Annotated in this window: 57 protein-coding genes, 3 tRNA genes and 1 pseudogene (2 of these 61 only partly in view); 36 read left to right on the top strand and 25 right to left on the bottom strand. The window is 59.3% G+C overall.

Going from position 1 to position 56,352, the window contains the following annotated elements; all coding sequences use genetic code 11:
- Nucleotides 1-467, top strand: partial view of a precorrin-3B C(17)-methyltransferase gene (cobJ, locus tag SIB73_RS14770; protein ID WP_413403953.1) — the 3' end only. It extends 1,423 nt beyond the left edge of the window; only the last 467 of its 1,890 coding nucleotides appear in the window; its start codon lies beyond the left edge, outside the window; its stop codon occupies nt 465-467.
- A gap of 16 nt (nt 468-483) precedes the next feature.
- Here the strand turns inward: cobJ and SIB73_RS14765 are convergent.
- A tRNA-Pro gene (locus SIB73_RS14765) sits at nt 484-557 on the bottom strand.
- 18 nt (nt 558-575) lie between these two features.
- On the opposite strand from SIB73_RS14765, the gene lipA reads away from it, so the two are divergent.
- On the top strand, nt 576-1,454 hold the full coding sequence (gene lipA, locus SIB73_RS14760; RefSeq protein ID WP_413403955.1) for a lipoyl synthase: 879 nt from the start codon (nt 576-578) through the stop codon (nt 1,452-1,454).
- A 3-nt stretch (nt 1,455-1,457) separates the two neighbouring features.
- On the opposite strand, the gene SIB73_RS14755 is transcribed toward lipA, so the two are convergent.
- Both SIB73_RS14755 and gltB read right to left on the bottom strand, forming a co-directional pair.
- A complete protein-coding gene (locus tag SIB73_RS14755) occupies nt 1,458-1,763 on the bottom strand; it encodes a YciI family protein (protein WP_413403957.1) in 306 nt (101 codons plus the stop codon).
- Between the two features lie 15 nt (nt 1,764-1,778).
- Nucleotides 1,779-6,377 carry a glutamate synthase large subunit gene (gene gltB, locus SIB73_RS14750; protein ID WP_413403959.1) on the bottom strand — a complete coding sequence of 1,533 codons (4,599 nt, stop codon included), beginning with the start codon at nt 6,375-6,377 and terminating at the stop codon, nt 1,779-1,781.
- Nucleotides 6,378-6,481: 104 nt separating this feature from the next.
- Between gltB and SIB73_RS14745 the strand changes: the two genes are divergently transcribed.
- The 9 genes from SIB73_RS14745 (at nt 6,482) to SIB73_RS14705 (ending at nt 15,086) form a co-directional block, all read left to right on the top strand.
- Nucleotides 6,482-8,167, top strand: a complete 1,686-nt coding sequence (locus tag SIB73_RS14745) for a phosphodiester glycosidase family protein (RefSeq protein ID WP_413439649.1) — start codon at nt 6,482-6,484, stop codon at nt 8,165-8,167.
- Nucleotides 8,168-8,206: 39 nt separating this feature from the next.
- On the top strand, nt 8,207-8,533 hold the full coding sequence (locus tag SIB73_RS14740; protein WP_413403962.1) for an AIR synthase: 327 nt from the start codon (nt 8,207-8,209) through the stop codon (nt 8,531-8,533).
- Between the two features lie 75 nt (nt 8,534-8,608).
- On the top strand, nt 8,609-8,983 hold the full coding sequence (gene rpsL / locus SIB73_RS14735) for a 30S ribosomal protein S12 (RefSeq protein ID WP_066904579.1): 375 nt from the start codon (nt 8,609-8,611) through the stop codon (nt 8,981-8,983).
- Between the two features lie 76 nt (nt 8,984-9,059).
- On the top strand, nt 9,060-9,530 hold the full coding sequence (gene rpsG, locus SIB73_RS14730) for a 30S ribosomal protein S7 (protein ID WP_066904590.1): 471 nt from the start codon (nt 9,060-9,062) through the stop codon (nt 9,528-9,530).
- 86 nt (nt 9,531-9,616) lie between these two features.
- Nucleotides 9,617-11,692, top strand: a complete 2,076-nt coding sequence (gene fusA, locus SIB73_RS14725) for an elongation factor G (RefSeq protein WP_413403964.1) — start codon at nt 9,617-9,619, stop codon at nt 11,690-11,692.
- Nucleotides 11,693-11,732: 40 nt separating this feature from the next.
- Nucleotides 11,733-12,932 carry an elongation factor Tu gene (gene tuf, locus SIB73_RS14720; protein ID WP_413403966.1) on the top strand — a complete coding sequence of 400 codons (1,200 nt, stop codon included), beginning with the start codon at nt 11,733-11,735 and terminating at the stop codon, nt 12,930-12,932.
- A gap of 148 nt (nt 12,933-13,080) precedes the next feature.
- On the top strand, nt 13,081-13,401 hold the full coding sequence (gene rpsJ, locus SIB73_RS14715) for a 30S ribosomal protein S10 (RefSeq protein WP_413403967.1): 321 nt from the start codon (nt 13,081-13,083) through the stop codon (nt 13,399-13,401).
- 57 nt (nt 13,402-13,458) lie between these two features.
- On the top strand, nt 13,459-14,121 hold the full coding sequence (locus SIB73_RS14710; protein WP_413403969.1) for an LON peptidase substrate-binding domain-containing protein: 663 nt from the start codon (nt 13,459-13,461) through the stop codon (nt 14,119-14,121).
- On the top strand, nt 14,121-15,086 hold the full coding sequence (locus SIB73_RS14705; protein WP_413403971.1) for a methyltransferase domain-containing protein: 966 nt from the start codon (nt 14,121-14,123) through the stop codon (nt 15,084-15,086). The genes SIB73_RS14710 and SIB73_RS14705 overlap by 1 nt, the downstream gene beginning before the upstream one ends.
- Here SIB73_RS14705 and pheA read toward each other — a convergent pair.
- Complete coding sequence (gene pheA / locus SIB73_RS14700) at nt 15,062-15,901, bottom strand: prephenate dehydratase (RefSeq protein ID WP_413403972.1); 840 nt, start codon at nt 15,899-15,901, stop codon at nt 15,062-15,064. The two genes, SIB73_RS14705 and pheA, sit on opposite strands and share 25 nt — an antisense overlap.
- 50 nt (nt 15,902-15,951) lie before the next feature.
- Here pheA and SIB73_RS14695 point away from each other — a divergent pair, with 50 nt between their 5' ends.
- Entirely contained in the window at nt 15,952-16,554 is a 603-nt protein-coding gene (locus SIB73_RS14695; RefSeq protein ID WP_413403974.1) for a DUF1997 domain-containing protein, read from the top strand.
- Here the strand turns inward: SIB73_RS14695 and SIB73_RS14690 are convergent.
- From SIB73_RS14690 to SIB73_RS14680, 3 genes are all read right to left on the bottom strand, one after another.
- Complete coding sequence (locus tag SIB73_RS14690) at nt 16,495-17,067, bottom strand: ribonuclease HII (RefSeq protein ID WP_413403976.1); 573 nt, start codon at nt 17,065-17,067, stop codon at nt 16,495-16,497. The genes SIB73_RS14695 and SIB73_RS14690 overlap by 60 nt on opposite strands.
- Nucleotides 17,064-18,989: an Rne/Rng family ribonuclease gene (locus SIB73_RS14685; protein ID WP_413403977.1), complete on the bottom strand. Its 1,926-nt coding sequence runs from the start codon at nt 18,987-18,989 to the stop codon at nt 17,064-17,066. Before SIB73_RS14685 ends, SIB73_RS14690 begins: the two co-directional genes overlap by 4 nt.
- Before the next feature lie 263 nt (nt 18,990-19,252).
- Nucleotides 19,253-21,832, bottom strand: a complete 2,580-nt coding sequence (locus SIB73_RS14680; RefSeq protein WP_413406106.1) for a TIGR03960 family B12-binding radical SAM protein — start codon at nt 21,830-21,832, stop codon at nt 19,253-19,255.
- 146 nt (nt 21,833-21,978) lie between these two features.
- Between SIB73_RS14680 and SIB73_RS14675 the strand changes: the two genes are divergently transcribed.
- From SIB73_RS14675 to SIB73_RS14665, 3 genes are all read left to right on the top strand, one after another.
- Nucleotides 21,979-23,205: an LL-diaminopimelate aminotransferase gene (locus SIB73_RS14675; protein WP_413406108.1), complete on the top strand. Its 1,227-nt coding sequence runs from the start codon at nt 21,979-21,981 to the stop codon at nt 23,203-23,205.
- A 50-nt stretch (nt 23,206-23,255) separates the two neighbouring features.
- Nucleotides 23,256-23,576, top strand: coding sequence for an ATP-dependent Clp protease adapter ClpS (gene clpS, locus SIB73_RS14670; protein ID WP_413403978.1), 321 nt, complete (start codon nt 23,256-23,258; stop codon nt 23,574-23,576).
- Between the two features lie 104 nt (nt 23,577-23,680).
- On the top strand, nt 23,681-24,436 hold the full coding sequence (locus SIB73_RS14665) for a type II CAAX prenyl endopeptidase Rce1 family protein (RefSeq protein WP_413403980.1): 756 nt from the start codon (nt 23,681-23,683) through the stop codon (nt 24,434-24,436).
- Here SIB73_RS14665 and SIB73_RS14660 read toward each other — a convergent pair.
- The gene (locus SIB73_RS14660; RefSeq protein WP_413403982.1) at nt 24,400-26,016 is read right to left on the bottom strand and encodes a photosystem II high light acclimation radical SAM protein; all 1,617 of its coding nucleotides are present in this window, start codon (nt 26,014-26,016) and stop codon (nt 24,400-24,402) included. The two genes, SIB73_RS14665 and SIB73_RS14660, sit on opposite strands and share 37 nt — an antisense overlap.
- Before the next feature lie 174 nt (nt 26,017-26,190).
- Here SIB73_RS14660 and psbA point away from each other — a divergent pair, with 174 nt between their 5' ends.
- The 4 genes and pseudogenes from psbA to SIB73_RS14640 all read left to right on the top strand — a co-directional run bounded on the left by psbA (nt 26,191) and on the right by SIB73_RS14640 (nt 29,020).
- Entirely contained in the window at nt 26,191-27,270 is a 1,080-nt protein-coding gene (psbA, locus tag SIB73_RS14655) for a photosystem II q(b) protein (protein ID WP_007100687.1), read from the top strand.
- Nucleotides 27,271-27,449: 179 nt separating this feature from the next.
- Complete coding sequence (locus SIB73_RS14650) at nt 27,450-27,659, top strand: hypothetical protein (RefSeq protein WP_413403984.1); 210 nt, start codon at nt 27,450-27,452, stop codon at nt 27,657-27,659.
- 12 nt (nt 27,660-27,671) lie between these two features.
- Nucleotides 27,672-28,373, top strand: a pseudogene (locus SIB73_RS14645) (permease); the annotation flags it as partial.
- Nucleotides 28,373-29,020: a YHS domain-containing protein gene (locus SIB73_RS14640; RefSeq protein WP_413403986.1), complete on the top strand. Its 648-nt coding sequence runs from the start codon at nt 28,373-28,375 to the stop codon at nt 29,018-29,020. The pseudogene SIB73_RS14645 and the gene SIB73_RS14640, both read left to right, overlap by 1 nt.
- Here the strand turns inward: SIB73_RS14640 and SIB73_RS14635 are convergent, their stop codons facing one another.
- The 3 genes from SIB73_RS14635 to SIB73_RS14625 are packed head-to-tail and all read right to left on the bottom strand — an operon-like array spanning nt 29,021 to nt 32,045.
- Entirely contained in the window at nt 29,021-30,001 is a 981-nt protein-coding gene (locus SIB73_RS14635) for a glycine betaine ABC transporter substrate-binding protein (RefSeq protein ID WP_413403988.1), read from the bottom strand.
- Nucleotides 29,998-30,894, bottom strand: coding sequence for an ABC transporter permease (locus SIB73_RS14630; protein ID WP_413403990.1), 897 nt, complete (start codon nt 30,892-30,894; stop codon nt 29,998-30,000). Before SIB73_RS14630 ends, SIB73_RS14635 begins: the two co-directional genes overlap by 4 nt.
- A complete protein-coding gene (locus SIB73_RS14625; protein WP_413403992.1) occupies nt 30,888-32,045 on the bottom strand; it encodes a quaternary amine ABC transporter ATP-binding protein in 1,158 nt (385 codons plus the stop codon). Before SIB73_RS14625 ends, SIB73_RS14630 begins: the two co-directional genes overlap by 7 nt.
- Before the next feature lie 241 nt (nt 32,046-32,286).
- Here SIB73_RS14625 and SIB73_RS14620 point away from each other — a divergent pair, with 241 nt between their 5' ends.
- The 4 genes from SIB73_RS14620 to aroC are packed head-to-tail and all read left to right on the top strand — an operon-like array spanning nt 32,287 to nt 35,616.
- The gene (locus tag SIB73_RS14620; RefSeq protein ID WP_413403994.1) at nt 32,287-33,129 is read left to right on the top strand and encodes a class I SAM-dependent methyltransferase; all 843 of its coding nucleotides are present in this window, start codon (nt 32,287-32,289) and stop codon (nt 33,127-33,129) included.
- A 3-nt stretch (nt 33,130-33,132) separates the two neighbouring features.
- The gene (locus SIB73_RS14615) at nt 33,133-33,990 is read left to right on the top strand and encodes an SAM-dependent methyltransferase (RefSeq protein ID WP_413403996.1); all 858 of its coding nucleotides are present in this window, start codon (nt 33,133-33,135) and stop codon (nt 33,988-33,990) included.
- Entirely contained in the window at nt 33,990-34,493 is a 504-nt protein-coding gene (locus tag SIB73_RS14610; protein ID WP_413403998.1) for a cupin domain-containing protein, read from the top strand. The genes SIB73_RS14615 and SIB73_RS14610 overlap by 1 nt, the downstream gene beginning before the upstream one ends.
- 34 nt (nt 34,494-34,527) lie before the next feature.
- The gene (gene aroC / locus SIB73_RS14605) at nt 34,528-35,616 is read left to right on the top strand and encodes a chorismate synthase (protein ID WP_413404000.1); all 1,089 of its coding nucleotides are present in this window, start codon (nt 34,528-34,530) and stop codon (nt 35,614-35,616) included.
- 16 nt (nt 35,617-35,632) lie between these two features.
- Here aroC and SIB73_RS14600 read toward each other — a convergent pair whose 3' ends face one another.
- The 8 genes from SIB73_RS14600 to SIB73_RS14565 form a co-directional block, all read right to left on the bottom strand.
- Entirely contained in the window at nt 35,633-36,259 is a 627-nt protein-coding gene (locus SIB73_RS14600; protein ID WP_413404002.1) for a hypothetical protein, read from the bottom strand.
- 52 nt (nt 36,260-36,311) lie between these two features.
- Complete coding sequence (locus tag SIB73_RS14595) at nt 36,312-36,926, bottom strand: bifunctional 4-hydroxy-2-oxoglutarate aldolase/2-dehydro-3-deoxy-phosphogluconate aldolase (RefSeq protein ID WP_413404004.1); 615 nt, start codon at nt 36,924-36,926, stop codon at nt 36,312-36,314.
- Between the two features lie 13 nt (nt 36,927-36,939).
- On the bottom strand, nt 36,940-38,793 hold the full coding sequence (gene ftsH3, locus SIB73_RS14590) for an ATP-dependent zinc metalloprotease FtsH3 (RefSeq protein WP_413404006.1): 1,854 nt from the start codon (nt 38,791-38,793) through the stop codon (nt 36,940-36,942).
- 46 nt (nt 38,794-38,839) lie between these two features.
- A complete protein-coding gene (gene sat / locus SIB73_RS14585; RefSeq protein ID WP_413404008.1) occupies nt 38,840-40,006 on the bottom strand; it encodes a sulfate adenylyltransferase in 1,167 nt (388 codons plus the stop codon).
- A gap of 120 nt (nt 40,007-40,126) precedes the next feature.
- Nucleotides 40,127-40,948, bottom strand: a complete 822-nt coding sequence (gene psbO, locus SIB73_RS14580; RefSeq protein ID WP_413406110.1) for a photosystem II manganese-stabilizing polypeptide — start codon at nt 40,946-40,948, stop codon at nt 40,127-40,129.
- Between the two features lie 62 nt (nt 40,949-41,010).
- Nucleotides 41,011-41,358: a hypothetical protein gene (locus SIB73_RS14575; protein WP_413439648.1), complete on the bottom strand. Its 348-nt coding sequence runs from the start codon at nt 41,356-41,358 to the stop codon at nt 41,011-41,013.
- The gene (gene coaBC, locus SIB73_RS14570; protein WP_413404012.1) at nt 41,355-42,644 is read right to left on the bottom strand and encodes a bifunctional phosphopantothenoylcysteine decarboxylase/phosphopantothenate--cysteine ligase CoaBC; all 1,290 of its coding nucleotides are present in this window, start codon (nt 42,642-42,644) and stop codon (nt 41,355-41,357) included. The genes SIB73_RS14575 and coaBC overlap by 4 nt, the downstream gene beginning before the upstream one ends.
- 4 nt (nt 42,645-42,648) lie before the next feature.
- Nucleotides 42,649-42,852 carry a DUF2555 domain-containing protein gene (locus tag SIB73_RS14565; RefSeq protein ID WP_186492778.1) on the bottom strand — a complete coding sequence of 68 codons (204 nt, stop codon included), beginning with the start codon at nt 42,850-42,852 and terminating at the stop codon, nt 42,649-42,651.
- A gap of 71 nt (nt 42,853-42,923) precedes the next feature.
- Here SIB73_RS14565 and SIB73_RS14560 point away from each other — a divergent pair.
- From SIB73_RS14560 to SIB73_RS14535, 6 genes are all read left to right on the top strand, one after another.
- Nucleotides 42,924-42,996, top strand: a tRNA-Ala gene (locus SIB73_RS14560).
- Between the two features lie 6 nt (nt 42,997-43,002).
- Nucleotides 43,003-43,179: a PCP reductase family protein gene (locus tag SIB73_RS14555; protein ID WP_413439647.1), complete on the top strand. Its 177-nt coding sequence runs from the start codon at nt 43,003-43,005 to the stop codon at nt 43,177-43,179.
- Nucleotides 43,180-43,182: 3 nt separating this feature from the next.
- Entirely contained in the window at nt 43,183-43,335 is a 153-nt protein-coding gene (locus SIB73_RS14550; RefSeq protein ID WP_413404014.1) for a hypothetical protein, read from the top strand.
- Between the two features lie 66 nt (nt 43,336-43,401).
- Nucleotides 43,402-43,602: a hypothetical protein gene (locus SIB73_RS14545; RefSeq protein ID WP_006042295.1), complete on the top strand. Its 201-nt coding sequence runs from the start codon at nt 43,402-43,404 to the stop codon at nt 43,600-43,602.
- A 225-nt stretch (nt 43,603-43,827) separates the two neighbouring features.
- On the top strand, nt 43,828-44,169 hold the full coding sequence (locus SIB73_RS14540; protein WP_413406114.1) for a DUF565 domain-containing protein: 342 nt from the start codon (nt 43,828-43,830) through the stop codon (nt 44,167-44,169).
- A gap of 78 nt (nt 44,170-44,247) precedes the next feature.
- Entirely contained in the window at nt 44,248-45,753 is a 1,506-nt protein-coding gene (locus SIB73_RS14535; RefSeq protein ID WP_413404016.1) for an NAD(P)/FAD-dependent oxidoreductase, read from the top strand.
- On the opposite strand, the gene SIB73_RS14530 is transcribed toward SIB73_RS14535, so the two are convergent.
- Both SIB73_RS14530 and SIB73_RS14525 read right to left on the bottom strand, forming a co-directional pair.
- Nucleotides 45,702-46,742 (bottom strand): aspartate carbamoyltransferase catalytic subunit, encoded by a 1,041-nt coding sequence (locus SIB73_RS14530; protein ID WP_413404018.1) that lies wholly within the window; start codon nt 46,740-46,742, stop codon nt 45,702-45,704. The genes SIB73_RS14535 and SIB73_RS14530 overlap by 52 nt on opposite strands.
- Before the next feature lie 42 nt (nt 46,743-46,784).
- Entirely contained in the window at nt 46,785-47,420 is a 636-nt protein-coding gene (locus tag SIB73_RS14525) for a DNA-3-methyladenine glycosylase (RefSeq protein ID WP_413406116.1), read from the bottom strand.
- A 189-nt stretch (nt 47,421-47,609) separates the two neighbouring features.
- Between SIB73_RS14525 and SIB73_RS14520 the strand changes: the two genes are divergently transcribed.
- From SIB73_RS14520 to gatC, 4 genes are read left to right on the top strand one after another with little or no spacing between them, the layout of a single operon-like run.
- A complete protein-coding gene (locus tag SIB73_RS14520; protein ID WP_413404020.1) occupies nt 47,610-48,386 on the top strand; it encodes a queuosine precursor transporter in 777 nt (258 codons plus the stop codon).
- A 4-nt stretch (nt 48,387-48,390) separates the two neighbouring features.
- Entirely contained in the window at nt 48,391-48,534 is a 144-nt protein-coding gene (locus SIB73_RS14515) for a hypothetical protein (protein WP_186539427.1), read from the top strand.
- Between the two features lie 44 nt (nt 48,535-48,578).
- Complete coding sequence (locus tag SIB73_RS14510) at nt 48,579-49,367, top strand: creatininase family protein (protein ID WP_413404022.1); 789 nt, start codon at nt 48,579-48,581, stop codon at nt 49,365-49,367.
- Nucleotides 49,364-49,657: an Asp-tRNA(Asn)/Glu-tRNA(Gln) amidotransferase subunit GatC gene (gatC, locus tag SIB73_RS14505; RefSeq protein WP_413404024.1), complete on the top strand. Its 294-nt coding sequence runs from the start codon at nt 49,364-49,366 to the stop codon at nt 49,655-49,657. The genes SIB73_RS14510 and gatC overlap by 4 nt, the downstream gene beginning before the upstream one ends.
- Here gatC and crtR read toward each other — a convergent pair whose 3' ends face one another.
- Entirely contained in the window at nt 49,658-50,683 is a 1,026-nt protein-coding gene (gene crtR, locus SIB73_RS14500) for a beta-carotene hydroxylase (protein WP_413404026.1), read from the bottom strand.
- 54 nt (nt 50,684-50,737) lie between these two features.
- Nucleotides 50,738-50,819: transfer RNA gene (locus tag SIB73_RS14495), tRNA-Leu, on the bottom strand.
- A gap of 54 nt (nt 50,820-50,873) precedes the next feature.
- Here SIB73_RS14495 and SIB73_RS14490 point away from each other — a divergent pair.
- Nucleotides 50,874-51,410, top strand: a complete 537-nt coding sequence (locus SIB73_RS14490; RefSeq protein WP_413404028.1) for a Ycf66 family protein — start codon at nt 50,874-50,876, stop codon at nt 51,408-51,410.
- 22 nt (nt 51,411-51,432) lie between these two features.
- Nucleotides 51,433-54,357, top strand: coding sequence for an isoleucine--tRNA ligase (gene ileS / locus SIB73_RS14485; protein ID WP_413404030.1), 2,925 nt, complete (start codon nt 51,433-51,435; stop codon nt 54,355-54,357).
- Here the strand turns inward: ileS and SIB73_RS14480 are convergent.
- Together SIB73_RS14480 and SIB73_RS14475 are read right to left on the bottom strand one after the other, a co-directional pair.
- On the bottom strand, nt 54,345-54,635 hold the full coding sequence (locus tag SIB73_RS14480; protein WP_413404032.1) for a hypothetical protein: 291 nt from the start codon (nt 54,633-54,635) through the stop codon (nt 54,345-54,347). The genes ileS and SIB73_RS14480 overlap by 13 nt on opposite strands.
- A 2-nt stretch (nt 54,636-54,637) precedes the next feature.
- On the bottom strand, nt 54,638-55,249 hold the full coding sequence (locus tag SIB73_RS14475) for a DUF3177 family protein (protein ID WP_413404034.1): 612 nt from the start codon (nt 55,247-55,249) through the stop codon (nt 54,638-54,640).
- A 70-nt stretch (nt 55,250-55,319) separates the two neighbouring features.
- Between SIB73_RS14475 and SIB73_RS14470 the strand changes: the two genes are divergently transcribed.
- A protein-coding gene (locus tag SIB73_RS14470) for an FIST N-terminal domain-containing protein (protein WP_413404035.1) crosses the window boundary here: on the top strand, nt 55,320-56,352 show its 5' portion. The gene runs 272 nt beyond the window's last position; only the first 1,033 of its 1,305 coding nucleotides appear in the window; the start codon lies at nt 55,320-55,322; its stop codon lies off the right edge, out of view.

The following is a 56,352-nucleotide window of genomic DNA, read 5'->3' as shown; positions in this document are numbered from 1 at the left end:
TCTGGATGGACCTGCCTGAAACAGAGCGCCCTCGCTTCCAGGTGCACCCTGGCCTCTCCGCACTGCAGCTGGCTGCAGCCAGGGCAGGGGCACCACTGATGCACGACTTCTGCACGATCTCTCTCAGCGACCGGCTCACACCCTGGGACGTGATCGAACGACGCATCGAGGCAGCGGCCTCCGGCGACTTTGTGGTTGCGATTTACAACCCTCGCTCCAGGGAACGCGACTGGCAGCTGACAAGGGCCCAGGAGATTCTGCTTCGCGCACGTCCGGAGACCACTCCTGTGGTGATGGCTCGCCAGCTCGGACGCAACGGCGAGCAGGTCAGTGTTCAAAGTCTCGGCAACCTGCGGCCTGATGACGTGGACATGCTTACGGTGTTGGTTATTGGAAACAGCAGCAGCCGCGTTCAGGACGGCCGCATGGTCACCCCCAGGGGTTATCCAGGTGCCGCTCTGAACTGATGACGACCAGGTGCAGTCGGGATGACAGGATTCGAACCTGCGGCCCCTTCGTCCCGAACGAAGTGCGCTACCAAGCTGCGCCACATCCCGATGGCCCGACTGTAGAAGATGACCTCAGTTCTGAAACCTGACTGGTTGCGCGTCAAAGCCCCACAGCGGGAACGCATCGGAGCTGTCGCAGACCTGCTTCTTGACCTCAAGCTCAACACGGTCTGCCAGGAAGCAAGTTGCCCCAATATCGGTGAATGCTTCGCCGGGGGAACCGCCACGTTTCTGATCATGGGGCCCGGCTGCACGCGCGCCTGCCCTTATTGCGACATCGACTTCGACAAGAGCGTTCGAGCGCTGGACCCCACCGAACCGGAGCGTCTTGGTGAAGCGGTGTCGCGGCTGAAACTGAAGCATGTTGTGATCACCTCGGTGAACCGAGACGATCTGAGCGATGGAGGAGCAAGCCAGTTCGTTGCCTGCATCGAGCAGGTGAAACAACGCTCTCCATTCACCACAATCGAACTGCTGATCCCCGACCTTTGCGGCAACTGGGACGCACTGGAAACGGTGATGGACGCCGCACCTCACGTGCTGAACCACAACATCGAAACCGTTCCACGCCTTTACAGACGAGCCAGACCTCAGGGCAATTACGAACGCTCTCTGGAGCTGCTGAGACGGGTGCGGGATGGATGGCCCAGGTCCTACAGCAAATCAGGACTGATGGTGGGTCTCGGAGAAAACGATGCGGAGGTGATCGGAGTGTTGCGCGACTTGCGAGCCCACCGCGTCGACATTGTGACCATCGGCCAGTACCTCTCCCCCGGACCGAGGCACTTACAGGTGAACCGCTTTGTGACTCCGGAACAGTTCGAAAGTTATCGGCGCATTGGCGAAGAAGAGCTGGGTTGCCTGCAGGTGGTGAGCAGTCCACTGACGCGCAGCAGCTATCACGCCGGCGAAGTGCAGCGCCTGATGATCAGCCACCCACGCTGACGATCAGAGCTCATCCCCACCGATCTGGATCCATTGCTGCAACTGCCAGGTGACCAGGCCGGCCTGAAGCATCGGATCGGCCTGTACCCAGCGGTGAGCCTCTTCGAAGCTGCTGGCTTCGAAGAGCAACAGCCCGCCGCCCCCCGGCCGATGCTCATCATCCACCAGATAACCGCTGTGGATACGACGTCCGCGGTTGCACTGGGACATCACCCATTGGCGATGAGCTTCGAGGTGAGGCCGCTTCTGCTCAATGGTCAGGGCGGCCGTTTCCCGCGTGAAGGTTTCGGTCTTGATGAACCAGGGCACGGTGCGGAAGATCGATCAGGCGGCAACTGCCTGTTTATCGGCAAGCCCCATGGCAGCTCGTTCACTGGGAGGAACCAGAACCTTGAAACGGCTTCTAGCCGCAGACCAGTCAGATAGAAGAGCCGAGGCTTTCTCACTTCCGGTGGCCGCGACGTGCAGCTCAAGCAGACCCCTGAGCGTGGACTCCTGCTCAGATGTGGTGATGGGGCACACCTCCACGATCTCCGGGTTCACGCGTGGCGTGACACGGTCGCAGTCATCCAGGAGGAACGTGACGCCGCCGGTCATGCCAGCGCCCACATTGCGGCCAGTGCTGCCAAGCACCACCACAACCCCTCCAGTCATGTATTCACAGCAGTGGTCGCCGGCACCTTCAACCACCGTGCGGGCCCCGCTGTTGCGCACACCGAAACGCTCACCGGCGCGACCATGGGCGAACAGCTCACCACCGGTGGCTCCGTAAAGACAGGTGTTTCCGAGAATCACCTGCTCACCGGGGTTCGCGGTGGAATCCAATGGCACAAGCGAAATGCGACCGCTGTTCATGCCCTTGCCGACGTAGTCGTTGGCTTCCCCCTCCAGACGCACATTCATGCCCTGAACCAGAAAGGCCCCGAAGCTTTGACCAGCAGCGCCACGGAAGGTGAGATCGAGCTGACCTGAGAAGCCACGATTGCCGTAGCGCTGGGCAATCTCACCGGCCAGACGAGCGCAGACGCTCCGGTCGGTGTTGATGATCTCAACGGTGCGGCGAACGGATCGCTGACTCTCAATGGCCGCCATCAGCTCGGGGTCGGCCAGAAGTTGGTCTTCAAGAATCGGCCCATTGCCGTGGGCCTGGGAACTGTGAGTCAGCCATGAACGATCTTCAGAGCCACTGATCGGTGCCAGCAGACTGGAAAGATCCACACACTTGGTTTTGGCCAGCGCAACGCCTCTGGGCTTGAGGAGGTCGCTGCGACCAATGAGATCCTCCAGTCGTGCCACACCAAGCAGACTCATCAGCTGACGCACCTCTTCAGCGACGTACCAGAAAAAATTCACGACATGTTCAGGCACTCCGGTGAAGCGCTGACGCAGGTTCTCTTTCTGCGTCGCCACACCAACCGGACAGCTGTTGAGGTGACAGACACGCGCCATCACGCAGCCTTCAGCGATCATGGCGATTGAACCGAAGCCATATTCCTCAGCACCGAGCAGAGCAGCGATCACCACATCCCAGCCGGTCTTGAGACCGCCATCGGCTCTGAGCAGAACTCTGTTGCGAAGACCATTCTCGAGCAGAGCGCGATGCACCTCTGTAAGGCCCAGTTCCCACGGTCCACCCGCATGCTTGATCGAACTCAGCGGGGAAGCACCTGTGCCTCCGTCATGGCCGGAGATCTGGATCACGTCCGCGTTGGCCTTGGCCACACCGGCAGCGATGGTGCCGATACCGATCTCGGCCACCAGTTTGACGCTGACCGGCGCCGCAGGATGCACTTGATGCAGGTCGTGGATCAGCTGTGCCAGATCTTCGATCGAATAGATGTCGTGATGAGGTGGCGGGGAAATCAAAGCCACACCAGGCTTGCTGTTGCGAAGCCAGGCGATGTACTTGTCCACTTTCGGACCGGGGAGCTGGCCGCCTTCTCCAGGCTTGGCACCCTGAGCCACCTTGATTTCCAGCTGTTTCCCGCTCCTGAGATATTCAGCCGTCACACCGAAGCGTCCTGAGGCGATCTGCTTGATCGCCGAGCAGGCGGTATCCCCGTTCTGAAGCCCGCCGATGCTGGGGAAAGCGACGGACCGGCCGTCGTCATCCACATCGCTCAGCACCTGGAAGCGAGCAGGATCTTCACCACCTTCGCCGCTGTTGCTCTTACCGCCGATCCGGTTCATGGCCACCGCCAGCACCTCGTGCGCTTCACGAGAAAGAGCTCCGAGGCTCATACCGCCGGTACAGAAACGGGTGCAGATGCTTTCCACGCTCTCCACCTGATCCAGAGGCAGCGGTGTGGACGCGACCTTGAACTCCAGCAGGTCACGCAGCGCCATCACCGGACGGTTCTCCAGCAGGGTCTTGTACGTGGAGAAATGGTCATAGCCAGGACCCTGGGCCAGGGCCTTGTGCAAGGCCTTGGAAAGTTCAGGGTTATTGCGGTGATACTCCGCACCGTTGCGGTACTGAACGAAACCCATGAACTCGAGCTTGCTTCGGTTCAGCTCAGGGAAGGCCTTGGCATGCATCGAGAGTGTTTCGTTCGCCAGTTCCGCGAGGGTCATGCCGGCAACCCGACTGGTGGTGCCGCTGAAAGCGGTCTCGATTACATCGGCACCCAGCCCGATCGCCTCGAAGATCTGCGCCCCGTGATAACTGGCCAGAAGCGAAATGCCGATCTTGGACAAAATTTTTCTGAGGCCGTTTTCCAGTGAGACACGCACATTGGCCTGAACCTGATCAGCACTGAGATCAGGAAGCTTTCCCTGCTCAATTCGTTTTCTGGTTTTGGGGTGGTGGAGCCAGTGGCGTGTGGTCTCCCAGGTCAACCACGGACAGACGGCACTGGCGCCGTAGCCGATCAGGCAGGCCATGTGATGGGTGCTCCAGCACTGAGCGGTGTCCACCACAAGAGAACAGCGCAGTCTCAACTTGCGGCGCAGCAGATGGTGGTGGACGGAGCCAACAGCGAGGAGTGCCGGCATCGCCACTGTGGTGGCCGTCAGTGGTGTGGGCTCAGCGTTGGCATCGACGCGGTCGGAGAGCACCAGAACCTGAACCCCATCTTCTACGGCTTGCTCAGCTGCCTGGCACAGGGCATCAAGAACAGCCTGAAATCCTCCGGTGCAGGATTCAACCGCCACCTGGGTTGACAGGAACTGAACCGGAAGACCTTGCTGGCTGATTGCTTCCAGCTCGGCCTCATTGAGAACGGGGGTATCGAGATGAATCACCGAAGCAGCTTCCGCCTGAGGTTTCAAGGCCGGACGCCGCTCACCGAGATGCATCTCCAGACTCATCACCAGTTGTTCCCGCAGAGGATCGATCGGTGGATTCGTGACCTGAGCGAAACGCTGCTTGAAATAGTCGTAAAGCAAGTGGGGCTTGTCCGAGAGCACCGCCAGTGGGATGTCATCCCCCATGCAGAAGGTGGGCTCCTTCCCAAGCGAGGCCATGTCGCCGATGATCAGGTCAAAGTCCTCAGCGGTGAAGCCCATGGCGGTCTGCAGTCTCAGCAGGTCGAGTTCACCGACCTGCTGAGACTGGGTCCAGGGTTGCGGACGCACATCGCGGCGGTGTTGTTCCAGCCAGTCGCCGTAGGGGAAACGTCCAGCGGCGTCTTCCTTGACCAACCAGTTGTCAAGGAGCTGACCGGTCTGGAGATCGACCGCCAGCATCTGACCTGGACCGAGCCGACCTTTCTGGACCACGGTCTTGCCGCTGAGATCGACCACACCGGTCTCGGATCCCATGATCACGAAGCCATCCTCTGTGGAGCACCAGCGAGCTGGACGCAGGCCGTTGCGATCCAGGGTTGCTCCAACACGCTTGCCGTCAGCGAAGACCAGCAGAGCCGGACCGTCCCAGGGCTCCTGGATGCCGGCATTGAATTCATACATGGCCGTCACATCAGGTCGGCTGTCGAGGTCCGGCTGATTGCGGAATGCTTCAGGGACCAGGGTGATCAGGCTGTCGGTGACGGAGCGACCGCTGCGCACCATCAGCTCAAGGGTGGCGTCGAGGTTGGCTGAATCGCTGAAAGCGGGATTCACCACGGGGTTGAGGTCATCCGCGGCTTCTCCCCAGACACCAGCAAGGCTGGCTTCAGAGGCCTTCGCCCAGTTGAGATTGCCCAGCAGGGTGTTGATTTCACCGTTATGCCCCAGCAACCGCATCGGCTGGGCCAGGGGCCAGCGGGGAAGGGTGTTTGTGCTGAAGCGCCGGTGATACACCGCAAAGCTCACTTCAAAGCGGGGATCCCGCAGATCGGCGTAGTACCGAGCGAGCACCTCCGATCGCACCATGCCCTTGTAGACGACGGTTCGGCTGCTGAGTGACGCCACATAGAAATCGAGTGAGCCCTCAAACCCCCACGCTTCCCTGGCCCTTGCGCCAACACGGCGCCGCAGACGCAGGAGAAGTGCCTCGAAGGCATCACCCTCAGCATCCCCCTTGACCAACCACTGTTCAACGACTGGGGCCGTTTCACGGGCAAGTGGTCCAAGCACTGCTGCATCGACAGGCACCTCTCGCCAACCGCCGAACTGCAGACCAAGTGCAACGGCCTCTGCTTCAAAAAACTTGCGAGCCTGCTGGCGACGCTCAGCATCCGTGGGCAGAAACATCATGCCCAACCCTTTGGCATCAGCGGCTTCCGGCCAAATCGCCCGGAGATAGGTCCATGGAATTTCACATAAAACACCTGCTCCGTCTCCGGAGTCGGAGTCTCCCCCACAGCCACCGCGGTGTTCCATGCAACCGAGGCCACGCAGAGCCTGCTTCAGCACCCAATGACTGGGATGGCCCTGCAACTGCGCAAGAAATCCCACTCCACAGGCGTCCTTCTCACCGGCCACCGCCTGGGGCGCAGCGCTGTCGCTGTAAGGCCAGGAGGAGCCGGTGAGGTGATTCATGACCTGGATAAGAGTCGGGCTGAACCCGTTCTGGATGCAACATCCATCACGGGGCAAATTCGATCCTAAGGATCGGCCACCCCGGCTAGCGTCTGCTGATGTTGATGTTGTCTCCCCCTCCAGTCCCGGTTGCCGAAGTGCGCGCAGCCGACCGGATGACCGGCAGCAAAATGAAGGTTGGAGGTCTTGCATCCAAGGGGACTTGGCAGTGGGTCGGAAACGACCATCGCTCGCCTGTCCAGCTCTGGATTCCTCTGGATGTGCTGATCGGTCGCCTCGGCTTCCAGCGGGTTAGCGGTGAAGGAGGGGAAGCACTGGAATGGTTCGGTCGACGCGTCCCTCTGCAAAAGCTTGCCAAGCGTTCTCTCGACGATGAAGTGGCGATTGACGCAGTCCCTTGGTTTAGTCAACTGAATGTGGTTACCAGCCATCGACAGGGTGTTCTGTCGATCTCACTGAAAGCACCCCGTGTTCAGAAGCTGCGTCAGGGCCGAGGCAGCACTGCTGGGCGGTTGGTCCTCGATCTCAGCGGACCCGCGCTGGTGCAACGGCAGAACGACGACTTGTTGCTCGGGGTTTCAATCACGGCCGCCCAGGACACCAAATTGCGCGCAATCGGCCTGAAGACCAAACGAGAAAGGCAGGGTGTGCGGCTCAAAGGGAGTGCCGATCGTCCGACGCTCACCCTTGCAACTCCCTGGCGGATTGTGATCGATGGATTGAGCAGCTCCCGCATCGCCAGTGCTGCCTCGGGCAACGCATTGCAGTCGGCTCTACTCAATCCCGAGATCCAGGCGGCAAGCCGCAACGGACTTTTGCTGGAGACCCGCACGATTCGTGTGGGGGTGAAACCGTTGAGGATTTACAGGGCAGGTGTGCCCTTCAACAGCGAATCGCTTGCACTGCGACCACTCGCCTCTCAAGGTGCTCAGACCGGGATTCGATTTCTCAGTCAGCTGGCGCAGCCTGAACAGGCACTGTTGGCCGTAAATGGGGGATTCTTCAATCGGGTACGCCAGCTGCCCCTGGGTGCCCTGCGTGTCGATGGGACCTGGCTTTCAGGACCGATTCTCAACAGGGGGGCGATCGGCTGGACAGCAGGGAGCAGGCCTCTGTTCAATCGTCTGCGCCTCGACCAGTCCATGCAGGTCAACGGAGGACGTCGCTGGGGGCTGGGATTTCTCAACAGCGGCTATGTGCAGCGCGGGTTGAGTCGCTACACAAGAGCATGGGGGCCGGCCTACAGGGCCCTAAGCGGCGAGGAGAAGGCCATCACGGTGAAGGATGGCCTCACGATCGACAAGCACGATCGCGCCGAATTGAATCGCGGAGTTTCTCTGAAACCCGGCGCTTCGCTGATTGTTTCCCGGGCTGGAGCACCGCTTCCCGCACAGCCCGGTGATCGGATCAGCATCAGCCTGAGGCCATCCAGTCCAGTCGGAGAGCAACCGCAGGTGCTGGCAGGTGGCCCACTCCTGCTGAAAGACGGGCAGGTAGTGCTGAAGGGGCGTCAGGAAGGTTTCAGTGCGGGCTTCCTGTCCCTTTCCGCACCACGAACGGTCGTCTCCCAGGACCGCAGTCACGTGTGGCTGATGACACTCGAGGGCAGCTCAGGCAGTGATCCAACGCTGCTGGAAACGACTTTGGCACTCCGACAGATGGGAATGCTCGATGCCCTCAATCTCGATGGTGGAAGCTCGACAACACTGCTTGCCGCCAATCGAACCGTGATGACCGGACGCGGCGTGACGCCCAGGGTTCAGAACGGTCTCGGGCTGGTTCGGCGCTGAGCGACGGCTGGCACACTGGATTCCCCTGAACATCGTTCCATGGGCGCCACTTTGCAAATTACGGCTAATGCAGCTGCCGAACTGGGGCGGCAGGCCGCTGTTGCAGGCACTCCGGGAATGATGCATCTTGATCTAACCGAAGGGCACTGTGAGAGCAACGTCATTCGCCTGCAGCCAGGCCGACTGAATGGAACCCCCGCTGCAAGAGCAGAGGGAGTGACCCTGCATGTTCCCGATACCCAGCACCAGTTGCTGGAGGGGCTGACACTCGACTACCGAAGTGACATCAGTGGTGGAGGCTTTCTGATCCTGAGCAACGATGCAGTGCGTTGCTGCGCCTGCGGCAGTGCCTTCAGCCGCCTTTGACGGGACTGGCAGGTCGAACCGGTATTGTGATGAATTGTCGAACAGGTCGGATCTCCGGCCGCTACGCGACCGTCGATGCCAACCATTCAGCAACTGATCCGGACCGAGCGCCAGAGCTCTAAGGCGAAAACCAAATCGCCCGCTCTGAAAGCCTGCCCAGAACGACGTGGTGTTTGCACCCGTGTTTACACGTCCACACCCAAGAAGCCCAATTCGGCTTTGCGCAAAGTGGCCCGCGTACGCCTCACCTCCGGATTCGAAGTCACCGCCTACATCGGCGGCATCGGCCACAACCTGCAGGAGCACTCGGTTGTGCTGATCCGGGGCGGTCGCGTCAAGGACCTCCCAGGAGTGCGTTATCACATCATTCGCGGAACTCTTGACACTGCAGGTGTCAAGGACCGCCGCCAGTCCCGTTCCAAGTACGGCGCCAAGTCTCCGAAGGAATGATGGCCAACGATCCATCTTCAGGATCGTGACCTCCATCGCCTTCACCCTTCTCCGTTCCTTTCCCTTTTGACAGTCCATGTCACGCCGTAACGCCGCCGTCAAGCGCCCGGTCCTCCCAGATCCGCAGTTCAACAATCGACTCGCCACCATGCTCGTGGCCAGGTTGATGAAGCATGGAAAGAAGTCGACGGCACAGAGGATCTTGTCCGATGCCTTCAGCCTGATCGGCGACCGCACCGGTGGGGATCCGATCGAACTGTTTGAGACGGCCGTGAAAAATGCGACTCCTCTCGTTGAGGTACGTGCCCGACGCGTCGGGGGTGCCACCTATCAGGTTCCTATGGAAGTGCGCCAGGAGCGGGGTACGGCCATGGCCCTTCGCTGGCTTGTGAGCTTCTCCCGCGCTCGTAACGGTCGCAGCATGGCTCAGAAGCTTGCCGGCGAGCTGATGGATGCGGCCAATGAAGCCGGCAGCGCTGTTCGCAAGCGCGAAGAAACCCACAAGATGGCGGAAGCCAACAAGGCTTTCGCCCACTACCGCTACTGATCCCCTCCCCGCTCTGAAGCCTCGTTTGCTCAGGGCGGACCTGTAGGATCTCACCCGCCTTTTTACGCCCCACCCCGGAGTTTCCTGTGGCTCGCGCCTTTCCCCTGGAACGCGTCAGAAATATTGGTATCGCTGCCCACATTGATGCGGGCAAAACCACCACGACAGAACGGATTCTGTTCTATTCAGGCGTGGTTCACAAAATCGGTGAAGTGCACGACGGTGCAGCTGTAACCGATTGGATGGCCCAGGAGCGCGAGCGGGGCATCACTATCACGGCTGCGGCAATTTCCACCAGTTGGAAAGACCACAGGATCAACATCATTGATACACCTGGTCACGTTGACTTCACCATCGAGGTGGAGCGCTCAATGCGTGTGCTGGATGGAGTGATCGCTGTGTTCTGCGCCGTCGGCGGTGTCCAGCCTCAATCAGAAACCGTCTGGCGTCAGGCTGACCGCTATTCAGTGCCGCGGATGGTGTTCGTCAACAAGATGGACCGCACGGGCGCCGACTTCCTCAAGGTCCATGGCCAGATCAAGGACCGCCTCAAAGCGAATGCCGTTCCGATTCAGCTGCCGATCGGAGCTGAAGGAGAACTGAGCGGAATTATCGACCTTGTGGCCAATCAGGCTCACATCTACAAAGACGATCTCGGCCAGAACATCGAAGTCACCGACGTACCGGCTGACATGAAGGATCAGGTGGATGAGTGGCGCAATGTCCTGATGGAAACCGTTGCAGAGAACGATGAAACTCTGATCGAAAAGTTCCTGGAAACCGGTGAACTTTCACTGGATGAACTCAAAAACGGCATCCGCGAAGGTGTTCTGAAGCATGGCCTTGTGCCTGTGCTCTGCGGTTCCGCCTTCAAGAACAAGGGTGTGCAACTCGTTCTCGACGCTGTCGTCGACTATCTTCCCGCACCTGTGGATGTTCCTCCAATCCAGGGAGTCTTGCCCGACGGCAAGGAGGCTGTTCGTCCCTCCGACGACAAAGCTCCCTTCAGTGCTCTGGCCTTCAAGGTGATGGCTGACCCCTATGGCAAACTCACTTTTGTGCGGATGTACTCCGGCGTTCTCGAGAAGGGAAGCTACGTCCTCAACTCAACGAAGGACAGCAAAGAGCGCATTTCCAGACTCGTGGTGCTGAAGGCAGACGACCGCGAAGAAGTCGATGCACTGCGTGCCGGTGATCTGGGTGCTGTGCTCGGCCTGAAGAACACAACCACCGGGGACACCCTCTGTTCCGTTGAAGATCCGATTGTTCTGGAGACCCTGTTCGTTCCGGAACCGGTGATTTCCGTTGCGGTCGAACCCAAGACGAAGGGTGATATGGAGAAGCTTTCCAAAGCGCTGGTTGCGTTGGCAGAGGAAGACCCCACCTTCAGAGTCAGGACTGATTCAGAGACTGGCCAGACCGTGATCGCGGGCATGGGAGAGCTGCATCTGGAGATCCTGGTCGACCGGATGCTGCGCGAATTCAAAGTTGAAGCGAATATCGGTGCGCCTCAGGTCTCCTACCGCGAAACCATCCGTGCGGCATCGCGAGGCGAAGGCAAGTTCTCTCGTCAGACCGGTGGTAAGGGTCAGTACGGCCACGTTGTGATCGAAATGGAGCCGGGTGAACCCGAATCCGGTTTTGAATTCGTCAACAAAATCGTTGGCGGTGTCGTTCCCAAGGAATTCATCAAGCCCTCCGAAATGGGCATGAAGGAGACCTGTGAGTCCGGCGTGATTGCCGGGTTCCCGATGATCGACGTGAAAGTCACCATGGTCGACGGTTCGTATCACGATGTGGACTCGTCGGAAATGGCCTTCAAGATTGCCGGCTCAATGGCCTTCAAGGATGCGGTCAAGAAGTGCAATCCAGTGCTGCTTGAGCCGATGATGAAGGTCGAGGTCGAGGTCCCCGAGGATTTCCTCGGCTCGATCATCGGCGACCTGTCCTCCCGCAGGGGGCAGGTCGAAGGTCAGGCAATTGACGATGGCACGTCAAAAGTCTCGGCCAAGGTGCCCCTGGCCGAGATGTTCGGCTACGCCACCGAGCTCCGATCCATGACCCAGGGTCGGGGTATTTTCTCGATGGAATTCAGCCACTATGAGGATGTTCCTCGCAACGTGGCCGAGGCCATCATCTCCAAGAATCAGGGCAATTCCTGATCTCTACCCCCTTTTAATTCACCCCCGATTCTTTAACAAAATGGCACGCGAGAAGTTCGAAAGGAACAAGCCCCACGTCAACATCGGCACCATCGGCCACGTTGACCACGGCAAAACAACCCTCACTGCCGCGATCACCAATGTGCTCGCCAAAAAGGGACAGGCGCAGGTTCAGGATTACGCCGATATCGACGGAGCTCCAGAGGAGCGTGAGCGCGGCATCACCATCAACACCGCACACGTCGAATACGAGACTGATTCCCGTCACTACGCCCACGTTGACTGCCCTGGCCACGCTGATTATGTGAAAAACATGATCACCGGAGCCGCTCAGATGGACGGTGCCATTCTCGTTTGTGCCGCCACCGACGGCCCCATGGCCCAGACCAAGGAACACATCTTGCTGGCCAAGCAGGTGGGCGTGCCCGCGCTGGTGGTTGCTCTGAACAAGTGCGACATGGTCGATGACGAAGAGATCATCGAACTGGTGGAGATGGAAATCCGCGAATTGCTCTCCAGCTACGACTTCCCAGGCGACGACATTCCTGTGGTCCAGGTCTCCGGACTGAAAGCCATCGAAGGTGAAGCTGAGTGGGAAGCCAAAATCGAGGAGCTGATGGCAGCTGTCGATGCCAACATCCCCGAGCCGGAGCGCGAAGTCGACAAGCCCTTCTTGATGGCTGTTGAGGATGTCTTCTCCATCACCGGACGTGGCACCGTGGCAACAGGCCGCATCGAGCGCGGCGTCGTCAAGGTTGGCGAAGAAGTCGAAATCGTCGGCATCAGAGAGCCTCGGAAAACCACCGTCACCGGGGTGGAAATGTTCCGCAAGCTGCTCGATGAGGGGATGGCTGGCGACAACGTGGGTCTGCTGCTTCGTGGCATTCAGAAGGAAGACATCGAGCGGGGAATGGTGCTCGTGAAGCCTGGCTCGATCACTCCTCACACCAAGTTCGAAGGTCAGGTTTATGTTCTCAAAAAAGAAGAAGGTGGTCGCCACACGCCGTTCTTCGCCGGCTACCGCCCGCAGTTCTATATCCGAACCACGGACGTGACCGGTCAGATCACCGCCTTCACTGCGGAAGACGGCAGCAACGTGGAAATGGTGATGCCCGGAGACAACATCCAGATGACTGGCGAATTGATCTGCCCAGTCGCCATGGAAATGGGGATGCGCTTTGCCATCCGTGAAGGTGGTCGCACCATTGGTGCCGGCGTGGTCTCCAAGATCATCGAGTGATCCACCGGGGATGATCAGAAGGATGGTCTGACCGATGTCAGGCCATCCCTTACCATTCCAGAATGATTTGAACGTTTCCAGGACACGTTCAACCAGCACCTCGACAATCCACCTCTCGTGATCTCCTCAGGAGATTTCTTCGCGCTTCATGTCCACTGCAATTGCCCAGCAGAAGATCCGCATCCGCTTGAAAGCGTTTGACCGCCGCATGCTGGATCTGTCCTGCGACAAGATCATTGAAACCGCAGATAACACAGCAGCCACCGCCATCGGTCCCATTCCTCTTCCGACCAAGCGCAAGATCTACTGCGTGCTCCGCTCCCCCCACGTGGACAAGGATTCACGGGAACACTTCGAAACCCGTACTCATCGCCGCATCATCGATATCTATGGTCCTTCGGCCAAAACGATTGACGCCCTGATGAAGCTCGATCTTCCCAGTGGCGTAGATATCGAGGTCAAACTCTGAGCCCAGCACAGTCATTCGGTCAGCTGCCTAGGATTCCATTTCTCAGAGTTTCAATGCGTGGCTGACCTGTCCGTCAGGGAACTTCCCCTCTTTCCTCTGCCGGATGTTGTTCTGTTCCCGAGCGACGTACTACCTCTGCACATTTTCGAGTCGCGTTACCGGATGATGTTGCAGAGCGTGCTGGAAAGCGATCGTCGCTTCGGCGTTGTGCGTTGGGACCCCCGCAGCCAAAGCATGGCATCCATTGGCTGTTGTGCCGAGGTCATCCAACATCAGACAGGTGATGACGGGCGCAGCAACATCGTGACGCTCGGACAGCAGCGCTTCAGAGTGCTGAATGTGACCCGTGAAACACCTTTTCGCAGCGCCATGGTGAGCTGGATTGAAGATGAGCCTGAAAGCGATCTCGATCAGCTCCACTCCCTCAGTGAATCAGTCACCAAAGCACTCAGAGATGTCGTGGAGCTGACAGGCAAGCTCACTGATGCACCCACCGCACTGCCAGACGATCTGCCGGATCTTCCTCGCGAGCTTTCGTTCTGGATCGGAGCTCACCTAGGGGGCCCAGTGGCCGATCAGCAGCAGGAGCTGCTGGAGCTCACCAATACCCGCTCCAGGCTCGAACAGGAGTTCGAGATGCTCGATGAAACGCGTCGGCAGCTGGCAGCACGCACGGTGCTGCGCGACACCCTCTCCTCCGCAGACTCCGGCAACGGTTGATGTCTCTCTCGACTTTTCTGGCTCCGGCCGTGATCGGCCTTGTAGCCGCTGCTGGGGCGTATGCGCTCTGGACCCGACGCAGCAGGACTTATCACTCCAGTGAAAGCGTCGCCTCCGCCTATGACGCCTGGACCGACGATCGGCTGCTGGAGACCCTCTGGGGTGAACACGTCCACCTCGGACACTACGGGGACCCTCCGATACGACGGGATTTCCGTCGCGCCAAAGCTGATTTCGTGCATGAGCTGGTGCACTGGAGCGGTTTGGATCGCCTGCCTCCGGGCTCGAGAGTGGTCGATGTGGGCTGCGGAATCGGCGGCAGCGCCAGGATTCTGGCCAGAGACTACGGCTTTGATGTTCTGGGTATCAGCATCAGTCCCGCACAGATCCAGAGAGCCACGGAACTAACGCCCGAAGGCCTGTCCTGCCGTTTTGAGGTGATGGACGCGCTGAATCTGAAGCTTGCTGATGCTGAATTTGACGGGGTCTGGAGTGTGGAAGCAGGCCCACACATGCCCGATAAGCAACGGTTCGCCGATGAGCTTCTACGGATTCTGAAACCGGGTGGATCTCTGGCGGTTGCCGACTGGAACCGTCGCGATCCTCGCGACGGAGCTTTGGATGCACGCGAACGCTGGGTGATGCACCAGCTGCTAACCCAGTGGGCTCATCCAGAGTTCGCGAGCATTCCAGGATTCCGGCACAACCTCGAATGCAGCAGTCAGAGCAGGGGGTTGATCGACACAGGGGACTGGACCACAGAGACACTGCCGTCATGGAATGAATCGATCCTTGAAGGATTTCGCAGACCAGGAGCGGTACTCCGACTCGGTCCGCCAGCCCTGCTTCAGGGCCTGCGGGAAACACCCACAATGCTGTTGATGCGCTGGGCATTCGCCCGGGGAATGATGCAGTTCGGCGTGTTCCGACTTGCTTCTGATCAATTGAATGCCGAACTGGGATAAGCGCCGAAATCGGCCAGATGTTCACAAAGAGGGCTGAGAAGCGTCTGAAGTTTCGTCAGCACGACATCAGCTCCGGACGCCGGCAACTCCACATCCACGAAGAAGACGTACTCGCCAAGCTCCCGTTTCGACGGCCTCGACTCGATCCTGCTCATGTTCAGCCCCAGGCCCGAAATCGCCTGGAGCGCTTCAATCAGCGCTCCAGGGGCATTGCGATGCAGAGAGAACGCCAGGCTGGCGAGCTGACCATCCCTCAGCCGCTCTCCGCGTTGGAGCAGCAGGAAACGCGTCCTGTTACCCACGACATCATTCACAGGGAATGCCAGTTCCGCGAGACCCTGCAGTTCGCCAACGGACCGATCCGCAATCGCAGCTCTGAAACGGCTTCCTTTCACCATCCGAGCAGCTTCCGCAGTGGATGTGGTGGGCAACTGGAGCGCCTGCGGCAGATGGGTCGCCAACCAGACACTGCATTGCGCCAGTGCCTGAGGGTGAGACAGCACTTCAGTCACGCTCTCCATCGAACCACTGCTGAGCAGGGCGTGGCGGATCGGGAGCACCAAAGCACGTCGAATGCACAGATCGGGATGCGACCAGAGCGCATCGAGACTGGCCGTGACACCACCCTCCACCGAGTTCTCAACAGGCACCACGGCAGCCTCGCAGCGGCCTTCAGCCACATGGTCGACCACTGAACGCAGCCCGGTGCATGCCACCAACTCAGCATCAATGAGCTGTTCCAGTCGGATCATCTCTTTGGCGGCTCGTTCGCCATAGGTGCCCTTCGGCCCAAGAAACGCCATCCGAATCGGCATGGATCCAAGCACTTGCATCGATAGGATCATGCCGCGTCAGCACAAGGGGCATGACCCTTGCCTTCCGCGCCAGTCAGCATCTCGATCTGCCGGTCGCCAACCAGACCGGGCACCTGCGCAGCTACCTGCAACAGGAAGACCGGGTCATCAAAGCTCTTCTGGATGCACATCAGCTCAACAGAATCGGTCCGGGACGTTACCGATACACCGTCACAACGCTGCAGGTGTTTCAGCTCCAGGTCTGTCCTGTTGTTTCACTGAAGATCGAGCCTGGCGATGGAACGATCTCCATTCAGGCCACCGACGCCACACTGGAGGGACTTGGGCTTGTGGATGACTTCCAGCTGAGCCTGGAAGCGCTCCTGGAAGTGACCGATCAAGGCTTGCAGGGAGAAGCCAAACTGGGGGTGAATGTCAGTCAGCCACCGTTGCTGAAACTGATTCCCAGACGGGTGCTGGAAAGCACCGGCGAGTCGATCCTGAACGGCATCCTGATGACGATCAAAGGTCGGGTCGGGAGGCAGCTGGTGCGAGATTTTGAAGACTGGTCACTGCAGGCCTCAGCTGAAGAGACGACAGGTTCAGAACAGCCCTCAGACACCGGCAAACACCTTGGTGAGGAAGGAGTGGCGATGCATCGAAGTGGCACCTGATGCCAGCAGTGCCGCCCGATGTTGAGCGGTGCCGTATCCGGCATGGCGTTCAAGTGCATAGCCAGGGAAACGTTCTGCAAGGCGGCGGATCAAGGCATCGCGCGCTTGCTTTGCCAGCACGCTGGCAGCAGCGATTGAGGCTTCGCTGCTGTCACCACGCACGATCGTGCGCTGAGGGCCTGTCCACGGGCGCAGGGGAAGGACCCCATCCACAAGCACCAACTCTGGAACCTGCGGGAGTTTTTGAAGCGCACGGAGCATGGCGTATTCCGTCGCCACCCTGATCCCCTTCGCATCCACATCCCTCGCAGCCGCTTGGCCGAGAGCCCAGCTGGTGGCTCGAGCCTCAATTTCGGGAACCAGCGCAGCTCTGCGCTTGGGAGAAAGGGCTTTGCTGTCGGTCAGGCCGAGATCGGAGAGTTCATTCGCAGCGGCATCAGTGAGGCAGACCGCGGCGGCGAAGACAGGCCCGAACCAGCATCCACGGCCAACCTCATCGACTCCGGCAATCACTCGACGGTCGCGGAAGAACGACGACGACGACGACCGGGGCGGGCCTCTTCAGCGGGCTTCTCTGGCTCGGCAACTACGGCTTCTGCAGGCTCAGGCGGCTGTGACGCAGATCGGGAAACTGTTTGTGATGATGTCTGTACATCGTTGACGGGATTCGCCTCCAGTGGGGTGATCTCCACCAGCAGCGGTGAATCTTCAGTGGGTTCTGCTGCATGCACGGGTGAAGGCGCTGGAGAGGTAGATCCATTGCGAGCGCCACCTCGACCACCACGCGAGCCGCGGCGACGGCGGCGACCTGAACTGGCGGCGAGCTGCTGGCGTGCGTCTTCCAGAACAGATTCGGCATCTTCGCCAGGCCGCACCACCCTTACGAGCAGATTGTCACTCTCAGGAAGTGGATCCAGAAGAAGCACAGGATTCAGTCCCAGCCAACCAAAGACCCTTTCCTGGTCATCATCCATCGGCACAGCGACCAGTTCAGGATCCTGACGGCGGTTGGCGCCTGCGGGCTCGGTGGCATCCGATGTGGATTCACCGGCAACAGTCGCCTCCAGACTCGGATCCACCACCTTGTTCTCGGTGGATCCATTGACCCGTCCGCGGCCACCCCGTCGGCGGCGGCCGCCTCCTGAGTCAGCAGGTGCCACGACTTCCGCACGCGCCGCTGTGGCCGATCTCACCAGGCCCGTAGCGGCAGCTTGAGGCTGAGGCAGATCCTTACCAGGCAGAACTGCCTCGTAACCAGGTGAAACTCGACCGAACAACTCATAAATATTCTGGCCCTGACGCTTGCGCGTCATCTCAACCAAGCCGAGCTCGGTGAGCTGGGCGATCTGAGGGCGAGCCGTGTCATCGCGCATCGCCATCATGAAATGCTCCAGCAGCTGCAGCTGATCACGACGGGAATCCATGTCGATGAAGTCGACGACGATCACCCCCCCGATGTTGCGGAGCTTCAACTGCCGTCCAATCTCAACAGCGGCTTCGCAGTTGGTCCAGAGAACCGTCTCTCGCGCGTTGGCGGAACGCGTGAACGAGCCTGAGTTCACATCGATCACTGTGAGGGCCTCGGTGGGCTCGATGATCACGTAGCCGCCGGAGGGAAGATCGACCCGCGGTTTCAGAGCATCACGGATGGCCGCATTCACTTTGAAGTGCTCCAGCAGCTCGTCGGATTCGTTGTGTGCTTCCACCGAAACGTTTCCCCCTTCCTGGCCCAGGAAGCTGGTCACTCGATCAACGGCGGCGGCATCATCGAGCACAACACGGGCAAGATCAGGGCCGGTGTGGTCTCTGAGTATCCGATTGATGAAATCCTCATCCCGGTTAAGCAGAACCGGCGGTGAAGCGGTTTCAGCTGCTTTCTGAATCGCCTCCCACTGACGCATCAAAGACTCGAGATCGTCAATGAGCTGGTCTTCACCAACTCCCTCTGCTTCCGTGCGGACAAGCAGACCGGCACCAGGCGGTTTCACCAGCACCCCAAGGGCTCGGAGGCGATTGCGCTCACCTTCGGCACTGATGCGTCGGGAGATGTTCACACCCTGGCCGCTGGGCTGCAACACCAGGTAACGGCCTGGCAGAGCCAGATTGCCGGTGAGGCGAGGGCCCTTTGTTCCGGTGGGCTCTTTCATCACCTGAACGAGCACCTTCTGGCGCGGTTCGAGCAGCTCAGTGATCCCGGCGGCACCTTTTTTGAGGCGCAGCGGACCCAGGTCGCTCACATGGATGAAACCGTTTTTCTCACTCTCACCGATGTTCACAAAGGCGGCGTCAATTCCCGGAAGTACGTTTTCGACCGTTCCGAGGTAAACGTCGCCGATCTGGTAGCGGCCTTGCGCCACGATCAGCTCATCAACACGGTCATCGGTCAGAACCGCCGCGATGCGCAGCTGCTCGGCGATGACGATTTGCTGGGGCATAAACAGGAACTGACGTCGCCCGTCAGGGCAGAGACCGATCTGCGAGCCGCCGGGCTCGGGGATCGGGGGTGAATTGGAATTGCTTTGAGATGACCCTGGGGTCGGATGGAGCGGAGTGGAGCACTCCTACGGCCGATCCACAACAGCGAGGAGGCGCTGGCAGGAACGAGAGGCCTGGGCCTCCCGTTCCAAATCGTGATTGGGACAAGAAGACCGGGACGAATCCGTGACTGAAGCCTCTGGATTGAAGTCCTGAAGTGAATTTAGCACTGCACCAGAGTCAGCTCCTGCCGTCGAACACGCGAGAGCGACAAGTCGAACCCCAGATGATGCGAAAGCCAGAACTGCAACTGGGCAGGCTTGAGACTGCGACCCTGAGGATCAACAGCAGCGAGCAGCTCAAGCTCCGCCCCGGAAACGATGTCCCCCGGACAGGGCTCAGGCTTCTTCTGCAGACGAAGATCCAGGAGCAAGTCACGGACATCCCGGCGCCGCGGACGACCCTTTTTATCGGTGTCTTCCCAGATCAGTTCGTTCTGCGCAAGCAGAGCCGCGATGGCCTGCGACCAGTCGACGGATTCACTCTGCGACAGCAGCTCAGAGCCACTGAGAACAAAATGCCAGCGGCTGGTTCGCACTTGCTGAGCAAGGCTGGGAGAGGAAACGGCCACCTCTTGAGCCGTGATCAGGTGCAATCCAGGAGGCAAGGTCTGCTGCCACCGTTCCTTCACCATCAACGCGTCCACTGTCTCCACAAACTCCAGGTCCATCCACTCTCCATGCCCTTCCACTCCCAGGGGGAGAGCGAGCGCCAGCTGAAGTCGAGGCAGGGGATGAAATCCTCCTGTGAAGCTCACGGGCAGCTCGGTTCTGCGCAGTGCCCGCTCGAGAAGACGCACAAGATCCAGATGGCTGAGCAGCGCCATTGCACCGGTCTTGCTGAAACGAAAGCGCAGGCGACAGGCACGGAGACTCGGAGGCGCCTGCTGAGGTCTGGCCACAGGAACGTCCGGTGGCGCCACCACAACGTTGTGGCCCAGATCAGGGCCGCAGACACCGCAGCTGCTGCAGGCCTCAAAAGAACAGTCGGGAACCACGCTTGAGGCAAGGGCGTGTTGCAGATCCTTTGCAAGCCAGTCCTTGTCGATGCCGCTGTCGATGTGATCCCAGGGCAGGGGTTGCCGGCAAAAAGCTTCAAGATCATCACGATCGAGCGCCGACACCGCACTCCAGCCACCAAGCTCCATCTGCCGGTAACTCCCCTCAAGCCCGGCCTGGGCAATGGCCGTGGTCCATGCGTTGTAGGTGCGATCCAGGGCCTCGAACCAGGCATCCATACCAGCGCCGGAGCGCCAGGCCGCTTCAATCACAGACGCCAGCCGCCGGTCTCCTCGACCCACAAAATCCTCCATCGCCGATAGACGCACATCCGTGAAGTTGAAGCGCACACCTCGAAGGCGTCGACCTGCATCACGCAGAAGCTGCTGACGCCGCAGGAACTCGGTTGTGGACACGCTGTGCCACTGGAAGGGGGTGTGGGGCTTCGGTGTGAAGTTGCTGATGGTGGTGTTGAGGCTGAGTCGGCCCAGATCTCGGCAACATTCCTGAAGCATCCGGCAGGTTTCGGCGATGCCGAGCACATCGGCATCGGTCTCTCCCGGAAGACCGATCATGAAATAGAGCTTGACCTTGCGATACCCGTTCTGCATCGCAGTGCGGATGCCCTGCAGGAGGTCATCGTCTGTCAGCCCCTTGTTGACGATGTCACGCAGACGCTGAGTACCGGCTTCCGGAGCAAAAGTGAGCCCGGCCTTGCGTGCCCCTCCAAGAATGTGGGCGATGTTCTGATCGAAACGATCCACCCTCTGGCTGGGCAGTTGAAGCGTGACGTTGCGATCAGCCAGACGATTGCGCAGCTCCACGCCCACGGCAGGAAGCGCGAGATAGTCACTGCAGCTGAGCGACAGCAGTGAGAAATCGCTGTAGCCCGTCTTTCGCATACCTGTTTCAACCGCTTCGATCACGGCCTCGGGCTCCACATCTCGCGCCGGACGCGTGAGCATGCCCGGCTGGCAGAAACGGCAGCCACGTGTGCAGCCCCTGCGTATTTCCACGGTCAGACGGTCATGGACCGTTTCCACGTGTGGGACCAGACCCATCGCGTAATGGGGCATCGGCGTGGCGACCCGCCTCAGCACCCGTTCAGGCAGTCCTGGCATCTGCGGTTCAAGGCTCACTCCGTCCTGGCCAGTGGCATACAGAGATGGCACATAAACCCCTGGCACTAATGCCAGATCCAGTAACAGAGCCGAGCGCGTCAGGCCTGCCTGCTTGCCCTCGGCGAGCACCAGGCCGATCTCCGGCAACAGCTCCTCACCATCGCCTAGGGCAATGAAGTCGAAGAAGGCGGCATAGGGCTCTGGATTGCTGGTGGCCGTTGGTCCTCCGGCAAAAATCAGTGGCGGAGCCTGCGGGTCACTGAGCAGAAGGTCTCCGCGGTCTTCGGCACGGATCGGAACCCTGCAGAGATCCAACATTTCCAGAATATTGGTGGCTCCCAGCTCGTAACTCAGGCTGAAACCAAGAATGTCGAAGGCGTTGAGGGGCCAGCGGCTCTCCACTCCGAACAGCGCCTGCTTTTGCTGCTTGAGTCGGTCAGCCAGATCGGCGGCAGGGAGGTAGGCCCGATCACACGCCTGTCCAGGCAGTGCGTTGAGGATCGAATAGAGAATGATGTGCCCCAGATTGCTGGAACCCACCTCGTAAAGCTCGGGATAGGTGAGGGCCCAGCGAACCCGGGCACCATTCCAGTCTTTCGGCTCCACACCGAGCTCATGGCCCATGTAGCGAGCGGGCCTGTTGATGCCGGCGTCCACCAGCTCGTCAAACGCAACAGGAGCGGTGGATGTATTCAACGCGACGGTCACGGTCTTACGACCCGACTTTCTTCATGTTATGTAGCAGGATGCCCGCAGAAATCAGTCTTTCTGTGGTTCAGGTCAACGGCAATTACCTCAAACTCAAAGCGGGATATCTGTTCCCGGAGATCGGACGCCGTGTGAAGACATTCGCTGCCGCCAACCCAGACGCAGCTTTGATTCGCCTTGGCATTGGCGACGTCACGGAACCGCTCCCCGAGGCCTGTCGCGAAGCGATGAAAACAGCCATCGATGAGATGGGCACCGCTGAAGGTTTTCATGGCTACGGCCCCGAACAGGGTTACGGCTGGCTGCGGGATGCCATCGCCAGGCACGACTTCCAGGCTCGCGGATGTGACATCAGCGCCGAGGAGATCTTCGTTTCAGACGGATCCAAGTGCGACAGCAGCAACATCCTGGATATCCTTGGAGCTGGGAACAAGATTGCCGTCACAGACCCTGTTTACCCGGTGTATGTGGACAGCAATGTGATGGCCGGTCGCACCGGTGAAGCCGGAGATGAAGGTCGCTATGCGGGTCTGACCTATCTGCCCATCAGTGCCGACAACAGTTTCGCGGCTGAGATCCCCAGCGAACCTGTGGATCTCATCTACCTGTGCTTCCCCAACAACCCCACAGGTGCCGTGGCCACGAAGGATCAGCTGAAACATTGGGTGGACTATGCCCGCGCCAACGGCTCTCTGATCCTGTTCGATGCCGCCTATGAGGCCTTCATCCAGGATCCCAGCCTTCCCCACTCGATCTTTGAGATCGAGGGAGCGCGTGACTGCGCCATCGAATTCCGTTCATTCTCCAAGAACGCCGGCTTCACCGGCACCCGCTGCGCGTTCACCGTTGTTCCCAAGGGACTGCGGGGCAAAACTGCAAATGGAGAATCCGTTGAACTCTGGGGCCTGTGGAACCGGCGCCAGAGCACCAAGTTCAATGGTGTGAGCTACATCATCCAGCGTGGGGCAGAAGCCGTCTACTCCGATGCCGGCCAGAAAGAAGTGAAGGACCTGGTGGCCTTCTATATGGAGAACGCCGCGATCATCCGCCGCGAACTGAGCACAGCGGGCCTCACTGTTTATGGAGGGGAGCACGCTCCCTATGTGTGGATCAAGACTCCCGAGGGCATGGACTCCTGGGGCTTCTTCGACCACCTGCTCAACAAGGCGAACGTGGTGGGGACTCCGGGAAGCGGCTTCGGCGCTGCCGGAGAGGGTTACTTCCGGCTCTCGGCATTCAACAGTCGCAGCAACGTTGACACCGCGATGGCGCGGATCAAAGCCCTCTGAAATCATCCGCTGTGTGCGAAGTCCCTTTAAATTCCCTACATCCGAGAAGCATGGTCATGGCGGTGGAAACCCCCAGCCGTAGCCCAGGTGGAGCAGCCGTTCTGGACAAGGCTCCGGAACAGGTCCGCAAGCGCTCGCCCCGGTACAAAGTGCTGCTTCACAACGACCCGGTCAATTCCATGGAGTATGTGGTCACCACCCTTCGCCAGGTGGTACCCCAGCTCAGTGAACAGGACTGCATGGCCGTGATGCTCGAGGCACACAACACAGGCGTGGGGCTTGTGATCGTCTGCGACCTGGAACCGGCCGAGTTTTACTGCGAAACGCTCAAGGGCAAAGGGCTCACCAGCACCATTGAGCCGGAGGAGTAATCGTTAAACCCATTGCCGAGGCCTGGGGTGGGCTGCTCGGGTTTCAACCTCGCTGGGTAGCGGCGATAGCCCTGATACCAGCGCTGTACGGGCTGGGATGGTTGATGGCACAACCCATCGCCTATGTGATGCCTGGTGCCTCAGCTTCCCGGCTGTCGCTGATCGGCACCGTCATCACCTTCATACTGTTCCTTCTGGTGATGCCCAGCTGGGTGCGTGAACGCTGGCGCAGTCGCCATCCGTGGCTGACTCTGGGGATTCGCAGCCGTCGTGGCGAGGCATCACCCACTGCCTGCCTGATCGAGGGTCTGCTGCGTTCCGCAGGCCTGCTGGCCCTGATCTGTCTGCCCTTACTGCTGGGATCCTGGGGGCGCTGGCTCGGGGAACTCACTGCAGCGGATGCGCTCAATGCCTTGTTGCTCTGTTTCGGGCTCGGGCTCGCCGAAGAACTGGTTTTCAGAGGCTGGCTTTGGGGAGAGCTCAACGCACTCATGGGCCCGCGCGAAGCGGTGATCGGTCAGGCAGTGATCTTCAGCCTCGCGCACACCCGTTTTGATCAGGGCGTCCTGCCGATGCTCGGTCTGCTGACGGGTTTATTGCTGCTTGGTCTGATCCTCGCGGTGCAGAGGCGACTGGATGGTGGCTCGATCTGGGGCTGCGTCGGCTTGCATGGCGGGCTGGTCGGCGGTTGGTTTGCGCTTCGATCCGGGTTGCTGCAGATGTCACCCAGTGCTCCGCAATGGCTGGTCGGTCCCGGTGCAGCCCATGCCAATCCCCTGGGTGGGCTGGTGGGAATCATCGCCCTGAGCATTCTGCTCTGGCGTCAGCTCACGGCCTTGGCCAGTGCGGCTCGCCCCTGAAGCGGTGCGCGGAGTGCCTCCTGCAGGGGTGCCACTCCGTAATCCCTCTCGAGCAGTGACATCACGGTCCGGCCGAAATCGGAAGGATCAAGATCAAAGGCCTCCAGACAGATCCTGCCGAACGTGCTTCCCATGGGTTCCGGGTTCCAGAGCAACTTGCGCGCCGTCCAGGGCATCATGCTCATTGGGTTGTAACCGGGTTTGATCAGGCCCTGGTCAAACCCGTATTGCTCCAGATGGGTATGAGGCTGCAAACCGATGAAGAAGATCGCGGGCTCAACAAGGTCTGCACCGAAGATGCGCTCCAGCTCACGGTGATAAGCAACCGTCTGACGAATCGTCTCCGGACGCTCGTCGATCACGTTGAACGAATAATTCACCGAAACGTGGTCACGAAAACCGGCGTCCGCCAACATCCTGCAGCTGTCCAGCACGGTGCGCAGGTTGTAGCCCATGCGCATTTTGCGCACGAGCTCCTGGGAGCCTGAGGTGATGCCGATTTCGAAATAGCTCATTCCGGTCTCCACCATCAGCTGAGCCAGTTCGGGGTCAAGATTGTCAGCCCGGATGTAGGCAGCCCAGCGGATGTCGGTGAGACCCTCAGCCTTGATGGCCCGCAGCAGCTCCTTGGCATCCTCGATGTAGCGCTTGGCTGGAATGAATTGAGCGTCGGTGAACCAGAAACCTCGAACACCCCTGTCATAGAGCTGGCGCATCTCCGAAACCACTGCTTCAACAGGGTTCAGACGCACCTGCTTACCCTCCACAGCCGTGTAGACGCAGTAACAACAGTTATGGGGACAACCACGCTTCGTCTGGACTCCGACATAGAAGTCCCCGCCCTCGAGGTACCAATCGAGCTGAGGCCAGATCGAAGCGATGTAGTCGTAGTCGCATGCCGTTTTCGGTCGACTCTCCGGTTGCTCATGGATCAACCCCGGCCGAGGGGGTTCTCCGACCACGAAGCAACGCTCTCCATCCAGTGAATGACCGAGCAGCAGTTTTTCCAGAAGAGGCTCACCCTCTCCCACGGAAACGATTGTTCCTTTGGGAAGAGAACGGCCGAGCTGTTCGTAGAAAACACTGACTGCGCCCCCACCAAGCACGGCTCTGGCTTCAGGGCGATGGCGCCTGGCTCGACGTAGCCCTCTGCGTACCAGCGCCTGATTACGGGACAGTTCTCCGTAATGACTGGTCATCAGGCGGAGTCCACCGAGGGCACCGTGCAATCGCTTCAGCGGATTGCGTGCATAGAAGACTTCAAACGAATTCTGCAGAGGGTTGCCGCCCCGACCATCAACAGGGGCATAGATCTGAATGTCACGCCAGGAGAACACCAGCAGAGTGGGGCGGAACTGATCAATCGTGATCCGCAGAACCCTGTGCACGTCCAGAACCGGCAGGGCAGCCAGATCAAGGATTCGCTGCGGTACCCCGGGGAAGCATTTGTGCAGATGATCGGCCAGGTAGATAGGGCCAATCGGAAAAATCGGATTGCAAGGCAACCGAACCAGCAGCACCCTTTCGCCGGAAAGCTTGGGCTGAGACAGGAGCTCAGGCGGTTGCAGAAGGCCTTGCATGGGCTGGACGCTAACAACCACGCCTCTGAGAACGCCTGAGCGAGGTCTCAATGGTTCTTCATGTCGGCTTCATAAAGCAGGCGACATCTTGCGCAATGTTGCTTTACAATCGTCCTTGGCAGGGCTTCCTGCCCTTCCGTAACCGTCTCTTCGGAGACATTCTTTCCCGTTCTCATGACCACCACCATTCAGCAGCGCTCCGGCGCCAATGGCTGGCAGTCCTTCTGCGAGTGGGTCACCTCCACCAACAACCGCCTGTATGTGGGCTGGTTCGGTGTGCTGATGATCCCCACCCTGCTGGCTGCCACCACCTGCTTCATCGTTGCGTTCATCGCAGCACCCCCCGTCGACATCGACGGCATCCGTGAGCCCGTCGCCGGTTCACTGATCTACGGCAACAACATCATCTCCGGTGCTGTTGTGCCCTCCTCGAACGCCATCGGCCTTCACTTCTATCCCATCTGGGAAGCTGCCTCTCTCGACGAGTGGCTGTACAACGGCGGTCCTTACCAGCTGGTTGTCTTCCACTTCCTGATCGGCATCTTCTGCTACATGGGTCGCGAGTGGGAACTCTCCTACCGCCTCGGCATGCGCCCCTGGATCTGCGTTGCTTACAGCGCACCTGTGGCTGCTGCCTCCGCCGTGTTCCTGGTGTACCCCTTCGGTCAGGGTTCCTTCTCTGACGGCATGCCCCTGGGCATCTCCGGCACCTTCAACTTCATGCTGGTGTTCCAGGCCGAGCACAACATCCTGATGCACCCCTTCCACATGCTTGGTGTGGCTGGTGTCTTCGGTGGTTCACTGTTCTCCGCCATGCACGGTTCACTGGTGACCTCCTCCCTGGTCCGCGAGACCACCGAGAGCGAGTCCCAGAACTACGGCTACAAGTTCGGCCAAGAGGAAGAGACCTACAACATCGTGGCTGCCCACGGTTACTTCGGTCGCCTGATCTTCCAATACGCATCGTTCAACAACAGCCGCAGCCTGCACTTCTTCCTGGCTGCCTGGCCCGTTGTCGGCATCTGGTTCACCGCCCTGGGCGTGTCAACCATGGCCTTCAACCTGAACGGTTTCAACTTCAACCAGTCCATCCTTGATGGTCAGGGCCGCGTCCTGAACACCTGGGCTGATGTGCTGAACCGCGCCAACCTCGGCATGGAAGTCATGCACGAGCGCAACGCTCACAACTTCCCCCTCGACCTGGCTGCTGCTGAGTCCACTCCTGTGGCTCTGCAAGCTCCCGCCATCGGCTGAGGCTGAAGTCTCCAAGAGATTCAGCTTTAGCTGAATCGGAAAGCCCCCTCTCACGAGGGGGCTTTTTGATGGTTTCTTATTCGACCACGGAAACGATGAATCCTTAGGTGGATCCACGAGGGGACGTGGGGCGGACACAGAAACGTGCCTATCAAGAGATCAGACCCATCGAGCCGGTCATGGATATCAACCAGATAGCCCCGCAGCTGATCGGCCAATCGCTCTGGAGCGGATGGCTCATGTTCTGGGCAACGCTGTGGCCTCTGGTGCTCGGTTTCTGCCTCTCGGGCTTGGTGCAGGCCTGTGCGAGCCGCAACGCCATGGAACGCGTGATGGGGTCACACAAGCCGGGAGCGATTCTGCGCGCCTCCGGGCTGGGAATGGTGTAGTCGTCCTGCTCCTACGCCGCCTCGGCCATGAGCAAAAACCTGTTCGCCAGAGGTGCCGACTTCATCACGGCCCAGGTGTTCATGATGGCTTCCACCAATCTGGTGCTGGAACTCGGACTCGTGCTGATTGTGCTGCTGGGCTGGCCATTTGCCGCAGCAGAGTTCATCGGGGGGCCACTGATGATCATTCTGCTGGCGTGGTGGGGAACCCTTCTGTTCCCGGTTCGCCTCACTCGACCTGTCCAGGAGAGGCTTCGGGAGAGCGCCCTCGCCAATAGCGCGGACGCTGGGTCGTCCAAACCGGAGCGTCTTGGAAGCAGGCTGCGCTCACCAGCGACCTGGGCCAACGCCGCCAGTTATGCACTGGCCGATCTGACCATGCTGCGCAAAGAGCTGCTGATCGGCTTTGTCGTCGCCGGCATGCTGAGCGCCCTGGTGCCGGACACTCTCTGGCGGATTGTGTTCATGCAGAACCAGGGGATCTGGACATCGATCCAGAACGCCTTGATTGCCCACTTGATCGCCATCATCAGCTTCGTCTGCTCGGTCGGCAACGTTGCCATGGCTGCAGCTTTATGGACGGGTGGCGTGTCTTTCGGCGGCGTGATTGCGTTCATCTTTGCGGATCTGATCACACTGCCGCTGCTGTTGATCTACAGGAAGTACTACGGACCACGGCTGGCTTTGCGCATCTGCTCGGTCTTTGGCTGTTGATGTCATTCAGCGGTCTGGTCGTTGAGGGGCTGTTCCGCGTCTCAGGACTGATTCCTGAGACGCGGATCAATGCTGGTCAGACCCTCTCAATCGGCTGGAACAGCACCACATGGCTCAATCTCGTCGCCCTGAGCGTTCTGTTGATGGCGTGGTGGCTGGCGCACAACAAGAAACGCTTCGGAGGCGGAGCTGGATATGCACTTGATCCGATCTGCGGAATGCAGGTGGAAAAAGCCAACGCTCCGGCCACGCGACAACGCAATGGCGAGCAGTTCTGGTTCTGCTCGGATCATTGTGCTGAGCACTTCGACCAGCAAGGCGAGCAGCCCACGGGCCACTCTGAGATCAGCCAGGAGAATTGCCGTGAGGTTTCAAATCCAGGCAGAGATCCCATCTGCGGAATGGACGTCAATCCTGAAAAACCCGGCAGCCGGCGTGAACATGCCGAGGAGATGATTCTGTTCTGCAGCACACGCTGTGCAAAGCATTTCGATGAAGAGCCTGCGAAGTACGTGAAGGAATCAACAGATCCGATTTGCGAAATGACGGTCCACATCAAACCCTCCACGCCACATCGACAGAAAGGTCAGATGCATGCATGGTTCTGCAGCACCCGATGCGCCGAAACTTTTGATTCCAGGGCCTGATCAGGCTGATGCAATCTCGCCAGTGACCCAGTAACGGACCCGTGCTGGATGCGAGGCGATGTAGTCATCCACTGCAGCCTCAGCGGTCTGATCATTGGCCTGCAGCAGCAGATCCGACATCTCCTGATCGGGAAGATGAAAACGGGTGAGAAAGCCCGCAACATCCTGCATCTCCAGATCCAGCTGGGGACGACCGAGTGCATGAATCCACTCGATACCGCCGAACACACGCTGTGGGTCCTGAAGGAATCGCAGCCTGTAACGGGCGAACATCCAGTGCGGAGTCCAGCTGGTGACGATCACCCAACGCTGCTGACGAATCGCCTGATCGAGTACGGCTGTCATCGCAGCACTGCTCGATGACACCAGCTCCAAATCACTGAGGCCGTAACTCTTGAGTGCTTCAGCCGAAGCCTGATTCAGACCCGAACCGGGATCAATCCCCTGCACGCGGTTGTCGAACCGTGCCGCCAGGGAAGGATTGCGTAAATCAGGAATCGCAGAGAGCTCCGAGGCAGGCACGTAATCGGGGACCACCCACCCCAGACGGCCTGAATACATCGAGCCGAAGTCGACGACCCGATCACGCACCCGCCGGTAATAGTCACGGTGGGTCAACGGCAACCAGGCCATCAGCATCAGATCCAGATCACCGCGTGCAATTGAGGCGTACTGAATGCCGATGTCGGCGAGAACACGCTCAACACTCACGTCGTAGGCCTGCTGGATCACCCTCTGAGCCATGAGGCTCACCACCTCGGCATCAGCCCAGGGTGACCAGCCCAGACGCAGTGTGGGTCTCGCGGATGCGGAGCTGGGTAGCGAACCGCGTGAGGTCTGCATGCCTGCCGCTCCCGGCTTGGCTGAAGAACTCACGGGGGAGGATGACCCACTGAGCTTGACCAGGCTGGCGAAGGACATCCCAGCAATTCCAAGGCCTCCAAGCAGAAATGCCCGTCGTTGAAGCTCTCGACCGCTCATGCCGATCTCCACAGGGCCATCCAGCCACGCAGACGCGTCTGAAGTAACGATCCACGATGCCCCGCAAAGCTCTGACTGAGACGGTCGAGGATCACAGCCAGGATCACCACGGCGATGCCGCCCTCAAAGCCCATTCCCACATCAAGCTGCTGAATCCCGCGCAACACCACATCACCGAGACCTCCGCCACCGATCATCGAAGCGATCACGACCATTGACAGAGACAACATGATCGTCTGATTAACACCGGTCATCACGGTGGGAATGGCATTGGGCATCTGCACCTTCCAGAGCAACTGTCGATCGCTGCAACCGAAGGAGCGTCCGGCTTCGATGAGATCATCCGGAACCTGAACGATTCCCAGATGCGTTAACCGGACCACCGGCGGCATGGCGAAGATCAGCGTTGCCAGGATTGAAGGAACCGAACCCGTGCTGAACAACATCACTGCCGGGATCAGATAGACGAAAGCCGGCATCGTCTGCATCAGATCAAGGCAAGGGCGCACCAAACGCCAGACCAGTCGTGAACGCGCCGAAAGGATGCCGAGCGGCAGACCGATCAACAGCGCCAGGCCGGATGCTGTCAGCACAAGCGAGAGGGTGGCAATCATCTCGCTCCACAGCGCCATGGAAAGCACAAGATTGAATCCGAGCAGAACGAACAACGCGAACCCACCGTTGACTCGCCAGAAACCCAGTGCCGCCGTGATCAGGGCAAACAGCCAGGCCGGCGGCCACTCCAGCAGCCCTTCGGTCATGGAGACCAGGGCCAGCACCGACACCTTGATCACGTCAAACAGTGCCTGGGCGTTGGCCAGCAGCCACGCAACGGCCAGATCGATCCCCTGACCGAGCCAACCGGCTTGATGCGCTGCAGCGAGGATCAACATTGAGCCCCTCCCTCCATCGACAACAGAAGCTGGCGCGGACCGATCACTCCCAGCAACCGTCGTTGATCATCCAGCACCGGAACGGGATCGGAACTGGTTGCCACAACATCAATGGCATCCTTGACGGATGTACCCATGGACAAGCTTCTGACGGCACTCACGTCGACCCAGCCGAGATCTGCCTGGAGCAGTCCGCGCAGACGCTGCTGATGATCAGTCACATAGATCGTGGTGTCCCCGCGCTCAGGGAGGGGCTCACCCAATTCACACACCAGTTGCTGCTGGGGAAGCTGGGCAATGGAGTCCACGGTCAGGACCGAAGCCAGATCAACATCACGGAAAAAGCGCTTGACCGCATCATCGGCGGGATTGTGGAGCAACCTCTGAGCCGTATCGCATTGAAGAAGCCGTCCTGAATGCATCAGGGCGATGCGGTCACCGATCCTGATCGCCTCATCGAGATCATGGGAAATGAACACCACGGTGCGTCGGTGCTCCGCCTGCAGCTCCAGCAAAAGATTCTGCATATCCTTTCGAATTAGAGGATCCAGAGCGGAAAAGGCCTCATCCATCAGCAGGATCGGCGGGTCGAGAGCCAGAGCCCTGGCCAGGCCTACCCGCTGTTGCATGCCACCGGACAGCTCACGTGGCCGTTTTCTTGCTTCGCTGCTGAGCCCGACACGCTCAAGGGCCTGCATGGCACGGTCATGACGTGCCTTGCGGGACACCCCTGCGACCTCGAGTCCAAAGGCCGCATTGTCGAGCACGCTGCGATGGGGGAAAAGGGCAAACGACTGAAAGACCATCGCCATCTGATGACGCCTCAGCTCTGCCAACTGCCGCACCGACATCGCATTGAGCGACCGGCCCTGAACAATGACATCACCCTCACAGGGGGGGATCAGGCCATTGATCATCCGCAGGAGGGTGGACTTACCAGAGCCGGAAAGCCCCATCACAACAAAGATCTCACCGGAGTGAATCTCCATGGAGACATCCTGGACAGCTGCACGCACTCCACGACTTGCATGCAGCTGATCAGCATCCCCACCTGATCGGAGCTCCTCAATCCATTCCGGCGAAGATCCGCCGAACAGCTTCCAGACCGACTCAATGGAGATCTCTGAGTGCACTTCAGAGCCTCCGCCCAAGCCTGAGCTGCTTATAGCAGTGGCTTGGGCTGCTGTTCACCGCTCGTGCACCAACGCTGAGCGGGAGGAATGCTGCTACGCCTAGCTGACAGCAGTAAACGGCGTGATTAGGTTGCGGACTGAGCACTGTTCACCACTTCGAATCAGCTCAGAGGGTCGGTGACGAGCTGTCAGACAGCGCCGCTGCTGTCCTTCGCACTGCCCAACGCAGTAGACCCGCTCAGTAGAGGAACAGACCGGCATGACCACACTCAGAAGCCAAGCGTCAGCTGAATCCGGGGATGAGCAACGCTTCGGGCAGCGACCAGAGCGCGTCCGGGAAACCGACCACTATCAACAGGAGTACATCGAGCAATTTGCAGACCGATGGGATCGACTCATTGACTGGGATGCCAGAGAAGAAGCCGAGGGGAACTTCTTTGTGCGGTTACTGCATGAGCACGGTGCCCGATCGGTGCTGGATGTGGCCACAGGCACAGGCTTCCATTCGATCCGTCTTCTGCGCGAGGGCTTCGACGTGGTGAGTGTGGATGGCAGCCCCAACATGCTGGCCCGTGCTTTCAAGAACGCGCGGGAACGGGACCTGCTGATGCGCACGGTTCACGCGGACTGGCGTTTCCTGAATCGTGACATCCACGGCGAGTACGACGCTGTGATCTGTCTGGGCAACTCATTCACCCATCTGTTCCGCGAACGCGACCGTCGCAAGGCGCTGGCGGAGTATTACGCCGTGTTGAAGCACAACGGAATCCTGATTCTCGATCACCGCAACTATGACCGTCTGCTGGAGGGGACCTCCACCAGCGGCAAGAGCAATGTCTACTGCGGCAAGGATGTGGAGGTTGGTCCCGAACACGTCGACGACGGTCTGGCCCGTTTCCGCTACGCCTTCAGTGATGGAAGCACGTATCACCTGAACATGTTCCCGCTGCGCCACGGCTACGTGCGGCGTCTGATGCGGGAGGTGGGCTTCCAGAGAATCACCAGCTATGGCGACTATCAACGTGGGCATGATGATCCCGACTTCTACGTTCATGTCGCTGAAAAGGAGTATCTGTTCGACACCGATCTGACGGCGATCTGAGCGATGACAAGCACTTACTCCGACGCTGCCAGCACTGCCGCGAACTACTACGACAGTGATGACGCCGATCGCTTTTACGAAGGCATCTGGGGCGGCGAGGACATTCACATCGGCCTGTACGAGAGCGCCGAGGAGCCGATCGCAATCGCAAGCCGTCGCACTGTCGACGCGCTGATCGCACTGATGGGGGAGCCTCACTCCTCTGATGCATCTGCACCGTTGAGGGTTGTGGACTTCGGATCAGGCTACGGGGGAGCAGCCAGGCGACTCTGCGGAAGAGCTGAGATACGGGTGGATGCCATCAACATCTCAGCAGTTGAGAACAATCGACATCGGGCTCTCAATCAAGAGGCTGGTCTCTCTGAGCGAATCAGGGTTCACGACGCATCCTTCGAGGCGGTGCCGCTGCCCGATGGCTGTGCCGATGTGATCTGGAGTCAGGACGCGATTCTCCACTCCGGTGACCGCCGGACCGTGATGCGGGAAGCAGCACGTTTGCTGAAACCTGGCGGTGTGATGGTGATGACCGACCCCATGGCAGCCGATGGGGTCAATGCTGATTCGCTCACGGCGATTCTCGATCGCATTCACCTGGCGGATCTCGGATCGCCCGAGCGGTATCAGCACTGGGGAAGTGAAGCAGGTCTGACGCGTACGGCATGGCATGACCACACACCGATGCTGATTGAGCACTACAGCAGGGTCCGACTGGAATTGCGGCGGCGGCGCAAGGATCTGGAAAGCAGCATCACACCCGATTATCTGGAGCGGATGGACGCGGGGCTTGGCCATTGGGTTGATGGTGGCAAGGCAGGAAAACTCAGCTGGGGTTTAATGCGCTTCAGCAAACCACTGAAGTGATGGAGTCAATCTCAGAGACGTCCCCATCATCGAGCCACTCCCCGATGGAGGTTGTGGATCAACTGATCCAGGACTGGAACCTCGAGCCGCACCCAGAGGGCGGCTGGTTCCGCGAGCTGTATCGGAGCGGAGCGCTGATCACCCGTGCCGATGGCCAGCATCGGGCAGCCATCACGAGCATCCTCTACCTGCTGGACGCAGGGTCCAGAAGTCGCTGGCATGCGGTTCATCAGGCCGATGAGGTCTGGACCCATCTGCAGGGAACACCACTGAGTCTGTGGACGCTTGAACCGGGGGGAGGTCAGGCCGTTCAGCATGTGCTTTCGATGCATCATCCTGTTCACGTCGTGCCTGCAGGCCACTGGATGGCGGCACGTTCAGAAGGGCAGTACTCGCTGGTGAGCTGCTGTGTGGGGCCAGGCTTCGACTTCGCCGACTTTGAGATGCTGAGAGACAGGCCGACTTCTGAACAACCCTCAGGAGCCCTGAGCGAGCTGATCTGAGCTCTCTTACGCTCGAACGAGACAAGGCATTCCATTGGGCAGCAGTTTCGGCACCCTGTTCCGCATCAGCACCTTCGGAGAGTCCCATGGCGGAGGAGTCGGCGTGGTCCTGGAGGGTTGCCCGCCACGTCTTGAGCTCGACCTGGCTGCGCTCCAGGCCGAGCTGGACCGTCGCAAGCCAGGGCAGAGCAGAATCACCACACCACGCAAAGAAGCCGATCAGGTGGAGATCCTGAGCGGAGTGATGGATGGCCTGACCCTGGGAACACCAATCGCCATGGTGGTTCGCAACAAGGATCAGCGACCCCAGGATTACCAGGAAATGGAGGTTGCTTTTCGCCCCTCCCACGCCGATGCCACCTATCAGGCGAAATACGGGATTCAGGCCCGCAGTGGTGGAGGCAGGGCGTCGGCCCGCGAAACGATCGGCCGTGTGGCGGCTGGTGCCGTTGCCCGCCAGTTGCTGAACAAGACCCACGGCACCGAGGTGGTGGCCTGGGTGCGACGCATCCACGATCTCGAAGCCACGGTGGATCTCAACGCAGTGAACCGAGAAGGGGTGGAAGCCAACATTGTGCGCTGTCCCGATGCTGCGATGGCCGATCGGATGATTAAACGGATTGAGGAAATCGGCCGCGACGGCGACTCCTGTGGAGGTCTGATCGAATGCGTTGTGCGCAAGCCTCCTGTTGGTCTGGGGATGCCCGTTTTCGACAAGCTGGAAGCGGATCTGGCCAAGGCGGTGATGTCGCTTCCCGCCACCAAAGGGTTTGAAATCGGCTCAGGTTTCGCCGGCACACGACTGAAAGGGAGCGAGCACAACGATGCTTTTCTGCCGAGTGACGAGGGGCGCCTGCGCACAGCCACCAACAATTCCGGCGGCATTCAGGGAGGCATCAGCAACGGCGAGCCAATTGTGATCCGGGTGGCATTCAAGCCAACTGCAACGATCCGCAAAGAGCAGCAGACAATCAACGATCGAGGACAGGCCACCACCCTCGCCGCAAAGGGCAGGCATGACCCATGCGTACTGCCCAGGGCCGTGCCGATGGTGGAGGCAATGGTGAATCTGGTACTGGCCGATCACCTGCTCAGGCAGCAGGGTCAGTGCAGCCTCTGGTGAGGCTGCACGTTTTGGTTCAGCTGCGAGACGGAGATGTGATGCCGCTGCCGCCGCCCAGCTGAGCTGCGGCCTTGGCCATACGTCCGGCAACGGACCCAGATGCCGATGACTTGGTGGCTTTGCGGGCACGACGGGCCGCGCGCGGCTTGCTTGCGGTACTCACCGATGCCGATGTTGTCGTTGTCTTTTTGGCAACCCGGGAGGAAGCCGGCTTTCGAGACGCAGTTTTCTTCGCGGAAGCCTTGGCGACCGAAGCTTTTGCTGCAGGAGACTTGGCTGCTGAAGCCTTCACTGCAGCACGCTTTTTCGCTGCAGGCTTTCGGGCCGCGGACTGGTGAACAGGCTTGCCTGTGGACTGACGGTTGCGATGGCTCAACACCATCACCCATTCTTCATCGCTGAGCGAAGACGGTTTGCTGCCATGGGCATTGGCCAACTTGGCGGCCTTTTCGATGTCCTGAATCAGATTGACCCAGGATGTTGAGAAACGCTTGTCGGACTGCGAGCGAGCACCGCTCTCAACGAGGGTCTCAACAACGCCCGCTGCTGTCACCTTCTTGCGACGTCTATTGAAAATTTCTTTCTGCAACTGAGCGATCAAAGCATCAGCTTTGTCGCTCAACTTGATGGATAGCTGAGACATCGTGCCCATAACATCTCTCTTATCTGTAGCAGATGGGTCTCATCACTACCACTCATGCGTCGATCCAGGCGGCAAGGGAGGGATCAAAACCATCCTTTTCGAACACAGTGCGACCGAGAGCAATGGCGTCATATCCCGCTGCCAGCCAGTGGCAGAGGTCACAGGCGCGTAAACCTCCAGCTGCAATCATGAAGGGGAGATTGCCCATCGGCGCAGCGATCTGGCGATAAAACTGCCGACCCAGCACGCTTGCTGGAAACAACTTCACCAAACGGCAACCCAGATCGCAGGCCTGTCGAATTTCAGAGGGCGTCATCACACCCGGCACCAGCAAAAAGCCGAGCTGATCGGCTCTCTGCTGTAACTCCGCATGCAACAGCGGCGACATGGCATAGCTGAAACCAAGCTCCGCCACCTGCTGGAGAGCCGACTGCTGCGTGATCGATGCAGCTCCTAAAGACAGACGTGGGTGGCGTGACCTCGCTGCCATCACAAGATCGCACCAGCGAGGATGTTCAATCCAGGCGATTTCTACATGCTGAACACCCGCCTCGACAAGCTGATCCAGCTGACAAAAGAGACGGGTGGTCGCAAAGTCTGAATCCAGATCATCGAGGTCTGGGCGCAGAACAACAAGCAAGGGCTGGATCCGCAATGAGCGGATCAAGCCCTCCTCACAATCAGACGTATTCGGCAATACGGACATCGCTGCGGATCAGCAGCTCCTGGAATTCTTCAGCATCCACTGTTTCCTGATCCACAAGCATTTCGGCGAGTTCGTCGAGCACAGGACGGTTATCGACAAGAACCTTCGTGGCACGTCTGTAAGCCAGAGCCACAAGATCGGAGACTTCCTCGTCGATGGTGGCAGCGGTGTCTTCCGAGAAATCACGTTCAGCAGCGATGTCACGCCCAAGGAACATGCCCCCCTGGGATCGGCCAAGAGCAACTGGCCCAAGCTTGTCACTCATACCGAACCGGGTGATCATCTGTCTCGCAGTTGAAGCGACCTGCTGAAGGTCGTTGGAAGCACCGGTGGTGACTTCATCTTCTCCGTAGACGATCTCTTCGGCGACACGCCCCCCTAGCGCAACGGCCATCTGATTCTGGAGGTAAGTGCGGGAATAGAGGCCTGACTCCATACGCTCTTCACTGGGTGTGAAGAAGGTCAGTCCTCCGGCGTTTCCACGCGGAATGATTGAAATCTTCTGAACAGGGTCGTAATCGGGCATCAGTGCACCGACAAGCGCATGTCCGGCTTCGTGATAGGCAACAAGACGCTTGCGTCGATCACTCATCACGCTGTCCTTCTTCTCAGGACCGGCCATGACACGCTCAATGGCATCGCTGATTTCATCGTTGCTGACTTCACTCAGATCACGACGGGCCGCGAGAATGGCCGCCTCGTTCAACAGGTTGGAGAGGTCTGCACCCGTGTAACCGGGGGTACGTCGCGCGACCTTGTCGAGATCGACGTCTTTGGACAATGTCTTTCCACGGGCATGCACCCCGAGAATCTGCAGTCGACCTGCATAGTCGGGACGGTCCACCGTGACCTGGCGATCAAAACGACCAGGACGCATCAGCGCTGAATCGAGGACATCCGGACGGTTGGTGGCAGCAACAATGATGATGCCGGTGTTTCCCTCAAAACCATCCATCTCAGTGAGCAGCTGATTGAGTGTCTGCTCGCGCTCATCATTTCCACCGCCCATGCCGGCTCCGCGCTGACGACCGACCGCATCAATCTCGTCGATGAAAACGATGCAGGGCGCGTTTTTCTTGGCCTGCTCGAACAGATCACGGACCCTGCTTGCGCCGACTCCGACAAACATCTCGACGAACTCCGAGCCGGAGATCGAAAAGAAAGGGACGTTAGCTTCTCCAGCCACAGCCTTTGCCAGCAGAGTTTTGCCGGTACCGGGAGGCCCAACTAACAGCACACCCTTCGGAATCTTCGCCCCAACAGCGGTGAATCGGTCAGGGTTTTTGAGGAAGTCGACCACCTCGGTGAGTTCGAGCTTGGCGCCTTCAATCCCTGCAACATCGCCGAAGGTGATTTGCGTGGAAGGCTCCATTTGCACACGGGCCTTGCTCTTCCCGAAATTCATGGCGGGATTGCCGCCACCACCACCGGACTGAGCACGTCGGAAGAGGAAGAACAACCCTCCCAGCAGCAACAAGGGGAAGATCAGACTCGACGCAGCCTGCTGCCAGGCACCTGGCTGACGCGAAGGCTGGACAGCGATATCAACGTTGTGATCAGTCAGCAGCTTCAGAAGATCCTTGTCGGGAGCAAGGTTCACTTCGGCGCGTCTTCCATCGGTCTCGACGACCTGGGCGGTGCCTCGATCGGGGGAAAGAAGCACTCTGCTGACCTGGTCTTCCTGAACCCGTTCAACAAAATCGCTGTAGCGGAGGGAGCGTGCCTCCGGCTGAGGACCGCCGGCACCACCGAAGAAAGCTGGTGCAATCACGACGATTGCTAGCACTAGGAGGGCGCCAAGGCCGATGTTCCGCCAACGTTTGTTCAAGGGTCTTTCGCCTCTGATGAAGGAATGTTAATAGGAAGCTGAGAGCTCAGGCGGACCGGAGCACATCAACAACGCTCTTGAAGGCGAACCACTCAGGGATCTCTTCACCGCTGCGCAGCATCTTGCGGAACTGAGTCCCGCTGAGTTTCTTCACGTGCAGCCCTCTGGCCTCGGCATGTTCCGCTGTGACGTAACCCTCCTCTTCGGTGAAAACGAGGTTGAGAGACGGCACCGTCTCCATTGTGAGCTCGGGCGCGCACTCCTTGGCAAAGTTCTGAGCGTCATAGGGGCCATAGAAGTCATCACCGCTCAGGGATGACTTACAGCCGGCCATATCGCGACCGATGATGAAGTGGGTGCATCCGTAGTTACGGCGAATGATCATGTGCTGCAACGCCTCCCGCGGACCAGCCATGTGCATGGCATAGGGGAGGTAGGCCCAGCGGATCCTGGAGTTATCGACTTCGGCGGCCAGTCGCTCGTAGGTCTGGAATCGCACTGCGCCGGGAATGTCATCCTGCTGCGTTGGACCACAGGTGGGGTGGACCAGCACCACAGCGTTTTCACTGACATTGCTGGCATGCAGTGCTCTTGTGAACAGCTCGTAGTGGGCTCTGTGAATGGGATTGCGGCACTGGAAGGCCACGACGTCTTCGCCTTCGGGCAGGCCAGCCCGGACCTCAGCTGGAGTCTTGCAGGGGAACACGCGGGAGGGCAGTTCCAGGCCCTGAATCAAGCCCCCCAGATAGAAGCGACGGCGCTCAGTGGCGATCATGCGCACCGCCGGATGTTCCAGCGACGTGGTGCCGTAGCACCCCTTGGCTTCGGTGACCTTGTCAGGTTCCCATTTGTCCTCCACGGTGAGCACCGCAAGCTCCTGGCCCTTGTAGGTGAGAAGAACCTTTTCTCCGACAGTGATGTCCTCACGATCGGTGTCCATCACAATCGGCAGGCCGAACAGATATCCAGAGGTGGTTCGGTGCCCTGCCACCACCGCGTCGTAATCGGCCTGGTGCATGAAGCCCCTCTCCGGGGAAAAGCCTCCCACCACAAGCAGCTCCACGTCACAGGCATTGCGATCGGAGCATTCGATACGGGTGGTGGCAGAGGCCTTCAGGGCAGCCTTCTCAGCTTCAGGAGCCATCAGGTCCACGAGAGTGCCGCCGTAGGGGGCGATGACGCCGGCCTGAGATGACGAAGTGCTGGCAGACATGAAAAGCCGGGGAGCGTTGGGGAACGCGATTATCCCAGACAGCAGGCCGTGGATTCAGCCACGATCACGCACAAAAAAAGGGGCCTCAGCCCCTTTCAATCAATGAATCGTTCGAGTGAATCAGGATTCCTCGAGCTGCCCGTAAAGCTCCCCGGTGATCTTGACGTCGACAACTTCTCGGCCTCCCATATCAGAGTCGGAAGGCTGGATTGCAGAGAACACTCCCGCAAATTCACCGGTCTCGGGGTCGACACGTGTAATTGAAAGACTCATCACACCCTGACCGTCGATGTAGCGCTTTTTGTTTTCCTTATCGAGCTTCTGATAGTCACCGCCGAGACCGATCAGACCCTGTGGGTAGTCCACACCGGTGGTCAGAGCACGACCTTTGGGGTCAATGAAATTGCTTGTGCGGTAGCTGGGAGTCCGGTATTCACCCTCGAAATCAGTGCTGGTGGTGATGGCGGCACCTTCAGCTTCGGCCTGGAGGTTTTTGCTGGAGAACGTGAATGGGAATTCCTCTCCACCTGGAACCAGAACGGTGATGGGCTGGAAGTCGATGCCGCCCTCCTCTTTGAACGTGAGACCGTTTTCATCAACAGCGAGATCTCCATACACCTGATCAAGGCTTGAGGTGTAGCGGGTGAGGATCTTGCCCTCAACAAACTGAGCTTCCTGACGCTTGTTGGCAGGCTCACCTTTGATGAAGACCTGACTGGGATGCATGCAGATAGCTCTCAGCTGGTAATCATTGCCAGGAGTGAGCGGGATGGAACCACGGGCGGATTCGGGAAGCGTTGGGCAATCGTTCGCCTTGCCGGTGTTACGGATGTCGTCGTACGTGATGTTGGAACGGTCAACAGCCTCAGCACCCCCGCTGCAGGCAGTGACGAAGGTCAGACAGAAAGCCAGCACAAGGGCCAGCAGAGGACGGATGCGCATGGAGGAAAAGCCGAAACGCCGGCTGTTGACGATGTCCACCGGACAGGCGGATCCTACAGGTGTCAAACGACCGTTCCGGGCAGCGTTTCGCACGTCTCAACAACGTGAAGCGTTCTCCAGGCATCGAGACGGCATCGAAACCACTCCGAGCAAGCTGTCACCGCTGCTGCAGAGGCTGTTGTGCGACCTGACAGCCAGCCACCAAGACATTCACAGGACGTTGATGTCCAGGAGCGAGCCCGGACAACATCTACGGCTGTTCGCACACCTGGAAGCAACGAAACAAAGGCCAACTGGCCAGCATCCCTGGGCCTGTAACCGAGCACGTTGATCGATCGGCCGGAACTGGATCCGGCCGATATGGCTGCTTGATCGCCGTGATGGCTGCCCTGTTTTGAATCCAGAATCAAGCGTCTTTCTGACCGGAGGCGTGTTCAGAAGACTGTTGGAGCTCAAGCAATCGATCGAGCAACCGGTGAGACAACACGAGCTTGCTTTCGAGTGGACAGATTTGATGGCGATGCCCGGGACCCAGCAGCCAGCCTGAGTTCTGATCGCTGTCGAGACCCTGTCCTGGACGGTCGACAGGATTGACCATCAACAGATCGCATCCCTTGCTCTGAAGCTTGCGGCGACCATGTTCAAGCAGTTGCTCATCGGTTCCTGTCAGGGCAGCGAAACCCAGCACCGTCTGCCCCGCAGGCCGCCTCCTGACAAGGCCCTGGAGCAGGTCCGGCACGAGTTCCCAGCCACCCTCAATCGACTCAACCAGCTTGTCTTTCGGCAACTTCTCAACATCAGCAGCACTTGTCCGACGCAAATCAGCAACAGCAGCGCACATCAGCACTGCATCCGCTTTCGGCTGCAGTTGTCGAAGCAGATCGTCCATGGCGGCACTCCCAACCACTGCATGGCAATCCAGGCCTTCCAACCAGGACGGAGAAACCTGCAGCGGGCCATGCACCAGGTCAACGGTGGCACCTCTCAGATGAGCGGCCTGAGCAAGCAATACACCCATGCGGCCGCTGCTGCGATTGGAAAAGACCCTGACGCTGTCCAAAGATTCCAAGGTCGGTCCAGCACTGACCAGCACATGTCTTCCACGCCAGTCGGACTTGAGCAGGCCCTCGGCATCGGCTTGCAAGAGGGCACTTGCCGCAGCCAGCTCAATCCTCACGGGATCTGCCATGCGTCCGGTGCCGAGACGATCACAGGCGAGCAGACCGCCCTCAGGAGCAAGAGGTAGCACGCGGGGATCGTCCAACAGACGCCGCCAGTTGCGCTGCACCGCTGAATGTCTCCACATTGCTGTGTTCATGGCTGGAGCCGCCACAACCGGGCACTCACAAGCCAGCAGCAGACTGGCCAGCAGTCCGTCGCCATCACCCTGAACCCACCGGGAGAGTGATGTTGCACTCAGAGGAGCCACAACAAGGAGATCCGCCCATTCAGCAAGCTCGATATGCAGCGGTCGCGGTCGCCCGGGGTCCCACTGGTCCTTGTCCTGGAAGCAGGGGTGACGACTGAGCGTCGCCAGCGCGACCGGACTCACCAAACGGGCAGCACTTGCGGTGATGACACAGCGAACCTGAGCTCCAGCCTGAACGAGAGCACTGACCAGCAGCGGAGTCTTGACAGCCGCGATGCTTCCCGAAGCAGCCACAAGCACACGTTGTCCCTTCAGCAGCCCCTGCATCGGCTCAGTCCTCGTCGAAGGGTTCCTGATCGATCAGATGAGCGTATGGAGCAGTGAGTTCGGGTCGATGAATGGCGAGAGCTCGTAACAAGTGCCAGTCACTGAGGCCTTCAAACGGGGTTGGGTAGTCGTCGTACTCCAGACGGCGCGCCAGCATTGCCACCGATGCCTCATCAAAAGAAGCCAGTCGCTCCGGAGTAATCAGCATGCAGGCACGAAGCGCTGATGTTTATTTTGCCTTCGAATGCTTTGGAAAACAGGAGCTAAGTTGCCCAGTCCGGGGGATTAGCTCAGCTGGTAGAGCGCTGCGATCGCACCGCAGAGGTCAGGGGTTCGAATCCCCTATTCTCCATCAGGATTGACAAGAACAAGGTTGAACTGGAGTGCTGAAGCTGAGAAGTCGCTCAAGGAAGTTCCCTTTTTTGTGCGACCGGCAGTTCGCCGCAGAATCGAATCAATGGCTGAGGAGTGCCAGCTTGACTGCATCGATTCAACGTTTTACGCCGAGGCCAGGGCGAAGTTTGCAAAACGCTGAACCATGACGAGGTCCACCCTTGGCTATCGGCGCGCAATCAGGCTTTCGCTGCTCATCGCGCTCAGCATCACGACCTGCCTGTCAGTGCTCGTGAGACCTTCAGCTCTTTTGACCTACGGCCTGATTCTTCTGGCCGGTGGCCTTTCCCGCCGCTGATTAACGCAGTTCGAAGCGTTTCATTCAGGCCATGAGGTAAAAGAGAGGCTGAGAAAGCCATGGTTGATGTCTCAGTCGAAACGGGAACAGGTGGTGAGCCATCTGCGCTACATCCGCCAGGAACTGCGGGAAATGCATCAAGGCGTCATGGAAGACGGTCTGCTTCCGGAAGCCGGTGAAGTGCGCGGCGTGATGGCACAAATGGAAGCTCTACTTGAACTTCTCGAAGGCAAAAGCTCTCGCAAAGCGAAGGCAGAATCAGACTGATTCTGAAACCTTGGACTTGCCAAGCGGCGCTGTTCAGGCTTTCTTACGGATGTAAGCAATCCTGAATCGAACACTTTCAGGCTTTTTGCATCAAAAGCCTCAACATGTAGCGGTTAATAGAGGCAATCACCCCACAAATGGTGTATACATTGTCTGGCAGGGTTTGGGCCGGGTGATGGGGATCATCGGTTGGTTTCCCTGCCTCTCTTTGGAGAGTTTGTAACGGTGACAGCGCGTCTACAAACAACTCGTCTGCAGAGAACGATCGGTGAAGCCGCAAACAGGCTGGACCTGTGGGCAACCAATCCATGGAGACGTGCATCACTTCTGCTGATCGCCCTTACAGGGAGTTTCATGATCGGAAACGGCGTTGCGGCTGTTTCCGGTGCTCTCAACCTGATGGATCCCGTGGCTGCGATGCTCAGCGTGGGGCTGATCGAAGTGATGGTTCGGATGAGAAGGCACTGGGCCAATGATCAAGGACGTCACCTGGGCCGACAGTTGCTCGACATGGCTCGGATTGGGCTGCTTTATGGGTTGTTGCTCGAGGGATTCAAATTGCTCTGACCAGCATCGCGTTGTTCAAACCGCGGACAAAACCTTTCAGCATTCATACGCTGATTCCAGAGCGTCAACCTTGTATCCATGGCTGGAGAGCATTACTTCCTCGAGCTGGATCCACCCGAAGAGCGGCTGCGTGACGCTCCCCATGTCGTGATTGTGGGAGGCGGATTCGCGGGTGTTCGTGCCTGCAAGGCGCTGGCCAGGGCGGATGTGCGCATCACCTTGATCGACAAGCGCAACTTCAATCTGTTCCAGCCACTGCTCTATCAGGTTGCAACAGGTCTTGTTTCCAGTGGTGATGTGGCGACTCCACTGAGACAGCTGGTTGGACGCCAGAGCAATGTGCAGGTGCTGCTTGGGGAAGTGACGGAGATCAAGCCGGCAGACAAGCAGATCATTTTCAGCGGCAAGGCTTACGGCTATGACCATCTTGTGCTGGCCACAGGATCCGGCAGCACCTTCTTCGGCCATGAAGAGTGGCGGACCTTTGCGCCACCGATGAAAATCCTGGAGCACGCCGAGGAGATTCGGCGACGTCTACTGATGGCCATGGAGCAGGCTGAGCAGACCCCTGACCCTGAGGCACGTCGCTTCCTGCAGACCGTGGTGATTGTGGGAGGCGGTCCCTCAGGCTGCGAAATGGCCGGAGCCGCCTCAGAACTGATGCGCAATGCCATGCGCAAGGAATTCCGCCAGCTGAATCTGGAAGACACGAAGATCATTCTGGTCGACCCCGGCGACCGCGTGCTCAGAGCGATGCCTGAAGAACTGTCGGAGGCAGCTCAGAAATCCCTGTCGGCTCTTGGAGTGGAGTTCCTGTTCAAGGGGCGTGTGCAGAGCATGCAACCTGGCGAAGTAATTGTTGGCACCCCAGATGGTGAAAGCTTACTGCAAGCGGCGACTGTGATCTGGACTGCAGGGGTGCGGCCCTCTCATCTGGGGCGCAAACTCGCCGATGCCGTCGGCTGCGAAACGGACCGAGCCGGTCGGGTTGTTGTGGAGCCTGACTTCTCGATGAAGGGGCACCCCGAGATCCGGGTGGTTGGTGACCTCTGCTGCTACAAGCACACCCGCGATGGCAACCAGCTGCCTGGCATGGCGGGACCTGCCACTCAGGCCGGGGGGTTCGTGGGCAAGGACATCGCCGCAATCGTCTCAGGCGGGTCGCGTCCGAATTTCAGCTGGTTCGATTTCGGCAGCATGGCGGTGCTGGATCGCGTCGACGCCGTCGCGGACCTGCGTGGATTCAAGTTCAAGGGGGGCCCTGGCTGGCTGCTGTGGGCTGCTGCCCACCTCGCCTTCATGCCCAATGAGGAGAACCGCTTCTCGCTGCTGCTGAAGTGGATCTTTGCGGTGGTGTCACAGGCCAGAGCCTCGATGTTGCTGACGGGCATGCCAAGTCAGCACATGGGCCTGGATTCACCAGATGCAGCATTTCCGATGGCTCCCGGATTGGGCCCATCCATTTCAGCGCCTGGGGCCGCTCTGCGGGCAGCGATGGACTACTACTCCAACCAGGTTTCCGGTCTGGCACCTCAACCCAGGGCAGGTGAGTCCACAGAGGATTCAGCCGCTGCCATCAAATAAAGCAGGGCCATCCTGATCGGAATGCCATTGCTCACCTGACTCTCCACCAGGTTGGCACTCAGGTCGTCGAGCAGTTCTCCACTCATTTCAATCCCCCGGTTCACCGGACCGGGGTGCAGCACGGGAATCGAGGCTCCACACCGAGCCAGACGCTCATGGCTGAGACCGTAATCACGGTGGTAGCGGTCCAGGGCGCTGAGCAGGTGCTGACGCATGCGTTCCTTCTGCAGGCGAAGGGTCATGACAGCATCAGCTCCCTTGAGCGCAGCATCAAGATCACGGCAGATGGTCAGAGAGCCGCGCTGAGCCACAGGATCCACGCTCTGGCCCGGAGGGGGCTCCGCCAGAAAGTCGGCGAAAGCATCCGGAACCAGCGTGGGCGGACCACACAGCACAACATCTGCGCCGCAGGCCGTCAGGGCCCAGAGATTGGAGCGGGCCACACGTGAGTGCAGGATGTCACCCACGATCACGACACGCCGGCCCTGCAAAGCCTCCGGCACAGGATGAGCGGAATCGAAGTGATGGGCCAGGGTGTAGAGATCGAGCAGTCCCTGGCTGGGATGGCTGTGCAGGCCATCACCGGCGTTGAGGATCACCGTGCGATCACCGGTGTGCTCCAGTGCTTCCGCCAGCTGCCTCGGCACACCGGTACAGCGGTGACGCACCACCAGCATGTCGGCTCCCATGGCCACGTAAGTGCGGGCTGTATCCAACAGCGACTCCCCCTTGCTGAGCGAACTGCTGGAGGGCGAAAAACTGGAGACGTCTGCCGAGAGACGCTTGGCAGCCAGCTCAAAACTGCTGCGCGTACGTGTGCTGGGCTCGAAAAACAGGGTGGCCACCAAGCGGCCCTGCAATGCCGGCAGACGACGGGCTCCGGTGGCCGGCATCGACCGGAACCGATGGGCCAACTCGAGAACAGTCGCGAAGTCTTCCCTGGAAAAGGCCGCGAGATCAAGGATGTGTCGGTGTGTCCAGGTGCTCAACTGAACGTCAGCTCACCTGGCTGGATCGTAGATCCGCAGTGTTCAGCTGCACAGCGAACCGACGCAGAAAGCTTCTGCGAGCTTCGGGGAACGATCACCTCGGGCCCGCTTACTCACGCCGCGACTGTTCTGTAGGTACCAGCGCAGGGGAAGCTCCTGGCCCTGATTGATCCCGATCCGGGTGGTGGTGACCAGGACAGGATGGCTCAGCTCGACCGGACGTGAGGCCAGCCAGAGGTCACCATCACCGCAGACCGAGAGACCATCACAACGGCGATCGATCCCAAACCGGCGGGCCAGCAGACCTGGCCCTGCCGCGATCCGTTCAGGCTCATCAGGCAATGCCACAGCACGCAACAACACGCCGTTCGCCCAGTCAGCACGGTCGGTCACCACATTGACGCAGTGGTGGATGCCATAGCTCACATACACATAAAACCGAGCAGGTTCTCCAAACAGGGTTTCGTTTTGAGGTGAGCGGCGCCGGTAGCCGTGGCAGGCAGGTTCATCCTGCGAATACGCCTCGGTTTCCACAATCACGCCCCAGAGCAGACGTCCATCGCCCTCTCGTTTCACCAGGCGGCAGCCAACCAACTCAGGTCCCACCGCCTCCGCAGGACGGCAGAAAAAGGGTTCAGTAAGAGCGGGGAAATCTGAAGTGACGGGTTGAGTGAGGATGAGTGTTGCTTGTGCGAGAGCGTCAGAGCCCTAGCTGCAGCGTCGTGATGGAAACTCAGGGGCCATGCAGGTCTCTTTAACTCAGAATCTCGCAGCGACAGGCAACTTGTCGGCTCCGTTCCGAAGCGTCCGGGCAACAACAAGCGTGCACGGAACCTGGCAGCCTGAAAGCACTGGTCACTGTCAGGGATGAATCCAGCGCTTCAGCAACGGCGAGAGTTCTGCTTTCTGGTGCTCGCCGGGCTGTTTCTGGGGACGCTGGGCATGCTGAACATTCTTGGCCTGACCCGTTTCCTCGAACTGGGGCACATCGGCTCCTGGCCAGTGGTGGTGGCTGTAGGTGCCCTGCCTTACCCGATCACCTTTCTCTGCACGGATCTGATCAGTGAGCTCTGGGGAGAGAAGCGTGCCGCGCAGGTGGTTTGGGTTGGCCTGCTGCTGAACGGCTGGGTCGTGCTGATCCTCTGGCTTGGAGGAGTACTGCCCGGAGTGGAGGGAGCGCCTGATGCCACCTTTTTCGAAATCCAACGACTGGCCTTCGGATCAGTGATCGCCTCCATGGCGGCCTATCTGACGGCTCAGTTCGTGGATGTGCGCATGTTCCATTTCTGGAAAAAAGTGAGCAACGGCAAGGCCCTTTGGCTGCGCAACAACGGCTCCACGCTGGTGAGCCAGCTGGTGGACACGAGCGCTGTTGTACTGATCAGCCATTTCGCCTCAGGCGTTCTACCCATGCGGCCCGGTGAGCCGGTGGCGCCGCAACTGATCTCCTTCATCGCCAGCGGTTATCTGTTCAAGTCAGCCGCTGCACTGGCGGACACCCTGCCGTTCATCTGGATCACAGGTCGACTGAGGCAGTGGCTTGAGATTCCCTGCAGCGGCAGTGAGATCGGAGGCGATGACGATCCCTGCATGCAAGTGATGACAAGCACCAATCCGCTGCCAGGCTTGGAGAAACTGATCTGACGCGATGGATGCTGCACTTTCCGGCTTCAACCTGGGCACCGTCCTTTTGTTCAGCAGCGGTTTGTTTGTGACAGCCACCCTGTTCTTCGGAACGCAGGGCGGTTACTACAACACCGATCAATACGACGGCAACGGCACAGCTCACTGAAGCCAGCTCTCACGATCGCTCATCACGCCAACGCCACGCTCGGCATGCCTTCCATCCTCCCCGGCCCTGCCGCCAGCAAAGATGCCATTCGCCTCGCTCTGCAGAGCTGGCCTGATGTTGATCAGTATCTGCAGAACTGCAAGGGAATCATTGTTCCCCTGGGGTCCACTGAGCAACATGGCCCCACAGGAGCCATCGGCACCGATGCACTCACCGCCGAAGCAGTCGCGCTCGAGCTGGGCCGCCTAAGCGGGGTTCTCGTCGCGCCCGTGCAGGCCTTCGGCATGGCCGAACATCATCTGGGGTTTGCCGGCACCATCAGCCTGCAGCCCGCAACATTGCTGGCGGTGATGCATGACCTTGTGATCTCACTCGCCACCCATGGCTTCGAACGAATCCTTGTGGTCAACGGGCACGGCGGTAATATCGCCACAACCAAGGCCGCCTTCGCCCAGGCCTACGGCAGCGCCGCAAGCCGCGGCCTGGAGGTGGCTCCGCGTTTGCGCTGCAGGCTGGCGAACTGGTTCATGGCCGGTCCGGTGATGCGGCGTGCCCGAGAGCTTTATGGCAACCGCGAAGGACAACACGCCACTCCCAGTGAGATTGCCGTCACCCTTCACCTCCATGACAGCCTGATCAGCAAGCAGAGATCGCTCCCGGAGGCAGCCCCCTGCGGTTCGATTCATGGGCCAGCGGACTTTCGCCGCCGTTACCCGGACGGACGCATGGGATCAGACCCCTTTCTGGCCAGACCCGAACATGGCCAGGAGCTGTTGAACACAGCAGCGATGGCGTTGCGCGAGGATCTTGAACAGTTTCTCGCTGCTGCATGAGCAAGATCACAGCCGACGACGTACGCAAGGTGGCCCATCTGGCCCGCCTCGATCTAGCCGAAGAGAAAATCGCGACCTACACAGGTCAGCTTGAGCGAATTCTTGATTATGTGGATCAGCTCCAGGGTGTGAACACCGAAGGCATCCCTCCAACAACCCGAGCCGTGGAAGTGGTCAACGCCACCAGAGAAGACAAGGTGGAACCAACTCAGGTGCGTGAGGAACTTCTTGAGCAAGCACCCCTAAGAGAAGGAGATTTTTTCCGCGTTCCAAAAATTCTGGCGGAGTGATCAGCGAGAAGAACGTCTCTGCTCGGTTTTAATTGCAATCTGGTTCACAAATCCAAGCCAGGGACGCTGTAAACGTCTCAAAGGCATGAATCTGGCCACACGACGCATCTTGCCCCTGCGCCGTTTGTGGCTGCGCACTCCAACCAGAATGTCGTAGAGAAAGTTATATCCGTCGCGCCGTGTTTCAAAGATTCCCAGGCGCTGAGGTGAACCCTTTGAGTCGAGCAAAGTCTTTGTTGCCTCGTAAGCGGGTTTGTAATCAAACCAGGGAATTGATGGCCAGAGATGATGAATCAGATGGTAGTTCTGACCCATGATCAACCAATTCATCAGCCGGCCTGGATAGATCCTGGAATTCTTCCAGCGATTGCGCGAGGTGAAAGGTCGGTGAGGGAGGTAATCAAAAAAGAGTCCCAAGGTCACACCCACCATCAGGGCTGGAGCGAACCAACAGTTGAAGATGAAAGGGAGAAATTGAAACTTGGCCGCAGCAAGCACAATCACCAGAAACACACTGCGTTCAAGACCCCACTGCACCAATTCCCAGCGTTTCCACAACCGGCGCTGAAAGAAAAACCACTCGTGATAAAAAAATCTGGGAGCGATCAACCAAAGCGGCCCGAAGGTGCTCACGATGTGATCAGGATCGTTGTGGGGATCATTCACATGGGCGTGATGCTCAAGATGAACCCTTGTGAAAACAGGAAAGCTGAACCCGAGCAACAGAGCTGAACCATGCCCCATGGCCTGATTGATCCAGGGAACGGGATGCGCCGATTTGTGACAGGCGTCATGAATGACCGTGCCTTCCAGATGCAGAGCCAGAAAACCTGTGGTCAACAGGACAGGCAAGGGCCAACCCGCTGCAAACCAGCCCCAGACGGTCAGTGCAGCCAGCACGTAACCACCAATAAACAACACCACTGTGAGGTTCAACGCTGCCGGTGGTGCCAGGAATTCCCTCGGCACAGAGCGCAAGCGAGTCTCAGAGCCTTGCGTTGCAGGTTGTACGAGGGCCTGGGTCATCAGCGAGGGGTGATTGGCTGATTGCAGTAAGTGAAACCAAATTAGGAAAACGGATGCCCACCGGGGGACTTGAACCCCCACGACCGAAGCCACTGGTACCTAAAACCAGCGCGTCTACCAATTCCGCCAGATGGGCAGGTTGCAACTTTAGGCAGAGAACCAGAATGCACTCAGACATGCGGGCACCTTGATGCTGGCCACAATCGCTGGAGACCTTTGTCTGCTGTTGGGCCTGGCAGTGGTGCTTCTGCCATTGGTCGCCACTGAACTGAGCAGGCCCAGAGATGGGATCTGGGGAGGCATCGTGCTTCTGCTTGGCCTGGTTCTGGTGACCAGCAGTGACCGTCTGCGCGGTGCACCGATGCTCGCCGTCATCTGCAGCGCTTTGCTGATCAGCCGACTCGGCACGGAAGTGGCCCAAGCACGCTGGCAGCGTCTCAGCCAGGAGGAGCAACAGCGCCTGCGCTCAAAGGAACGTTGGGCGACAAGCGTGCAACAACTCGGGACGTCTGTCACCGCCCTGCTGGGCAATCTCCAAGCTGCTTTTGGCAGCCTGAAACCGCTCGCTCCGGCTGCCAACCGTGAAGAGGGCAGCAGCCGCAGTGGCAAACGCTGGGTTCGCCCAGAGGACTCCGATCAGCAAGGGGTGCCGGAGAACACTGTTTCAAACGCCCTGGAACAGCCGAAAGAGTCAAACCCACCCAAGTCGGCCAGCGAGGACGGATAATTCCGTCTGCAGCTGCCCAACCGTGAGCAAGGAGACGCGCGACGCTAACGCCGAAGGACGTCCCTCCTACAAGGACACGCTCAACCTGCTGCAGACCAGCTTCGGCATGCGCGCCAATGCGGTGAAGCGGGAACCGGAGCTGCAGTCCTTCTGGGCCGAGCAGGGCATCGACCTGAAGCTCGGCCTCAACAACCCAGGGCCGGTCTTCACGCTGCACGACGGGCCTCCCTACGCCAATGGCCCCCTGCACATGGGCCACGCCTTGAACAAGGTTCTCAAGGATGTGATCAACAAATATCAGATTCTTCGAGGGCGCAAGGTTCGCTACATCCCAGGCTGGGACTGCCATGGCCTGCCGATCGAACTGAAGGTGCTGCAGTCGATGGATCAGGAGCAGCGCCAGAGCCTCACTCCGATCAAACTGCGCAAGAAGGCTGCCGCCTACGCCCGCAAGCAGGTGGACAGCCAGATGAAAGGATTTCAACGCTGGGGGATCTGGGCCGACTGGCAAGAGCCCTACCTCACCCTTCAGAAGGACTATGAAGCCGCCCAGATCAGGGTCTTCGGCGACATGGTTCTGAAAGGCCACATCTACAGGGGCCTGAAACCGGTGCACTGGAGTCCCAGCTCACGCACAGCACTGGCGGAGGCTGAACTCGAATACCCCGACGGGCATACCAGCCCCAGCGTTTACGTCGCCTTTCCGGCAGTTGAACTGCCGGAGCCGCTGCGCGACACCCTGACAACGGCGGGCATCACCTTGCCCAGTGAGGCCGATGCGCTCGGGCAGGCACTTCAGGTGGCGATCTGGACCACAACCCCATGGACGCTCCCGGCCAACCTGGCGGTTTCGGTCAACGAGCGGCTGGACTATGCCCTGGCAGACGATGGCCAGGGGCGACTGCTAGTTGTTGCCGCAGACCTGATCGACTCCCTTGCTGCAACCCTCGAGTTGCCACTCGCGCGCAAGGCAACGATCAAAGGGGCACTGCTCGCTGGCCTGACGTATCGCCATCCTCTGCTGGACCGCACGAGTCCCTTGGTGATAGGCGGCGACTACATCACCACGGAATCAGGCACTGGTCTGGTGCATACCGCTCCTGGCCATGGTGTCGATGACTTCCACACCGGCCAGAAAAACGGGCTGCCTGTTCTCTGTCCTGTCGACGAAGCAGGCACCCTCACCGAAGAAGCGGGAGCCTTCGCCGGCCTCAACGTGCTGAAGGATGCCAACCCCGCAATCATCGACGCGCTTGAGACGGCGGGAGCACTGCTCAAGCAGGAGGACTATGGACACCGCTACCCCTACGACTGGCGCACGAAAAAGCCCACGATCTTCCGTGCCACTGAACAATGGTTCGCCTCCGTCGACGGCTTCCGGCAGCAGGCCCTCGATGCCATTGATCAGGTCGAGTGGACACCCGCTTCAGGGCGGAATCGCATCGAAGCGATGGTCAAGGAACGTGGCGACTGGTGTATCTCACGTCAGCGCACCTGGGGTGTGCCGATCCCCGTTTTCTACAACCGCAGTGGAGGCGAAGTGCTGCTCAACGCCGACACAGTGGCTCACATCGAAGCGCTCATCGGCGAACACGGTGCCGATGTGTGGTGGGAAAAAGACGAAGCTGATCTGCTGCCACCCAGCTATGCCGGTCAGGCTGAGCAATGGCGCAAGGGCACCGACACCATGGACGTGTGGTTCGACTCCGGCTCCAGCTGGGCAGCGGTGTCCAACCAGAAAGAAACCCTTCACTACCCGGCGGATCTGTACCTGGAGGGCTCCGATCAACATCGCGGCTGGTTCCAGAGCTCACTGCTCACCTCGGTGGCGGTCAATGGTCATGCGCCCTACCAGCGAGTGCTCACCCACGGTTTCGCCCTGGATGAGAGGGGCCGCAAAATGAGTAAATCGCTCGGCAACGTTGTCGACCCGATGGTGATTATCGAAGGCGGCAAGAATCAGAAACAGGAACCTGCCTACGGCGCTGATGTGCTGCGTCTGTGGGTGAGCTCTGTTGACTACTCCGCTGATGTGCCGATCGGTGCAGGGATCCTGCGACAGCTGGCCGATGTTTACCGCAAGGTGCGCAACACCAGCCGCTACCTGCTGGGCAACCTCCACGACTTCAACCCGGCCGCCGACACCGTTCCCGTGGCGGAACTGCCGTTGCTGGATCGCTGGATGCTGCAGCGCACCGCTGAAGTGATGGATGAGATCTCGGAGGCCTTCGAAAACTATGAATTCTTCCGCTTCTTTCAGTTGCTGCAGAACTTCTGCGTGACCGACCTGTCGAACTTCTATCTCGACATCGCCAAGGACAGGCTTTACGTGAGCGCACCCTCTGACCAACGGCGACGTAGCTGCCAGACCGTGATGTCTCTGATCATCGAACGGCTGGCCGGGCTGATCGCTCCTGTGCTGTGCCATATGGCCGAGGACATCTGGCAGAACCTGCCCTACAAGGTGGAAGAGATCTCGATTTTCCATCGTGGCTGGCCAACAGTTCCACCCGACTGGCGCGATCCCAGCCTCAGTGAACCGATTCAGCGGTTGCGCGAACTTCGTGCCGCGGTGAACAGAGTCCTGGAGGACTGCCGCAGCCGGCAGGAACTCGGGGCATCGCTGGAGGCAGCAGTCAGAATCGAAACTCGCAACCAGGAGCTTGAGTCAGCACTGAACTGGCTGAATGAGAGCGGCGACGCTGAAACGGATGGTCTGCGCGACTGGCTCCTGGTGTCACAACTGCAATTAGGAGGCGAGCCCTGGGCTGAACTTCTGGCGAACCAGACGAACGACTCAGCGATCATCGAGGTGAGCAGAGCACGTGGGATCAAATGTGAACGCTGCTGGCATTACGAGGGCGATGTCGGTCAGCACAGCCAGCATCCGACATTGTGCGGGCGCTGCTGCGGTGTTCTGAATCGTCGGGATCATCAGCTGATCTGAGCCAGCAAATCTTGCGGATTCAGGGGGCCGGCAAGACGTGTTTCACCTGCGGGGTTGAGGGGTCCCTGAAGCAGTTCCCCCCATTCCAGACAGGTGCCCTCTGGAAGCACAGAGGCATCTGGATCAAAGGCTGTTGGGTGAGTCGTGCTGCTGCTGAAGCCGCGAAAGATCAAAAGTTCAAACGGCTCATCCCCCACGGATCCATGCAGCCTGACCACCCGATCAGGCCTCAAGCGCGTGCGCTCCTCCAGCTCCTGAACCAGGGCAATGGTCTCCATGCTCAGAAGTCCCCAGCGACTCTTCCCTGCTTGGGAAGACGCACCAGAGCCCACTGCAGCAGACCAACGCCGTAGGCCACGAGCGCCACATAGCCGATGAAGGCAGCCACGGCCATCGTCCACTCACCACCGAACACAAAATCAAAAACGCGCTCGGCGACGCGATGCAGTCCCTGGGGCGCCTCCAGCCAAACCCGACAGGCGTCTGTGTCGAGCTGACGGGTGCAGCCCAGTGCCGAACCTGACATCACGGCGGCGAACAGGGCGAACAATGTGAGAGCCCATCGCCACACCCGCACCGTGAACGGCAGCGCACGGCCAGGAGGGCTGTCGGCCAGCTCCTCATTGAGATCAACCCAGAACCAGAGAGACGCAGCCATCAGAAGTGGCGCGAGAAATGCCGTCAGATAGCCGATCGGCCTTTGATCGGTCAGCAACAGCACGCTGATGGCCAGCAGGCTTGCCACTTTCCAGTAGATCCCCAGCAATCTCACCAGGGCGGGATCGCGTCGAAACCCCGACCAGATCAGAAGCACAAGAGGAATACCGAGAGCAATCGTCGCCCCCAGGCGATAGGTCAGCCACACCAGGGTGCGTGTTGTGAAATCGGACACCGGCCAGGGACATCAGAGGGCCATTATCACGGTCATCCAGCAGGTCGACAGGATTGGTAAGGTCCAGACCATGGTTCGGTTCAATCCTGTCGACTGGTTCCGGAGCCGCGGGCTGCAGGCTCGATGCCGACATGCACTTTCCAGCAAGCCTTCTCTTGAGGATGCGGCACGGGAAGTCAGCAGCGCTCTGGGATCAAACCAAGCGGATCTTGCACTCGTGTTCATCTCGAGTCACTTCGCGAGCGATCTGACCCGCCTGCTGCCGCTGCTGCAAAAACGCCTCAACGCCCGACACTGGCTGGGTTGTCTTGGCGGTGGCGTCGTTGGCACCACGACCTCAGGCGAAGCCCATGAAGTAGAACGCACGCCAGCTCTAAGCATCAGTCTCCTCAACCTTCCAGGAGCTGAACTGAACAGCTTCAGTCTTGACAGCAGCCAGCTGCCCGATCTCGATGGAGCTGCCAAGAACTGGCAGGACTGGGTGGGAGTGAGTCCCTCCAGCAGCCGTTCAATGCTGTTGCTGCTCGATCCAGGCTGTAACGCCATCAACGATCTGGTGAGCGGACTGGATTACGCCTACCCCGGCATCGCCAAAGTCGGAGGTATCGCCTTGCCTCACAACGCCGATCATGGGTCCCTGCTTTGCGGAGATCAGGTTGTCGGAGGAGCGGTGGGACTCAGCATTGGCGGTACCTGGAGCCTGGATCCAGTTGTGGCCCAGGGGTGTCGACCGATCGGACCGGTGTTCGCCATCGAACAGGCTCAACGCAACGTTCTGCTCGAACTGAGTGACGGCGACCGACGCGCCAGCCCTGTGGCATGCCTGCAACGTGTCCTCGCCGATCTCAGCGCCGAAGACAGGGAGCTGGTGCAGCACTCACTGTTCCTCGGCGTTGAACGTGAAGAATTGATTGCCGACGCCATGCTCGCCGGGCTCAGTCATGGCGGCACCTCGGGCGATCGACCCGCAAGAGCTTTTCTGGTGCGCAATCTGATCGGGGTGGATCCACGCAACGGCGCAGTTGCCGTTGCCGATCGCGTTCGTGCCGGACAAAACGTGCAGTTCCAGTTGCGTGAAGCGCAGGCCTCTCGACTGGAAGCCC

Origin of the sequence: Synechococcus sp. MIT S9509, assembly GCF_047303035.1 — a bacterium.
In the GTDB taxonomy this organism is placed as follows: Bacteria; Cyanobacteriota; Cyanobacteriia; order PCC-6307; family Cyanobiaceae; genus Synechococcus_C.
Note: the sequence above shows the minus strand (reverse complement) of the source record. Positions and strands in the feature narration are given on the sequence as shown.

Excerpts from the sequence above, each read along its gene's own strand:
- SIB73_RS14620 (WP_413403994.1), top strand. The coding sequence starts at position 32,287 with ATGACCACACTCAGAAGCCAAGCGTCAGCTGAATCCGGGGATGAGCAA.
- SIB73_RS14685 (WP_413403977.1), bottom strand. The coding sequence starts at position 18,989 with ATGCCCCAGCAAATCGTCATCGCCGAGCAGCTGCGCATCGCGGCGGTT.
- coaBC (WP_413404012.1), bottom strand. The coding sequence starts at position 42,644 with ATGCAGGGGCTGCTGAAGGGACAACGTGTGCTTGTGGCTGCTTCGGGA.
- SIB73_RS14515 (WP_186539427.1), top strand. The coding sequence starts at position 48,391 with ATGGATGCTGCACTTTCCGGCTTCAACCTGGGCACCGTCCTTTTGTTC.
- SIB73_RS14545 (WP_006042295.1), top strand. The coding sequence starts at position 43,402 with ATGTCTCAGTCGAAACGGGAACAGGTGGTGAGCCATCTGCGCTACATC.
- SIB73_RS14600 (WP_413404002.1), bottom strand. The coding sequence starts at position 36,259 with ATGTCTCAGCTATCCATCAAGTTGAGCGACAAAGCTGATGCTTTGATC.
- SIB73_RS14665 (WP_413403980.1), top strand. The coding sequence starts at position 23,681 with ATGGCACAACCCATCGCCTATGTGATGCCTGGTGCCTCAGCTTCCCGG.
- SIB73_RS14660 (WP_413403982.1), bottom strand. The coding sequence starts at position 26,016 with ATGCAAGGCCTTCTGCAACCGCCTGAGCTCCTGTCTCAGCCCAAGCTT.
- SIB73_RS14490 (WP_413404028.1), top strand. The coding sequence starts at position 50,874 with ATGCTGGCCACAATCGCTGGAGACCTTTGTCTGCTGTTGGGCCTGGCA.
- sat (WP_413404008.1), bottom strand. The coding sequence starts at position 40,006 with ATGTCTGCCAGCACTTCGTCATCTCAGGCCGGCGTCATCGCCCCCTAC.
- SIB73_RS14650 (WP_413403984.1), top strand. The coding sequence starts at position 27,450 with ATGGATATCAACCAGATAGCCCCGCAGCTGATCGGCCAATCGCTCTGG.
- SIB73_RS14480 (WP_413404032.1), bottom strand. The coding sequence starts at position 54,635 with ATGGAGACCATTGCCCTGGTTCAGGAGCTGGAGGAGCGCACGCGCTTG.
- lipA (WP_413403955.1), top strand. The coding sequence starts at position 576 with ATGACCTCAGTTCTGAAACCTGACTGGTTGCGCGTCAAAGCCCCACAG.
- psbO (WP_413406110.1), bottom strand. The coding sequence starts at position 40,948 with ATGCGCATCCGTCCTCTGCTGGCCCTTGTGCTGGCTTTCTGTCTGACC.
- rpsL (WP_066904579.1), top strand. The coding sequence starts at position 8,609 with ATGCCAACCATTCAGCAACTGATCCGGACCGAGCGCCAGAGCTCTAAG.
- SIB73_RS14635 (WP_413403988.1), bottom strand. The coding sequence starts at position 30,001 with ATGAGCGGTCGAGAGCTTCAACGACGGGCATTTCTGCTTGGAGGCCTT.
- SIB73_RS14550 (WP_413404014.1), top strand. The coding sequence starts at position 43,183 with ATGACGAGGTCCACCCTTGGCTATCGGCGCGCAATCAGGCTTTCGCTG.
- SIB73_RS14565 (WP_186492778.1), bottom strand. The coding sequence starts at position 42,852 with ATGCTGATTACTCCGGAGCGACTGGCTTCTTTTGATGAGGCATCGGTG.
- SIB73_RS14695 (WP_413403974.1), top strand. The coding sequence starts at position 15,952 with ATGACCCTTGCCTTCCGCGCCAGTCAGCATCTCGATCTGCCGGTCGCC.
- SIB73_RS14745 (WP_413439649.1), top strand. The coding sequence starts at position 6,482 with ATGTTGTCTCCCCCTCCAGTCCCGGTTGCCGAAGTGCGCGCAGCCGAC.
- SIB73_RS14520 (WP_413404020.1), top strand. The coding sequence starts at position 47,610 with ATGAATCCAGCGCTTCAGCAACGGCGAGAGTTCTGCTTTCTGGTGCTC.
- rpsG (WP_066904590.1), top strand. The coding sequence starts at position 9,060 with ATGTCACGCCGTAACGCCGCCGTCAAGCGCCCGGTCCTCCCAGATCCG.
- rpsJ (WP_413403967.1), top strand. The coding sequence starts at position 13,081 with ATGTCCACTGCAATTGCCCAGCAGAAGATCCGCATCCGCTTGAAAGCG.
- SIB73_RS14510 (WP_413404022.1), top strand. The coding sequence starts at position 48,579 with ATGCCTTCCATCCTCCCCGGCCCTGCCGCCAGCAAAGATGCCATTCGC.
- SIB73_RS14630 (WP_413403990.1), bottom strand. The coding sequence starts at position 30,894 with ATGTTGATCCTCGCTGCAGCGCATCAAGCCGGTTGGCTCGGTCAGGGG.
- SIB73_RS14640 (WP_413403986.1), top strand. The coding sequence starts at position 28,373 with ATGTCATTCAGCGGTCTGGTCGTTGAGGGGCTGTTCCGCGTCTCAGGA.
- psbA (WP_007100687.1), top strand. The coding sequence starts at position 26,191 with ATGACCACCACCATTCAGCAGCGCTCCGGCGCCAATGGCTGGCAGTCC.
- gltB (WP_413403959.1), bottom strand. The coding sequence starts at position 6,377 with ATGAATCACCTCACCGGCTCCTCCTGGCCTTACAGCGACAGCGCTGCG.
- SIB73_RS14680 (WP_413406106.1), bottom strand. The coding sequence starts at position 21,832 with ATGGGCCATGAGCTCGGTGTGGAGCCGAAAGACTGGAATGGTGCCCGG.
- SIB73_RS14615 (WP_413403996.1), top strand. The coding sequence starts at position 33,133 with ATGACAAGCACTTACTCCGACGCTGCCAGCACTGCCGCGAACTACTAC.
- clpS (WP_413403978.1), top strand. The coding sequence starts at position 23,256 with ATGGTCATGGCGGTGGAAACCCCCAGCCGTAGCCCAGGTGGAGCAGCC.
- crtR (WP_413404026.1), bottom strand. The coding sequence starts at position 50,683 with ATGACCCAGGCCCTCGTACAACCTGCAACGCAAGGCTCTGAGACTCGC.
- SIB73_RS14535 (WP_413404016.1), top strand. The coding sequence starts at position 44,248 with ATGGCTGGAGAGCATTACTTCCTCGAGCTGGATCCACCCGAAGAGCGG.
- gatC (WP_413404024.1), top strand. The coding sequence starts at position 49,364 with ATGAGCAAGATCACAGCCGACGACGTACGCAAGGTGGCCCATCTGGCC.
- SIB73_RS14740 (WP_413403962.1), top strand. The coding sequence starts at position 8,207 with ATGGGCGCCACTTTGCAAATTACGGCTAATGCAGCTGCCGAACTGGGG.
- tuf (WP_413403966.1), top strand. The coding sequence starts at position 11,733 with ATGGCACGCGAGAAGTTCGAAAGGAACAAGCCCCACGTCAACATCGGC.
- pheA (WP_413403972.1), bottom strand. The coding sequence starts at position 15,901 with ATGCCGATTCGGATGGCGTTTCTTGGGCCGAAGGGCACCTATGGCGAA.
- SIB73_RS14610 (WP_413403998.1), top strand. The coding sequence starts at position 33,990 with ATGGAGTCAATCTCAGAGACGTCCCCATCATCGAGCCACTCCCCGATG.
- SIB73_RS14705 (WP_413403971.1), top strand. The coding sequence starts at position 14,121 with ATGTCTCTCTCGACTTTTCTGGCTCCGGCCGTGATCGGCCTTGTAGCC.